Source organism: Halomonas salipaludis, from assembly GCF_002286975.1.
Lineage (GTDB): Bacteria > Pseudomonadota > Gammaproteobacteria > Pseudomonadales > Halomonadaceae > Franzmannia > Franzmannia salipaludis.
This window is the reverse complement of sequence record NZ_NSKB01000003.1, coordinates 167,359-224,098: the sequence shown is the minus strand read 5'-3', so window position 1 is coordinate 224,098 and position 56,740 is coordinate 167,359. Positions and strand designations below refer to the sequence as shown.

General features: G+C 61.8%; 52 protein-coding genes (2 of these 52 running past the window's edge). 24 read left to right on the top strand and 28 right to left on the bottom strand.

Annotated features, from left to right (window positions below; translation table 11 throughout):
* The 6 genes in view from CK498_RS08625 to phnP are tightly spaced (at most 16 nt apart) and all read left to right on the top strand, a layout consistent with a single transcriptional unit that may run on beyond the window.
* Positions 1-364, top strand: partial view of an alpha-D-ribose 1-methylphosphonate 5-phosphate C-P-lyase PhnJ gene (locus tag CK498_RS08625; RefSeq protein WP_095620467.1) — the end only. Its footprint begins 470 nt before the window's first position; the window shows 364 of its 834 coding nt (coding positions 471-834); the start codon falls outside the window, past its left edge; it ends in the stop codon at positions 362-364.
* The gene (phnK, locus tag CK498_RS08620) at positions 361-1,152 is read left to right on the top strand and encodes a phosphonate C-P lyase system protein PhnK (protein WP_095620466.1); all 792 of its coding nucleotides are present in this window, start codon (positions 361-363) and stop codon (positions 1,150-1,152) included. Before CK498_RS08625 ends, phnK begins: the two co-directional genes overlap by 4 nt.
* 16 nt (positions 1,153-1,168) lie before the next feature.
* Positions 1,169-1,915, top strand: a complete 747-nt coding sequence (gene phnL, locus CK498_RS08615; protein ID WP_095620465.1) for a phosphonate C-P lyase system protein PhnL — start codon at positions 1,169-1,171, stop codon at positions 1,913-1,915.
* Positions 1,908-3,050, top strand: coding sequence for an alpha-D-ribose 1-methylphosphonate 5-triphosphate diphosphatase (locus CK498_RS08610; RefSeq protein WP_176475752.1), 1,143 nt, complete (start codon positions 1,908-1,910; stop codon positions 3,048-3,050). The genes phnL and CK498_RS08610 overlap by 8 nt, the downstream gene beginning before the upstream one ends.
* Positions 3,050-3,610, top strand: a complete 561-nt coding sequence (phnN, locus tag CK498_RS08605) for a phosphonate metabolism protein/1,5-bisphosphokinase (PRPP-forming) PhnN (RefSeq protein WP_095620463.1) — start codon at positions 3,050-3,052, stop codon at positions 3,608-3,610. Before CK498_RS08610 ends, phnN begins: the two co-directional genes overlap by 1 nt.
* The gene (phnP, locus tag CK498_RS08600) at positions 3,607-4,407 is read left to right on the top strand and encodes a phosphonate metabolism protein PhnP (RefSeq protein WP_095620462.1); all 801 of its coding nucleotides are present in this window, start codon (positions 3,607-3,609) and stop codon (positions 4,405-4,407) included. The genes phnN and phnP overlap by 4 nt, the downstream gene beginning before the upstream one ends.
* Positions 4,408-5,110: 703 nt before the next feature.
* Here phnP and CK498_RS25715 read toward each other — a convergent pair.
* Entirely contained in the window at positions 5,111-5,737 is a 627-nt protein-coding gene (locus CK498_RS25715) for a hypothetical protein (RefSeq protein WP_141246931.1), read from the bottom strand.
* Positions 5,738-6,178: 441 nt separating this feature from the next.
* Between CK498_RS25715 and CK498_RS08595 the strand changes: the two genes are divergently transcribed.
* Positions 6,179-6,376, top strand: coding sequence for an AlpA family transcriptional regulator (locus tag CK498_RS08595; RefSeq protein ID WP_217987736.1), 198 nt, complete (start codon positions 6,179-6,181; stop codon positions 6,374-6,376).
* 317 nt (positions 6,377-6,693) lie between these two features.
* Complete coding sequence (locus CK498_RS08590; protein WP_095620461.1) at positions 6,694-7,353, top strand: inovirus Gp2 family protein; 660 nt, start codon at positions 6,694-6,696, stop codon at positions 7,351-7,353.
* Positions 7,354-7,552: 199 nt separating this feature from the next.
* Here CK498_RS08590 and CK498_RS08585 read toward each other — a convergent pair whose 3' ends face one another.
* The 4 genes from CK498_RS08585 to chrA all read right to left on the bottom strand — a co-directional run bounded on the left by CK498_RS08585 (position 7,553) and on the right by chrA (position 17,135).
* A complete protein-coding gene (locus CK498_RS08585; RefSeq protein WP_095620460.1) occupies positions 7,553-10,375 on the bottom strand; it encodes a BPTD_3080 family restriction endonuclease in 2,823 nt (940 codons plus the stop codon).
* Positions 10,372-12,309, bottom strand: coding sequence for an ATP-binding protein (locus CK498_RS08580; protein WP_095620459.1), 1,938 nt, complete (start codon positions 12,307-12,309; stop codon positions 10,372-10,374). The genes CK498_RS08585 and CK498_RS08580 overlap by 4 nt, the downstream gene beginning before the upstream one ends.
* 2 nt (positions 12,310-12,311) lie before the next feature.
* Positions 12,312-15,623, bottom strand: a complete 3,312-nt coding sequence (locus tag CK498_RS08575) for a site-specific DNA-methyltransferase (protein WP_095620458.1) — start codon at positions 15,621-15,623, stop codon at positions 12,312-12,314.
* A gap of 135 nt (positions 15,624-15,758) precedes the next feature.
* Positions 15,759-17,135, bottom strand: coding sequence for a chromate efflux transporter (gene chrA, locus CK498_RS08570; RefSeq protein ID WP_095620457.1), 1,377 nt, complete (start codon positions 17,133-17,135; stop codon positions 15,759-15,761).
* 73 nt (positions 17,136-17,208) lie between these two features.
* Between chrA and CK498_RS08565 the strand changes: the two genes are divergently transcribed.
* The gene (locus tag CK498_RS08565; RefSeq protein ID WP_324615518.1) at positions 17,209-18,171 is read left to right on the top strand and encodes a chromate resistance protein ChrB domain-containing protein; all 963 of its coding nucleotides are present in this window, start codon (positions 17,209-17,211) and stop codon (positions 18,169-18,171) included.
* 280 nt (positions 18,172-18,451) lie between these two features.
* Here the strand turns inward: CK498_RS08565 and CK498_RS08560 are convergent, their stop codons facing one another.
* From CK498_RS08560 to CK498_RS08550, 3 genes are all read right to left on the bottom strand, one after another.
* The gene (locus tag CK498_RS08560; RefSeq protein WP_095620455.1) at positions 18,452-18,634 is read right to left on the bottom strand and encodes a hypothetical protein; all 183 of its coding nucleotides are present in this window, start codon (positions 18,632-18,634) and stop codon (positions 18,452-18,454) included.
* The gene (locus CK498_RS08555; RefSeq protein WP_095620454.1) at positions 18,631-20,913 is read right to left on the bottom strand and encodes a heavy metal translocating P-type ATPase; all 2,283 of its coding nucleotides are present in this window, start codon (positions 20,911-20,913) and stop codon (positions 18,631-18,633) included. The genes CK498_RS08560 and CK498_RS08555 overlap by 4 nt, the downstream gene beginning before the upstream one ends.
* 80 nt (positions 20,914-20,993) lie before the next feature.
* A complete protein-coding gene (locus CK498_RS08550; protein WP_095620453.1) occupies positions 20,994-21,587 on the bottom strand; it encodes a Spy/CpxP family protein refolding chaperone in 594 nt (197 codons plus the stop codon).
* A gap of 805 nt (positions 21,588-22,392) precedes the next feature.
* Between CK498_RS08550 and CK498_RS08545 the strand changes: the two genes are divergently transcribed.
* From CK498_RS08545 to CK498_RS08485, 13 genes are all read left to right on the top strand, one after another.
* Positions 22,393-24,000 (top strand): multicopper oxidase family protein, encoded by a 1,608-nt coding sequence (locus tag CK498_RS08545; RefSeq protein WP_095620452.1) that lies wholly within the window; start codon positions 22,393-22,395, stop codon positions 23,998-24,000.
* A gap of 77 nt (positions 24,001-24,077) precedes the next feature.
* The gene (locus tag CK498_RS08540) at positions 24,078-24,944 is read left to right on the top strand and encodes a WD40/YVTN/BNR-like repeat-containing protein (RefSeq protein WP_095620451.1); all 867 of its coding nucleotides are present in this window, start codon (positions 24,078-24,080) and stop codon (positions 24,942-24,944) included.
* A gap of 11 nt (positions 24,945-24,955) precedes the next feature.
* Complete coding sequence (locus CK498_RS08535; protein WP_095620450.1) at positions 24,956-25,747, top strand: hypothetical protein; 792 nt, start codon at positions 24,956-24,958, stop codon at positions 25,745-25,747.
* A gap of 162 nt (positions 25,748-25,909) precedes the next feature.
* A complete protein-coding gene (locus tag CK498_RS08530) occupies positions 25,910-26,470 on the top strand; it encodes a hypothetical protein (RefSeq protein ID WP_205600930.1) in 561 nt (186 codons plus the stop codon).
* A gap of 104 nt (positions 26,471-26,574) precedes the next feature.
* A complete protein-coding gene (gene cls, locus CK498_RS08525) occupies positions 26,575-27,972 on the top strand; it encodes a cardiolipin synthase (protein WP_267873747.1) in 1,398 nt (465 codons plus the stop codon).
* Positions 27,973-28,119: 147 nt separating this feature from the next.
* Positions 28,120-28,458 (top strand): hypothetical protein, encoded by a 339-nt coding sequence (locus tag CK498_RS08520; protein ID WP_095620448.1) that lies wholly within the window; start codon positions 28,120-28,122, stop codon positions 28,456-28,458.
* A gap of 156 nt (positions 28,459-28,614) precedes the next feature.
* Positions 28,615-29,445, top strand: a complete 831-nt coding sequence (gene lgt / locus CK498_RS08515; RefSeq protein ID WP_095620447.1) for a prolipoprotein diacylglyceryl transferase — start codon at positions 28,615-28,617, stop codon at positions 29,443-29,445.
* Positions 29,445-30,497, top strand: a complete 1,053-nt coding sequence (locus CK498_RS08510; protein WP_095620446.1) for a L,D-transpeptidase family protein — start codon at positions 29,445-29,447, stop codon at positions 30,495-30,497. The genes lgt and CK498_RS08510 overlap by 1 nt, the downstream gene beginning before the upstream one ends.
* 236 nt (positions 30,498-30,733) lie before the next feature.
* The gene (trkI, locus tag CK498_RS08505) at positions 30,734-32,215 is read left to right on the top strand and encodes a Trk system potassium transporter TrkI (protein ID WP_095620445.1); all 1,482 of its coding nucleotides are present in this window, start codon (positions 30,734-30,736) and stop codon (positions 32,213-32,215) included.
* A gap of 33 nt (positions 32,216-32,248) precedes the next feature.
* Complete coding sequence (locus CK498_RS08500; RefSeq protein WP_176475751.1) at positions 32,249-34,228, top strand: ATP-binding protein; 1,980 nt, start codon at positions 32,249-32,251, stop codon at positions 34,226-34,228.
* Positions 34,218-34,961 (top strand): response regulator transcription factor, encoded by a 744-nt coding sequence (locus CK498_RS08495; RefSeq protein ID WP_205600929.1) that lies wholly within the window; start codon positions 34,218-34,220, stop codon positions 34,959-34,961. The genes CK498_RS08500 and CK498_RS08495 overlap by 11 nt, the downstream gene beginning before the upstream one ends.
* The gene (gene trkA, locus CK498_RS08490) at positions 34,958-36,331 is read left to right on the top strand and encodes a Trk system potassium transporter TrkA (RefSeq protein WP_095620443.1); all 1,374 of its coding nucleotides are present in this window, start codon (positions 34,958-34,960) and stop codon (positions 36,329-36,331) included. The genes CK498_RS08495 and trkA overlap by 4 nt, the downstream gene beginning before the upstream one ends.
* Before the next feature lie 36 nt (positions 36,332-36,367).
* Entirely contained in the window at positions 36,368-37,438 is a 1,071-nt protein-coding gene (locus tag CK498_RS08485; protein ID WP_095620442.1) for an FAD:protein FMN transferase, read from the top strand.
* 102 nt (positions 37,439-37,540) lie between these two features.
* Here CK498_RS08485 and radC read toward each other — a convergent pair whose 3' ends face one another.
* The 17 genes from radC to CK498_RS08400 form a co-directional block, all read right to left on the bottom strand.
* Entirely contained in the window at positions 37,541-38,038 is a 498-nt protein-coding gene (gene radC, locus CK498_RS08480) for a RadC family protein (protein ID WP_095620441.1), read from the bottom strand.
* A gap of 11 nt (positions 38,039-38,049) precedes the next feature.
* Positions 38,050-38,661 carry a lambda exonuclease family protein gene (locus tag CK498_RS08475; protein WP_095620440.1) on the bottom strand — a complete coding sequence of 204 codons (612 nt, stop codon included), beginning with the start codon at positions 38,659-38,661 and terminating at the stop codon, positions 38,050-38,052.
* Positions 38,662-38,719: 58 nt separating this feature from the next.
* On the bottom strand, positions 38,720-39,508 hold the full coding sequence (locus CK498_RS08470) for an ERF family protein (RefSeq protein WP_095620439.1): 789 nt from the start codon (positions 39,506-39,508) through the stop codon (positions 38,720-38,722).
* Between the two features lie 10 nt (positions 39,509-39,518).
* A complete protein-coding gene (locus tag CK498_RS08465) occupies positions 39,519-39,704 on the bottom strand; it encodes a hypothetical protein (protein ID WP_095620438.1) in 186 nt (61 codons plus the stop codon).
* Between the two features lie 114 nt (positions 39,705-39,818).
* Positions 39,819-40,787, bottom strand: coding sequence for a DUF932 domain-containing protein (locus tag CK498_RS08460; RefSeq protein WP_095620437.1), 969 nt, complete (start codon positions 40,785-40,787; stop codon positions 39,819-39,821).
* A gap of 65 nt (positions 40,788-40,852) precedes the next feature.
* Entirely contained in the window at positions 40,853-41,170 is a 318-nt protein-coding gene (locus CK498_RS08455) for a hypothetical protein (RefSeq protein WP_095620436.1), read from the bottom strand.
* Positions 41,171-41,536: 366 nt separating this feature from the next.
* Positions 41,537-41,923, bottom strand: coding sequence for a hypothetical protein (locus CK498_RS08450; protein ID WP_095620435.1), 387 nt, complete (start codon positions 41,921-41,923; stop codon positions 41,537-41,539).
* Positions 41,924-42,362: 439 nt separating this feature from the next.
* Positions 42,363-43,652: a TRAP transporter large permease gene (locus CK498_RS08445; protein ID WP_095620434.1), complete on the bottom strand. Its 1,290-nt coding sequence runs from the start codon at positions 43,650-43,652 to the stop codon at positions 42,363-42,365.
* Between the two features lie 3 nt (positions 43,653-43,655).
* Positions 43,656-44,180, bottom strand: coding sequence for a TRAP transporter small permease (locus CK498_RS08440; RefSeq protein WP_095620433.1), 525 nt, complete (start codon positions 44,178-44,180; stop codon positions 43,656-43,658).
* A 66-nt stretch (positions 44,181-44,246) separates the two neighbouring features.
* A complete protein-coding gene (locus CK498_RS08435) occupies positions 44,247-45,221 on the bottom strand; it encodes a TRAP transporter substrate-binding protein (protein ID WP_095620432.1) in 975 nt (324 codons plus the stop codon).
* A gap of 72 nt (positions 45,222-45,293) precedes the next feature.
* Positions 45,294-46,055, bottom strand: a complete 762-nt coding sequence (locus CK498_RS08430) for a maleate cis-trans isomerase family protein (RefSeq protein ID WP_095620431.1) — start codon at positions 46,053-46,055, stop codon at positions 45,294-45,296.
* On the bottom strand, positions 46,052-46,552 hold the full coding sequence (locus CK498_RS08425) for an acyl-CoA thioesterase (RefSeq protein WP_095620430.1): 501 nt from the start codon (positions 46,550-46,552) through the stop codon (positions 46,052-46,054). The genes CK498_RS08430 and CK498_RS08425 overlap by 4 nt, the downstream gene beginning before the upstream one ends.
* Positions 46,549-47,694 carry an FAD-dependent monooxygenase gene (locus CK498_RS08420; protein ID WP_095620429.1) on the bottom strand — a complete coding sequence of 382 codons (1,146 nt, stop codon included), beginning with the start codon at positions 47,692-47,694 and terminating at the stop codon, positions 46,549-46,551. Before CK498_RS08420 ends, CK498_RS08425 begins: the two co-directional genes overlap by 4 nt.
* 51 nt (positions 47,695-47,745) lie before the next feature.
* Entirely contained in the window at positions 47,746-49,425 is a 1,680-nt protein-coding gene (locus CK498_RS08415) for an AMP-binding protein (protein ID WP_095620428.1), read from the bottom strand.
* Positions 49,426-49,446: 21 nt separating this feature from the next.
* The gene (locus tag CK498_RS08410) at positions 49,447-50,691 is read right to left on the bottom strand and encodes an alpha/beta fold hydrolase (protein ID WP_095620427.1); all 1,245 of its coding nucleotides are present in this window, start codon (positions 50,689-50,691) and stop codon (positions 49,447-49,449) included.
* A 131-nt stretch (positions 50,692-50,822) separates the two neighbouring features.
* Positions 50,823-51,083, bottom strand: coding sequence for a hypothetical protein (locus CK498_RS26360; protein ID WP_095620426.1), 261 nt, complete (start codon positions 51,081-51,083; stop codon positions 50,823-50,825).
* Positions 51,080-51,787, bottom strand: coding sequence for a VOC family protein (locus CK498_RS08400; RefSeq protein ID WP_217987735.1), 708 nt, complete (start codon positions 51,785-51,787; stop codon positions 51,080-51,082). Before CK498_RS08400 ends, CK498_RS26360 begins: the two co-directional genes overlap by 4 nt.
* Before the next feature lie 110 nt (positions 51,788-51,897).
* Here CK498_RS08400 and CK498_RS08395 point away from each other — a divergent pair, with 110 nt between their 5' ends.
* Positions 51,898-52,662, top strand: a complete 765-nt coding sequence (locus CK498_RS08395) for a TetR/AcrR family transcriptional regulator (RefSeq protein ID WP_095620425.1) — start codon at positions 51,898-51,900, stop codon at positions 52,660-52,662.
* A gap of 163 nt (positions 52,663-52,825) precedes the next feature.
* Here CK498_RS08395 and CK498_RS08390 read toward each other — a convergent pair whose 3' ends face one another.
* Entirely contained in the window at positions 52,826-54,067 is a 1,242-nt protein-coding gene (locus tag CK498_RS08390; protein WP_095620424.1) for a tyrosine-type recombinase/integrase, read from the bottom strand.
* 349 nt (positions 54,068-54,416) lie between these two features.
* Positions 54,417-55,280 (bottom strand): YicC/YloC family endoribonuclease, encoded by an 864-nt coding sequence (locus tag CK498_RS08385; protein WP_095620423.1) that lies wholly within the window; start codon positions 55,278-55,280, stop codon positions 54,417-54,419.
* A 165-nt stretch (positions 55,281-55,445) separates the two neighbouring features.
* Here CK498_RS08385 and rph point away from each other — a divergent pair, with 165 nt between their 5' ends.
* Positions 55,446-56,168 carry a ribonuclease PH gene (gene rph, locus CK498_RS08380; protein ID WP_095620422.1) on the top strand — a complete coding sequence of 241 codons (723 nt, stop codon included), beginning with the start codon at positions 55,446-55,448 and terminating at the stop codon, positions 56,166-56,168.
* A 62-nt stretch (positions 56,169-56,230) separates the two neighbouring features.
* Here rph and CK498_RS08375 read toward each other — a convergent pair whose 3' ends face one another.
* Positions 56,231-56,740, bottom strand: the 3' portion of a protein-coding gene (locus tag CK498_RS08375; RefSeq protein WP_095620421.1) for an exodeoxyribonuclease III. The gene runs 258 nt beyond the window's last position; the window shows 510 of its 768 coding nt (coding positions 259-768); its start codon lies beyond the right edge, outside the window; it ends in the stop codon at positions 56,231-56,233.

The window sequence follows — 56,740 nt, the reverse complement described above, 5'->3', positions numbered from 1 at the left end:
TATCGCCCGCTACGGCCATATCGCCACCACCTACGCTTATCCGGTCAAGGTCGACGGCCGCTACGTCATGGATCCCTCGCCGATCCCTAAGTTCGACAACCCCAAGCTGCACCAGAGCGACGCGTTGATGTTGTTCGGTGCCGGGCGCGAGAAGCGGCTCTACGCCATCCCGCCGTATACCCGGGTCGAGAGCCTCGACTTCGAGGATCACCCCTTCGAGATCCAGCGCTGGGATGAATCCTGTGCGCTGTGCGGAAGCCGGGAGAGCTTTCTCGATGAGGTGATCACCGATGACGCGGGCGGGCGCATGTTCGTCTGCTCGGATACCGATTATTGTCTGACACGCCGGGGGGAGCTCGCATGAAACGTCCCGAACTGGATCGTCCCGTCCTGCTCGATGTGCAGGGCATCACACGACTCTATGGTCCAGGCAAGGGCTGCGAGGAGCTCGACTTGCGACTGCACGCCGGTGAGGTGCTGGGCATCGTCGGCGAGTCCGGTTCCGGCAAGTCGACGCTATTGCGTGTGCTCGCGGGACTGGAAGCGCCGGATGCCGGCCGCGTGGTCTACCATCGCGCCGCCGACGATGCGCTCGACCTCTATGCCATCGGCGAGGCACGCCGCCGCGCGCTACTGCGCCTGGAGTGGGGGCTGGTGCACCAGAACCCCCGCGACGGCCTGCGCATGGGGGTCTCCGCCGGCGCCAACGTGGGTGAGCGGTTGATGGCGCTGGGCCAGCGCCACTACGGTCAACTGCGCGCCGCCGGCCAGGACTGGATGACCCAGGTGGAGCTCGACCCGGCGCGCATCGACGACGCGCCGCGCACCTTCTCCGGCGGCATGCAGCAGCGCCTGCAGATCGCTCGCACCCTGGTCACCCGGCCGCGGCTGGTATTCATGGACGAACCCACCGGTGGGCTCGACGTCTCGGTACAGGCGCGCCTGCTCGACATGCTGCGCACCCTGGTGCGTCAGCTCGGCCTCTCGGTGGTGCTGGTGACCCACGACCTTGCCGTAGCACGGCTGCTCGCCCACCGCCTGCTGGTGATGCGCCGCGGCCGGGTGGTGGAAGCCGGCCTCACCGACCAGATCCTCGACGACCCACAGCACGCCTATACCCAGCTGCTGGTGTCGTCGGTGTTGACCCCATGATTGAGGAGACGACCCCATGACCCCGATCCTCACCGTCGAAGGCCTGGACAAGGGCTTCGTGCTGCATGGCCAGGGCGGGCTCGCGCTGCAGGTGATGCAAGCCCTTTCGCTTGAACTCCACGCCGCAGAGTGCCTGGTGCTGGCCGGGCGCAGCGGCATCGGCAAGAGCACCCTGCTCAAGATCCTCTACGGTAACTACCTGGCCGGCGAAGGGGACATCCGCCTGCACTTCGATGACGGGACGCTCTCGCTCGCCGCGCTGCCGGCGCACGCCTGGCATTCCCTGCGCCGCGACGTGATCGGCTATGTCAGCCAATTCCTGCGCGTGGTGCCACGGGTCTCGGCCCGTGAGGTAGTGATGGAGCCGCTGCTGGCGCGAGGTGCCGATGCCCACGAGGCCAGTGTGCGGGCCGAGACGCTGCTGGCACGACTCAACCTGCCCGAGCGGCTATGGTCGCTTCCGCCTGGCACCTTCTCGGGCGGCGAGCAGCAGCGCGTCAACATCGCCCGCGGTTTCATCGGCGAGCATCCACTGCTGTTGCTCGACGAGCCCACCGCTTCGCTGGATGCGGCCAACCGTGCCGTGGTGGTCGAATTGATCCACGAGGCCAAGGCACGTGGCGCCGCCATGCTCGGCATTTTCCACGACGAGGACGTTCGCGAGCGAGTGGCCGACCGCCTACTACCGCTCGAAGCGTTCATGGCGCCGTCCCTGGCGTCCCCCACCCCATCGTCGCCTTCCCGAGGGCTTGCCCATGACTGAACAGATCCTCACCCATGCCAAGCTGGTGCTCGACGACGAGGTGGTCGCGGGCAGCCTGGTGATCCGCAACGGTTGCATCGCCGAGCTCGATACCGCCCCGAGCCGTCATCCCGCGGCCATCGATTGCAATGGCGATTATCTGCTGCCGGGGCTGGTCGAGCTGCATACCGACAACATGGAGAAGTACTTCCAGCCGCGGCCTCGGGTCGCCTGGCCGCCACGCCAGGCGGCGCTGGCCCACGACGCCCAGATGGCGGCGAGCGGCATCACCACGGTGTTCGACGCGGTGGCCATCGGCGACGTCAACAAGACGAGCGTTCGCCACCTGGCGCTAGAGGCGATGTGCCGGGCGATCGACCATATCGTTGATGCCGGCCTGGCACGGGTCGACCACCGCCTGCACCTGCGCTGCGAGGTCAGTCAACCCGAGACACTGACGCGTTTCCGCGAGCTCGCCGACCTGCCGCGGCTCGGCCTGGTGTCGCTGATGGATCATGCCCCGGGGCAGCGGCAGTTCGCCTCCCTCGAGGCCTATCGCACCTACTATCAGGGCAAGTACGGCCTGAGCGACAGCGAACTGGAGGTCTTCGTCGAACGGCAGCTCACCAACAGCGCCCGCTACAGCGCCGAGCACCGGCGGCTCATCGCCGCCGAGTGCCACGCCCGGGGGCTGGCGCTGGCGAGCCACGACGACGCCACCCTGGAGCACGTCGCCGAGAGCCACGAGTACGGCACGCGGGTGGCCGAGTTCCCCACCACGCAGGCGGCTGCCGAGGCCTCGCACCGCGCGGGCATGGCGGTGATGATGGGTGCTCCTAACGTGGTGCGGGGTGGCTCACACTCCGGCAACATCGCCGCGGCAACGCTGGTCGAGCAAGGCGTGCTGGATATCCTCTCCTCGGACTACTATCCGGCGGCGTTGCTCGACGCAGTGTTCCGCATCGCGGGCATGGAAGCGGGCTATGCGCTGCCGCAGGCGGTAGCCACGGCCACGCGCCTGCCTGCCGAGGCCGTGGGCCTGAGCGATCGCGGTCGTCTCGCCGAGGGGTTGCGCGCCGATCTGCTCCGGGTGCGGCTGTGCGACGACCACCCGCTGGTGGTGCGGGTGTGGGCCAGCGGCAGGCAGGTGCACTGATGGCGGGCTATGGCGCGACGGGGCGGCTCGTCTACGTGATGGGGGCCAGCGGCGTGGGCAAGGACAGCCTGCTGTCCGCTGCACGGCATCGCCACCCCGAATGGCCGGTGGCACACCGCTACATCACCCGCGCAAGCGGCGACAGCGAAGATTGTGTGAGCCTCAGCCACGCGGAGTTCGCCTGGCGCCGTCGGGCAGGCCTGTTCTGCCTCGACTGGCAGGCTCACGGGCTCGACTATGCCCTGGGCGTGGAGGTTCGCGCCTGGCTCGATCGTGGGACGACGGTGCTGGTCAACGGCAGCCGTCGTGCGCTGCCGCTGGCCCAGGCGCGCTTCTCCGAATATCTGCTGCCGGTGCTGGTCACCGCGAGGCCGGAGGTGCTGCGTGAGCGGCTCCTGCAACGCGGACGCGAGAGTCGCGAAGAGGTCGAGGCGCGGCTCGAGCGCCATCGTCAGCTCGGGGATGCCTGCCCCGGCGTGCCGCGCTTGGATAACAGCGGTTCGCTCGAGTCGACCCTGATGACGCTCGAAGCCTGGCTGGCCGTGGAGTGCGTCTCATGAGGCTGCGATTCGTCGGTACCGGCGACTGCGCCCAGGTGCCGCGTTTCGGCTGCGACTGCCCAGCCTGCCAGCGTGCCCGGGTGCTGAGCAGTCATCGGCGCGGCCCCTGTTCGGCCGAGGTGCGCGTCGATGGCCAGTGCTACCTGCTCGATGCCGGTCGGCCCGACCTCGCCGAGAGCTGCGAGCGGGAGCGTCCGACGGCGATCCTGCTCACCCACTATCATCCCGACCATGTCCAGGGCCTGTTTCATCTGCGCTGGGGAGTGGGCAAGACGATTCCCGTCTACGGTCCCAAGGATGCCCAGGGCTGTGCCGACCTCTACAAGAATTCGGGTGTGCTCGACTTCCAGCCGGGACTCAAGCCGTTCCGGCCGCTACGGCTCACAGGGATGGAGGTGATTCCGGTGCCGCTCGCCCACAGCAAGCCGACGCTCGGCTATTGCCTCGACGACGGCGGCGTGCGGCTGGCCTATCTCACCGATACTTGTGGCCTGCCTCCCGAGACCGAACGTTTCCTGCGACAGTGGCAAGCGGACTTGGTGGTGCTCGATGCCACCCATCCGGCCAGTCATGTTTCGCCACGCAACCACAATGACCTCGCCATGGCACTGGAGATCCTCGACCGCCTCGCGCCCCGTCGCGCTTATTTGACCCATCTGAGCCATGCGTTCGATGCCGAAGCGATGAGCGCCCCCTTGTCACTACCTGCGCATGTGGGCTTGGCCGAAGATGGGATGCAACTGGTGTTGGAGAATCCCGTGTGGCGGTTGCGACTTGAGGCCAGCATCGTGCAGTGATCCTAATGGCTGTCCGCTCGTCGGGGGTTCATCGGATCGCACTGGATTTCAATTGATTGAACGATTTTATCTCAATATCAATGGGTTGAGACTTTTCTCTGAGGCTAGTTGTACGTCACTCTATGTTCTGGATCTGAAAATAGTGCGTGAATAATTTTCATAATCCAATCAGGCGCTTGCGGGAAAAATGAGCAGCCAGGCGTGACTTTACTCCCCAGAGTACTCCCCGTTTGGCTGAGGCTGCACTAGGCTGCCTCGGTCAGGCAAGGAGCTTGAAATGGGGTGATGGAAGGGCATTCTACTCAAGCACTGCCGCAGTGGCTATCGGTCCTCAGCATCCTTGCCTCGGCGCACAGCTGAACCCATTGAGCCAAATCGACGCTCAGCGCCGGGTTGCTGCTGGCAATCTGCCGCAATTTCTGTGCTAAGCCCGTCCATTATGCCGGGCACCGCCTCCGATCGCGTCCTCTGTAGATGTAAGGCGGCATGTCGTTACTGGCAATGTCTTCCTTTAAACTTCATTTTAGTCGTTCCTAACACAAGGTTAGAATCGGCTATGCTGGACAGATGAGTCGGGTACTTTTTCTCCGGCCGATTTTCGTCCCATGGTGCTACTACTACCTTTTTCTTTAGTAGGTAATTTGCCCAAGCTCCGTTATTTGAACTTTTTTTGTGGTGATAAAATAGAGCTTTTCTATATCTCCTAGTTTTCTCCTTTGTTGGAGTCAATTTGATCTTTCATAGCCTGCAATTTAGGACCTAAGCTAGTAAATTCAGTATTTCCATTGTGGCTTGTAGGGTATTTTCCCTCTAAGTATCCAGCTAAAACCTCGCCAATGTTGCTTTGCGGGACAGAATAGTGGGCGCTAAAATAGTGCGGTGATTCGGTCGGATAGTTGTAAGAGATGCTATCAACCGAGTGGTCATAGCCCGGTGAGTCATTTTGGGCATAGCCAGTAAAGCTTCCTCTTATTCCATACCTGGCAGACTCGTTAGATATAATTGTTTCCAAAACGCTGTGGATGGTGGCGTTTTGAATTTCAGCCATGGCTTTTAAAGCTTCATAAGAAGAATTAGATATCTTGAATGTCCTTGGCTTTATGCCGGGGGTTCGCATTGCGCTTTTTTGTTGACGAATGTTGTTCTTAAGTTTTCTTACGCAATCTATAAAGTGTAAATCACGCGCATTCCTAGACTCTATATGCTCAATTTGTTCCGCAATGCTTAGCTTTTTGTTGTTGCAATAAAAGCCTTTGCTGTTTAGGTAGTCTAGCGCTTTAGATTCGGCTTCCCTTGGTTGCTGCTGGAGCCACTTGCAGAGTGATTTCATGTCATATTAAATCGTGTTGTTTGCGTTAATTAACGCTACCATAGGCAGCTAAACGTGTCAAATAAAGTCAATTTTCACATAAAAAAGTATTCTTATAGACGACCTGATTAGGTTGCATGCTTCACCACAACCATCAAGCTTTGCTATATAAAGCTACAAAAATGCGTCAAAAACCATCAATTATCACATTTCATCATTCCTTGCAATTCTTCGTGCCTTGGTCAGCCCACGCATCAGTCTCATTGGCGCCTAGGCTATAGCCTTCAGATAAATGGAAGCGCAAACAAAACTCCTAGGATGCAGTGCTATAATTTTCCTTGGCAGGTAAGTTATGGAGAAGCGCAAGCACTGGATGCGTTCTCAGTTACCTTTACAACTGAGACTTCAGATTAAAAATTAACTACCCAGCTCGATCTCATGAACGAATAACAGGAGTTCGTCATGAGCATGAAACTGATCCGCATCAAAGACGTCATTGAACGTACCGGCCTCGGTAGGTCCACGGTCTACAAGTACATGAACCTTGGATTGTTCCCCAAGTCTGTCAACCTCACCAGTCGGGCCGTTGCCTGGGTCGAGAGTGAGGTGGATGCGTGGATTCAGAACAGTATCGAATGCCGGGATACTGAGGACAATTAGTGCCGGCCGCTTCGAACTATTCCTGATGTAATGGAAGAGCCGAGGCTCCACCCTCTATCCCTCAAGTCCATTAGAGCCCACCTGCATTGCTGATCATGGAATCAGCATTTTCGACCCTTGTTTAATTATTATTACTCTAGTCAAGAGAGAAGGGTAGGGGCCACCAGCCCCGTATCAGATAAACAAGGCAAGCAGCAGAGAAGATCCTAGGCATAGACCAATGAATCCAGCAGACAGCTGGAGAGTTAATTGTGCCTGATATCAGCGCCGATGACCGACAAGGCATCGGCGTTTAACCATGTCACTGGAGATGTGAAATGACAACGAGACACCCCACCAACCCCAACCTGCACCTGACTCACTCCACCTCGTTCAACGGGATGGAGGTCCAGCCAGAGTCCTTGCCGATGGTTATTGAATACTTGCAGACGCTTCAGGACACGCTACAGAGTGCTATCGACGAGTATCCGCGAGTGCTTGCTTTTCGAGTTGACCCAGTAGTACCTATCGCAATCAGTGACAGGATGACACTTCAGGACCATCAGTTGCTGATCCGGAGATTTATCGAGTCCCTCAGGGCGATCATCAAGCACGACCGAGCACGGAAGCGCCTGAGCGGCTGGGCGCCGGATACCAAGGTCCGCTACGTCTGGTGCCGTGAGGTAGGAGAAAATGGCAAGCCGCACTATCACTTCTTCCTGATACTCAATCGCGATGCCTATCACCTGCCCGGCAGGGCGGGTTCCCCCAACGAAAATCTCTTCAACCGTGTCTCCCGGGCCTGGTACAGCGCGCTGGGGGTGGAGTGGAACCCCCAGGAGCCTTGGATTCATGTTCCACAGAACCCGTGGTATTGGATCGATAAGGATGACCCGGATAGCCTCGCGCGAGCCTTCTATCGGGCCTCTTACATGTGCAAAGCGGAGACGAAGCAGTATGGCCTAGGGCTGCGGGCGTTCGGCAACAGCCAGAACTAATCAACAGGTGCAAGTAGCGCACCGAACCGTACGGGGCCTCCCTGAGGCCCCGAACCTTGAGAGGGCGGAGCCATGAGGGCAAGCCAAGTATGGCTGTTGATGAGCAGGCTGTGGTGCCAACCTGTTTGAGACCCCCTAGGGAGGAAGTATGCGTACAACGCAAGGCGTGGGCGCCCATGTCAGAAAACGAGGCCCACCATCACACATACCGCTCGATGACGTCGCGTGTCTGGGAAGGCTCGAATACGGTATCGAAGGCCCATTGGCCGAAGCCACCCTGCTCGTTGACGGCCTTGACCCAAGTCTCCATGGCAGCGCGTTTCTCGGCATTCTGCTGGCTGTCCTGGCCCTTCACCTCGAGCACCAGGGTCTTGCCGTTGGCGAGACGGACCAAGTAGTCCGGTACGAAGTTGCGTGATGAGCCGCGCCAAAGGTATCGCACCTTGAAGTCCAGGTGGTCGTTCTTGGCCCAGGCGGTAATGTGTGGATGGTTCTCGCAGATATCGGCGACCAGCTTCTCCCAGGTGCTATCGTAGACCACATGGCTTATCTGAGAGCGTTCAGTGGCCGCACAGGGTTTGGTTGTCAGCCAGGCACGCATGGTGGCAGTGGAGCCGATAGGACGGTGCTCATCGAAGATTAACTCCTGACGCTCGACATTCTGCTCAGTGACGAAGCGGCTGACGTGTGCGACGACAGTGTCCATATTCAGAGCGAACAGCAGGCGGCGTCGCACTGGGTCCTGGTGCCATAGGCTGGGGATGTCCAACTTGTCGCTGGCCAGGAACTCTTCCACCAGCCGGATCAACTGGACGGCCAGATACTGCTTGTCGCCGCCGAAGGTGGTCGCGTTCTGCAGGTAGAGCTTGCGTGCCGCCCGGAAAACCAGGTTCTGCAGGCGAAAGTCCTCGACTGCTTTTTCCAGGTCGATCTCGGTCACCATGCCCAAGTTGGGCGAGCCGGTCAGCGATGGTGCGATATCGGCGTTCAGCGGCGTCTGGCCCGGGTCCAGCTTCAGTGGCTCCACGCCCTGCCAATCCATCACCAGCTCGGGCTTGAGCACGTTGTCGATCCGATCGACATTGGGCCAGCGGATCTCCAAGTGATTCCTGCCCGGCTCCACCTCGATGCGGATGCTGGGCTTGGGCGGTGGCGGTGCCTCGCCGCCTTCGCTGTCGTCCTGAAAGATTGATAGCGGGACCCCGAACACATTGACGTATTCGGGCAGAAACTTGCCGTCGGCGTCCATGTCGTGGGCTACCCGGCGCAGCCCACGGCCGATCACTTGCTCGCACAATAGCTGACTGGTGAAGGCCCGTAGCCCCATGATGTGGGTCACGTTGGCGGCGTCCCAGCCCTCGGAGAGCATGGCCACCGAGATCACATTCTGAAGATGCTGGCCCGGCTGGCCGCGTTTGCCGACTGTGTCCACCAGGGCACGCAACTGTTCTTCCTGCTTCATGGCCAGCAGGTCGTCGCGCTTGTCGCTGGGCAGGCCGGCGGCCTGGATGATCGCTTCGAGCCGCTTCGCGTACTCCTTGTCCTTGGTGATGGACTCTCCCCGCTCAGCCTTCTCCAGCACCCTGGAGTCGACCCGCAGGGTGGCATCCGGCGCCTGCGTGTCCTGAATGAGACAGTCACCGTTGTTGAAGAAATGCTCGATGCGGGCAGACGTCTCGGTGCGGTTGCACACCGTCAGCATCACTGGGGGAATGGTGTGGCCGCTATCGCGCCACTGATTAGCCGTCTCCCGCCAGTCGTAAGCCAGCAGCGCGTAGGCTTTCTGCACCAAATCCGGGAGCGGTGCATGAGGCTCCGCCCGGCGATTCAAGTCGTCGCGTACTTCATCCTCACGGTAGAGGTGATAGAGCTTGCTGGCGTAGGACTTGGCGTTGGCCAGAGCGTCGTCACGCACAACCACCCGAGGTGTCTTCACCAGTCCGGCTTCGATGGCATCGTTGAGCCCAAAGTCAGAGACCACCCACTCGAACAGACCTGCGTCAGTATTGCTCTTGCCGGTAGGGGCGAAGGGCGTAGCGGACAGGTCGAAGCAACGGCGGATGCGCCGGGTCTTGTGGATTCGGTCGAGCCCCTCTATCCAGCGAGTGGCCTCATCCAGGTCGATCCCCAGGGCCTCGGCCTCTTTCTTGCTCACTTTCATCTCGGCGCGCTGGCGATAGGCGTGGTGAGCCTCGTCATTGATGACGATAAGATCCTTGCGATCCGCCAGCTTGCCTAACACCCGGCGGGTGAAGGCCTCGTCGCTCTCCTTGCCTTTCTTCACCACCGAACGGGCCTGCTCCTTGAGCGGCATCAGGGTATGCCAGTTCTCCACCGCCAGTTCCACACGGTTGAGCTGCTGACGCATGGACTCGTTGGGGCACAGTCGAAACTCGTCGTAGACATTCTGCTCGTTGCCGGGGTAGAGCACCTGCAGGCGGCTCTTGACGGTTAGCCCGGGCGTGACCACTAGCACTGCCTTGGAATAGCGCCGGTCATTGGGGTATTGGATTGCATTCAGAGTCTGCCAGGTGATGATCAGCGCCATTACCGTGGTTTTGCCCGAGCCGGTAGCCATCTTGTTGCAGATACGCTCCCAGGGGCCGCCGTCGCCAGGTAGAAAGATGCCCTGGCGGAACGACTCCTGAGCCTCCAGCCACCAGATCAGCGTCTCGACAGCCTCGAGCTGGCAGAAGTAGAACGGGTACTGGCGCGGGCCGCCCTCCCAGCGGCGACCATCGGCGTCCCACTCGCCACGTGCCTGCCAGTGCTCCAGCAGTTGCCGCGTTACGCTGGTCACGCCCGGATAGCCAGCCGTGCGCCATTCGTCGACCCGCTGACGGATGCGATTCACCAACTCCAGCGGTTCGCTGCGCCGCGTGTTGTTGCGGGTATCGAAGATCTCGTAGGCGGCGGGTCGGCGCCCCTGACGCTGGCTCATCGCCTTGCCGGCGCCGTCCTGCTCCCAGTAGGCGGAAGGGCGGTCGTACGGGGAGTTGATGATCAGGGATTGAGCGGTCATTCGCGGGTTCCTTCTACCGTGCGATAGCCCTGCCGACTGTGGTTCGGGACGTTGGGGTAGCGTAGTTGCAGCAGGCCTTCCCGCACCATGGGCGTCAAGTAGCGGGTCCGCAGCCCTTCCGGGTTTCTGCCTACCAGATAGGCCAGCTGTGCCAGGCTGAGGTATCGGTCTCGACACAGTGTTTGCAGCACCCGTCGCATCTCCTGAGCCGGCGGCCGGTATCCGCGAACATGGGCCGTCTGGGCGACCAGCTCTGCCGTGGTCTCGGAGTCAAATTGCTGGGAGAGCTCATCCCACAACGGATGCTCCACCACCGCTGGGTGTAGGGAGCTAGTGTCGGAGTGTAGGGAGCTAGTGTCGGAGTGTAGGGAGCTGACTTCGCTCTGCGCGGCTTGCTGCTCACCGCCAGCCGGAGAGGGAATATATTCGGCTTTCAGCCCGGTCGGGGCTGCCAGTGGCAAGGTGTAGTAGGCCCCACGGCTGCGCCCATGGGGCTCCAGCATGCCTTTCTCCACTAGGCCACGCAGCATCTGGGTGATATCGACTCTGTGCAGGGTCAGCATCTCCTGCAGGCGCTGATTGGTGACCTGCCGTTCCATGGCTGCGATGACAAGCGTCTGCGCCTCGTCGGGTGAGAGTGCCTGAAAGGCGGATCCGAAGCGCTCTTCCAGTGTTGCTATCACATCTTCGGGCATCACGCTGATTAGCGGCAGTAGCAGAATGACCCGGTCAGGCCGGAAGCGCTCACGCAAGCTTGGGGGCTGCCAGAGATGGGCGTGCCAACTGCGGCGGATCTTGTCCAGCCCGGAGCCTGCCTTGTCGCCTACGCCCAACAACTGAAACATCTTTTGCAGCGACTTGTTGCGGCATTCGCTGACACCACCGGCCATCAGCTGCTCCTGAGAGAGCAGCAGCGTACCGGGGTTGGAGAACTCGAAGCGATCCTTGAAGCGGTCGATCACGATCCCACCCTGCCCGGAGTGCTCGGCATGGATCAGCGCGTTGACCAGCGCCTCCTTCAGTGCTTCATGGGCATCACTCTGGCCGCGGCGGTCAGGCCGGAAAGGTACCTTGAGGGCCGGGTCGTGGGAGAGCTTCTGCGATACGCGTTGGTAGAACTGGAACAGGTTAGCTTCCCAGGTGCCGTCGATGGTCAGCCGGTCACTCCAGCGGGTGGCTTCGTCGTCGGCCAGACGCTCGCGGTAGTCGAGGTGGAAGCCCGGCAGGGCGGCATTGTCCTGGATGGCCTCGGTCTTGCCGAACATCAGCAGACCCGCCAGGGTCAGGCCCAGCTGGCCGCTCTGACGATCCTTGCGCCATCCGCCGAGCTTGGTTAGCAGGCCGCGGTCGTCTTCCGTTAGCCAGGGATGGTCGGGTACCCGAGAGGCCATGCGATTGCGAAACTGCTTGAGGGAGTCGGCATCGAGGTCGTCGACGTCGAAATTCTCAAGGATGCGGCTGTCCGCCGGCTCCTGGTCGAGCCGATCGGCGAACATACGCTGCACTTCGGACTCGTTGCAGCGAAAGTCACCCTCGTGGTTGCGACGGTAGCTGCCCTGGAAGGGGTCCACGCCGATGTAGACAGGTCGCTCGCTGCGCGAGGCCCGCGGCACTTCGATCACCAAGATGTCGTCACCCTCGAAGGTCTCTACGCTAACGTCGCTCTCCTGCAGGATATTGGCGCTAACCTTCTGGCGGTTATTGACCGTGACCCAGAACTCGCGGCGCAGCTTATCGACATCGGGGATGCCCGAGATCACCGGCCCCTGGTCGGTTTCCTTGACCCCCAGATAGATAGTGCCTCCGGCGGTATTGGCGAAGGCGCTGTAGGTTTCCCACAGGTCGCGAGGCAGCCCGCCCCGCGCCGACTTGTACTCGGTATCGACCCCCTCATGGCGAGCCAGCACCTCGAAGAGGCTCAGTTGCTGTGTCATGGTCAGTCCAGCCGAACGACTTTAAGCGATTCGATGCCGCGATTATCGACGATCTTCACTGCAATACAGCGGTTGTCGCCAGGCTCGAAGGGCAGCGACTTGGTGCCGTGGAACCCGTCCAGCAGCTCTTCGTTGAGCTCGGCGCGGATATCTTTCTTGAGCTTGTACCAGCCATCCTTCTTGCCAGCCATGGGGAAGAACACCTGGCGCGGATAGAGAGAGCGGTCGTCGTAGTCGGTGTCCAGCTCCCACACGGCGATGTCGCGCTTGCCGCCGGACTTCAGCTCGCCGGTCTTGGTGTCGAAGTAGTCAAAACCGTGCACTTCCACCTGCAGCTTGCCGTCCTTGAGCTCATGGATTTCCACATCGGGCTGACCCATCAGCCAGAAAGATTCGTTACTGCGACTGTTCTTCTTCAGGTCTTCGGTGAGCAGGTCGGTGTTCATCTGCACCCGCAGCGCCTGAATGCCGCGGATGCTGTCGATGTCTTTGGCGGCCTCAGGGTCAAACGTAAAGGCGCAGAATACCAGCAGCTTGGGCAGAGGAAAGAGGTCGCCGGCCTCGTTCTTGGCGATCTCTACCTGACGCTGTTCCAGCGCCGCATACTCGGGGCCGAAGCTGACGGCCACTCGCTCACCGGTCTCAGCCACCGTGCCCACCGCATGCAGATACTTGGCGCCGGGAAGGGTCTCGAGGTCCATCAGCTTGAGATTCTGACCGCCCTTGCCGCGGATGCCGGCCTTGAGCAGCTCATCACGCCACTGGGCATGGCGCGACGTTGCCCCGGAACGGGCCACGGCCACATCAGCCTCTTTGGGCCGTTCGGCTTCATCCAGGCCCAGGACGGTGGCGAAGGGCACCGCCTCAACGGTGAAGGGACCGGTGATACGCAGCTTGTCTTTGCTAGGTTCAGGCTGGTCATAGAGCACCTCTTGGCCGGCATGGTTGGCGATGCTCTCGTCCATACGCTGCTGCATTCGAATGCGCTGCTTATGAAAGTCCTCAAAGGCGTGAATGGCCTCCTCGGGCCACCCCTCGGGCCAATCGAAGGGCACCTCCCACTCCAGCAGGGCATTGACAGGCACCTCCTCACCGCTAGCTAGAGTCGCGGTTTTCCGGTCAGGTGCGGTGAAGTCGACTTTTCCGCCCTTGCGGCCGCCTTCCGTTACAGGGAAGGCCGGTGCAAAGTGCTTCTGCAATTCACCATTAAGCCAATCCAAGGCCTGCTCAATAGCCGGATGGCACTGTTCGTAAATCTCGTCGATCTCGGGATTATTGGCGATCGACTTGAGAGTAATATGCGGCACCGTCTTGTAGATAAAGCCGCCACCCAGCCCTTCCTGAGGGTACTTCAGCTCGAAGTAGTCGTAGCTGGCAGTCATCAGGCGTTGCTTGGCCAGGGTGACGGCCACCCGGGAGGTATCGCAGGTAATCCAGCGCCGCCCCCACTTCTCGGCAACGTAGGCAGTGGTGCCCGAGCCGCAGGTGGGGTCGAGCACCAGATCGCCGGGGTCGGTGGTCATCAGGAGACAGCGTTCAATAATTTTTTGATTAGTCTGGACCACATAGGACTTTTCACCAGCGTCAAACCCCCACTTGGTATCCTTCCAAATGTTATTGATAGGCTGGACAGGATAAAAATCAGCAAAGAGGAAATAAGAAAGACTATTATTTCTTGGTTTTAGCAGCCCGCTTTTGCTAAGGCGGTCTAATCCCAAGTGAGTGATTTTCCAGTGATTATTGCTTTTTGGGGAATAATCCTTTCCAAAACAAGTAAATTCTTGACTGCCTACCTCTGAGCCGCCAGAGGATGTCAGTGGGCCATATCGCCATATACGACTATTTTGTGGCAGCTCAACCTGTCCGGAAAGCTCAGATTCGGACATGGCTCTACTTGCCCCATTTGATAATTTTACCCATTTGTACTCGCCAGCACCTTCATCACCGATTTCTTTTTTTGTATAGAGCTGGTTGTACTTTACTTCATCAGTCTTTCCATACCAGATTATGTAATCGCCAGATCTTGAAAGTGTTTTTGACGGAAATCCGCTAGAAGTCACATAGCTGATCAGGCTAATAAAGTTTTTTTCTCCAAAAATTTCGTCGAGCACTAATCTAACTCGATGAAGATTCTCATCCGAAATCTGCACAAAGACCGACCCGCTATCACTCAGCAGTTCCCTCGCCAGCAGCAGTCGATCGCGCAGATAGGTGAGGTAGGAGTGGATGCCCAGCTCCCAGGTATCCCGGAACGCTTTGATCATCTCCGGCTCCTGGGTCAGGTCCTCGTCCTTACGATCCTTCACGTCGCGCTTGTTCGTGAACGGCTGGAAGTTGGAGCCGTACTTGATGCCGTAGGGCGGGTCGATGTAGATCATCTGCACCTGCCCGGCCATGCCTTCTTTCTGCAGCATCGAATTCATCACCAGCAGGGAGTCGCCAGCGATCAGGCGGTTGGCCCAGTCTCGCTCGTGCTTGTAAAAGTCGATGGCCTCGCGCAACGGGAGGTTCTCGAAGGGCGCATGGAAGAGATCGGACTGGAAAGCCGGCGACGACTTACCCTTACTGTCACGCAGACGCTTCTGCACCGCGGCCAGGATGGTGGCCGGGTCGATGCGTTCGTGAACGTGCAGCGAGACGGTATCGACTTCAAAGCTGGTGCGCTCTGCCTTGCCGCTCCACTGCAGGTAGGGGGACTGCAGCCGCTTGAGCTCTTCGAGAGCCGCCTTCATCTGCGCCTGGTCACCCGAGGCCAGGGCATCGTCGATGAGGGTCTCGATCTGGGCGCGGGTGGCAGAGGAATCGAACTGCAGCTCCGGGTCCAAGTGTGGGTCATAGGCCCAACGGGTCTTCTCCTCCACGCCGTCGCTTGCGGTATCCACCATGCCCACGTGGGGGTTGTTCTTGCGCTTCTCGTCATACCGGTAGGAGAGTACCTGGACATGATCCGCCTTCTTCTGACGCGGCGGCGAGGGTTTGTTCGATGCTTTTGACTTTGCCGGTTCGTTGAGCGGCAGCTCAGCAGGCATTTCCTGCATTTCAAGGCTCAGGTCCGGTGCGTGCTCATCTTCACTAGGCTCCGCCTCGGGCTCTGCTTCTTGTAGCCGGTATACCGACCCACCGCGGCCACGCCCTTTGCCCAGTACGCCCTCTGCCAGCAATGTGTCGCGCACGCGCTCGTATTCCTCCTCTTCTACCTTGGCGTATAGCTTCGCCGCCATCAGGTTGCGGAGTCGGGCATTCCCGATGGTGCTGCCGTCAACGGGCACGAGGGTCAGAATCAGCTCGCGTAGCTGGGCGTCGGTGTGGCTCATGGGGCGTCCTGTCGTTCTGGCGGCGATGAGTGCATAGCCTGCTGATGATACAGGCCATCATGATGAAGGGGCAGGGTGGTCGCAAGGCGCCTATTGGCCTGGTCTATTGCCTGCAAAAACTTCTGACCACCTTGGTCAGAAAGAAAATAGGGAAGCCATCACGCCGATCAGAGCACATGCGCCCAGCACCTTGAGCATGCCGACCTTGAATTTAAAGATGGCGATCATGGCACCGACGGCGAGCAACAGGGCCAACAAATCCACTGAGGCCAGATTCGGGATCAGCAGGCGAGCCCCCAGGGCGTGCCGCTCCTCGACCTCGGCGAAGATTACGTGAATGCCAAACCAGATCGCCAGGTTGAGGATGACGCCGACCACGGCTGCGGTAATGGCGGACAAAGCAGCACTGAGTGCGCGGTTGTCGCGCAGGCGCTCCACATAGGGCGCTCCGAGGAAGATCCACAGGAAGCAGGGCACGAAGGTCACCCAGGTGGTGAGCACCGCCGCCAGGGTCGCTGCCACCATGGGGTCGAGTCCGGTGGCGTCGCGGAAAGCTCCCATGAAGCCGACAAACTGCACTACCTGAATCAGCGGCCCCGGGGTGGTCTCGGCCATCCCCAGCCCATCGAGCATCTCCCCGGGGGCCAGCCATCCGTAGTTCTGAACCGCCTCCTGGGTCACGTAGCCGAGCACCGCATAGGCGCCGCCAAAAGTGACCACTGCCATCTTGCTGAAGAAAGTGGCGATCTGGCTGAAGACGTTTTCGCCCCCCAGAGTAACCAGCAGCAGCACGACCGGCGTCAGCCACAGCAGCAGGAAGATCGCCGAGACGCGCAGCGACCAGCCGGGGTTGGGCCGCGCGTGGGCGGGCAGCCCCTCGCCGAGCAGCGAGTCGCGGTCGCTGAGGCCCTGGGCATCGTCATCGCCATGGCCGCCGCCGACCTGAAAGGCGGCCATGCCGCGCTTGCCGCCCCAGTAACCCAGCAGCGCCGCACTCAGGATGATCAATGGGAACGCCACGTGGAAAAAGAAGATCGCTACGAACGCTGCCGCCGCCAGGCCCAGCATGATCCGATTCTTGAGTGCCCGCTTGCCGATCCGTACCACCGCATTCAGCACCACCGCCAGCACGGCGGCCTTGAGGCCGAAGAACAGCCCCGCCACCAGCCCCACGTTACCCAGCGCCGCATAGAGGTAGCTGAGTGCCAGGATGGCGATGAAGCCGGGCAGCACGAACAGGCAACCGGCAACCAGGCCGCCCTTGGTGCGGTGCATCAGCCAGCCGATGTAGATCGCCAGCTGCTGGGCCTCCGGTCCTGGTAGCATCATGCAGTAGTTGAGGGCGTGCAGGAAACGCCGCTCGCCGATCCACTGCTTCTCCTCGACCAGGATACGATGCATTACCGCGATCTGGCCGGCCGGGCCGCCGAAGCTCAGCATGGCGATGCGCAGCCAGACCATCACGGCCTCACGGAAGGGAATCTGGTGGTGTGTGTCGGTGACGGGCGGCATGTACACTCTCACGAAGACGATGGCGGCATAATTTTGTAGAGCGTATAACATAGGTGTTACGTATACAACGGTGATGAATCGCGTGATAGATGAAGAAAGACGCTGGCTGATACTTGTCATGAGCCTCAGCGGCAATGCGAGTAGCGCTCGCATGCGGATCTGGCGGGCCTTGCGCAGCATGGGCGCGGCCGTACTGCGTGACGGTGTCTACCTGTTGCCGGCAAGCCCATCTCGATACCAAGCGCTGCAACATCAGGCCGATGCCATTCAGACCCTTGGGGGTACGTCCCTGCTGCTTGAGGTAGACGATACCAGCGTGCAGACAACGGAGGTGCTACCTTCCCTATTCGACCGGGGGGCGGAGTATCAGGAGTTGCTCGAGGCGATCGCCAGTTGGCAACGGGAGTGTCCCCGCCTCGTGGCGCGCGAGGCACAGCGCCGACTTCTTCAGTTGCAGCGACGCTTCCAGGCTCTTATTGAGATCGACTTCTTTCCGGGAGCAGGGAAAGAACGAATCGTCGAGTCTCTGGCAGACGCCGAGGCGACCTATAACCGCTGCTTCGTACCCGATGAGCCCAAGGCCACCCGGGCCGAGATTCCCCGTCTGGAGCAAAGCGCCTTCCGCAGTCGACTATGGGCCACCCGTCGTCACCTATGGGTGGATCGCGTGGCCTCTGCCTGGTTGATCCAGCGCTTCATCGACCCCGAGGCGCGCTTCCTGTGGTTGGAAAGCCCGACGAAGTGTCCGACGGAGGCGCTGGGATTCGACTTCGATGGTGCCGCCTTCACCCATGTCGACGACAAGGTCACCTTCGAAGTATTGCTGGCGAGTTTCGGGCTGGTGGTGGATGCCGCGCTGGTACGGCTCGGCGAACTGGTGCACTACCTAGATGTAGGAGGGGCTCCCGTACCCGAGGCGGCGGGGCTGAAGCTGATGTTGAGCGGCGCTCGGGAGCGCTGTCCGGATGACGATGCCCTGCTTGCCCATGTGGTGCCGTTGCTGGATGATCTTTACCAGGCCTATCAACAGTCCTGACGAGACCTTATGCTTGACGGGTTCGCCAACTGCGTCTGTCGCCGTCTGTTCCTGGCCCAGGTTGTTGTGCTGGTAGACAAAGGCCTGACCACGGTTGCCCTGTGCTGGCTAATGACGTGGCAACGGGACACCGCGCTTATGACCTGGAGAGCCTGCTAAGTTCGTTGGCCGGCATCGACACATCTTCGTGATTAATGGACATCATCGAGATGGCCACGGTGATATGTCGGCATGGCTCCCCTTCGGGGGCGGTTGCAATCCGCCCACAGCTGGCGCCAGGTTACTTATCTTGTTCCCGGTGCCAGTGGCGGTGCAGCAGCCAGTGAGCGCCCAGGCACAGGGCCATGGGTAGCAGCAGCCAGGCGCCGCCGCCCAGCGACTGGGCGCGCCACATCAGCAGCAGCATGACCGCCGCCATCAGTCCCACGCAGGCGGTCATCATCCAGTGGTGAAGTCGGTTCATTGGGTGTCTCCTTGCGGGGTGTCGCGGGCGAAGCGCCGCTTGAGCAGCAGCGAGTTGCCGATCACCGACAGCGAGCTTGCGGTCATGGCGATCACGCCGATCATCGGGTGCAGCAGGCCCAGGGCCGCGATGGGGATGGCCGCCACGTTGTAGCCGCTGGCCCAGATCAGGTTCTGGACGATCTTGCCGTAGGTGGCGCGGGAGAGATGCATGGCCTCTACCACGCCGGTCAGCTCGCCGCTCACCAGGGTCACGTCGGCGGCCTCGATGGCGACGTCTGCACCGGCGCCGATGGCGATGCCGACGTTAGCCTGGGTGAGGGCAGGAGCGTCGTTGATGCCGTCGCCGACCATCGCCACGTGGTTGCCGTGTTTTTCCTGAAGTGCGCGAATGGCATCGACCTTGCCTTCCGGCAGTACGCCGGCCTGGACCTCATCGATGCCGACCTCCTTGGCCACGGCGCGTGCAGCGCGTTCGTTGTCGCCGGTGATCATCACCACGTGCAGGCCGAGGGCGTGCATGCCGCGAATGGCCTCGATCGACTCTTCCTTGAGGGTGTCGGCCACGGCCACCAGTCCCAGCGCCTGGCCGTCGGCGGCGACGATCACTACGGTGCGGCCCCTGCCCTCGAGCTCGCCCATGGCGGTATCCAGGGCCTCGAGGCCCTGCACACCCTCCTCTTCCAACAGTCGACGATTGCCGATCAGCACGGTCTCCTCGCCGACTTTGCCTGAGACGCCGCGTGCCCCGGTGGAACGGAACTCGCTGACCTCGCCGGGCGTCACGTCGCGCTGTTTGGCTCCATCCACGATGGCCCGGGCGATGGGGTGCTCCGAGGCGTTCTCCACGCTCGCCGCCAGGGTCAGCAGGCGCGTCTCTTCGACGCCGTCGGCGGCGACCGTCTCGGTGAGCTCGGGCTCGCCGCGGGTAATGGTGCCGGTCTTGTCGAGCACCATGACCTTGACGTCCTTGAAGGTCTGGATCGCTTCGCCGGAGCGGATCAGGATGCCGCGCTCGGCGCCGATGCCGGAGCCCACCATCAGTGCGGTGGGCGTGGCCAGGCCCAGGGCACAGGGGCAGGCGATGACCAGCACCGCTACGGCGGCGAGTATCGCCAGCACCGGGGTGGCGGCCTCGGGGTTCACCCACGGCAGGAAGGTAGCACCCCAGTCGAGAATCGGGCGCAGGAGGTCGGGGAGCAGCAGCCACGCAACCAGGCTGGCCAGGGCGATCAGCAACACCACCGGCACGAAGCGACCGGTCATGCGATCGGCGAACTCCTGGATCGGCACCCGCGAGCCCTGGGCCTGGTCGATAAGTTTGACCACCTGTGACAGGAAGGTATCGCCGCCAACGCGGGTCGCCTTGACCCGCAAGCGCCCCTCCTTGTTGATGGTGGCACCGATCACGCTGTCGCCGCTGCTCTTGTAGACCGGGATCGACTCGCCGGTGGCGATCGACTCGTCGATATGGCTCTCGCCATCGACCACTTCGCCGTCGGTGGGGATCTTGTCGCCGGGACGCACGATCATGATGTCGCCGATGGCCAGCTCCTTCACCGGTACCTCGACCTCCTCGCCGTCGCGCTCTACCCGAGCGGTCTTGGCACCCAGGGTCAGCAGGCGGCGAATGGCCTGGGACGCGCGCCCCTTGGCCAGGGCTTCAAGGTAGCGCCCCAGCAGGTGGAAGGTCATGATGGTGGCGGCCATCTCGATGAACGAGGTCATCGGATAGACGAACCCGATCAGCCCGATCAAATAGGGCGGCAGGCTGCCCATGGAGATCAGCACGTCCATATTGAAGGTGCCGTTCTTCAGCGAGCGCCAGCTCGATTTATGGGTGGCGATACCGCCGTAGAGGAACACCACCGGGAAGGCCAGCAGCGCCACGATCGCTAGATAACCGGGAATCGGCTGCCAGAACATATGCGGCATCATCAGCAGCATGATCAGGGTGGTGGGGACGCCGGCGATCCATAGCCGCTTGCGGGCCTGGGAAAGATAGGCTTCCTCGATCTCGGCGTCGCTGTCGCTTGCGTCGTCGCCTGCGTCTTGCACTGCCGCGACGTCATAACCGGCGCCCTCGACGGCGCCTTTGAGTGCCTCACCATCGGGGCCATCCGCGGTCACGGAGGCACGGACCCGATGGTTGGCGATATTGGTCTCGATCTCGCCCACGCCGTCGAGGCGCTGGAGCGTCTTGCGCACGATACCGGCGCAGTGGTCACTGCCCATGCCGGGCACCGTCAGGGTAATCGTCTTCGTGGTCGTATCGGTCATCGCATGCCTCCTGCGAGCGGGGCCGAAGGGGCGGCCACTGCTTGGCCGCCCGGACATCCTGGCGCTTCTAGTATGGCGGCTCAGTGATGGGCGTCGTGGTCGTCGCTGCTCTCGGGAGTGACCTGCTCGAGCTGCTGGCGCTGCTCGTCGCTCATCAGGTCATGCATGGCGTTTCGCATGCGCACCATCTCGGCCATCATTTCACCGTGCAGCTCGGCCATCTGGCCGTGTAGCGCCTGGACCTCATCAGGGTCGGGGCGTTCGCCGTGCATCTCGGCCATCAGGTCGTCGCGCAGGTTCATCATGCGACCCATGCGCTCGAACTGGGCAGGGCGGTGCTCCTGCATCAGCCCACGCATCTCGCTGCGCTGCTCGGGTTCGAGCATCTGCATCATGCCCATGCCTTTGCTCATCATCGGGCAAGGCATCATGCCGCCGCCCATCATGCCCTGCATCATCCCGGGGCCCATGCCGCCCTGATCGCCGCCCATCATGCCTCCCATCATCCCAGGGCCCATGCCGCCCTGGTCGCCGCCCATCATGCCTCCCATCATGCCGGGGCTCATACCGCCCTGGCTGCCGCCCATCATCCCCTGGGCGAGGGCAATGTCGGTGCCACCTGCAGCGAGTGCCACGGCGAGTGCGAGTGTCAACGTCTGCTTGCGAAGCTTCATGTTCATTCTCCCCTCGGGCGAGAGGCCCGATCGATTGCCATCGTCTACATTCTGCGAGCTGTGTGGTGCACGCAGGTCAATGTCGTTTCTTCAGCACCAACGATGAGTGAGTCTCGAGGCCCGAACCGCTGAGTGAGCAGGTAGCTCGTAATGACCGGGGCAGGGCGGCAGTCCGCCCCGCCTTGATCCTGGGCATGTCGCGGGTTCGGCCAGGTCCATGGCGCGAGGCTCGACTGACAGGGTGGTGCACTCACCCTAGTTCAACGCCGCAACCTTTCCATTGATGCAGATCAAGCGAGCCGCGATGGTCAACCTGCGTGCAGGACGTCGGTTGCGGGCTTCCTTGAGGGCGTGAAATACTCGCCGCTGTTTTGGCTTGAATGGCCGTTTCAGCGCATGTCTCGACTCTGCTACCACTGGCTAATCTGCATGATGATGGCCCTGCTGCTGGCTTTCGCACCGCCTGTTGCCGCGGGCGGGCATCAGGGCGATGCTGCCTGTCTGGAGAATCTGGCCACGCATGCCCCCCAGGCCTGGGATCTGGCTGCAACGGCCGAGACGGCTGAGTCCCACCCCACTGCAGCGTCTCCTTGCTGCATGCCCTGCGCCCAGTGTGGAGCCACCATGGCTCGGCTGACCGCTGAGGCGGCGGTATCTTTCTCCCCTCTGCCCGGGCCAGGCCTGGGTTATCCGTCGGGGCCTCCCGCCCCTTTCGAGCGTCCTCCTCGCGCCTGAACCCTCTTGCCCCTGTTGCACCGTGGTAAGCGATCCACGGTGAGCGTGTTCATGTTACGAGGACAACTTGATGAATCGTCGCGAATTTCTAGGTTATTCGGCGCTAGGCGCCTTGGTGCTATCCACCGCGGGTGGCATGGGCTTTGCCTTATCCCGCCAACATCCCCATACGGCTGGACCCGCAGCGCTTGTTGCCTTGCCGGAGGGCGGCCAGGCACTTCAGCCGCTGCCGCGCCTCGTCAATCTGAGCGATGCGGCCGGCCATTTCCAAAGTGCCTTGACCCCGGCGCCTCATGCAGTGCCACTGAGCGACGAGCTGGAGGCCAGGCTGTGGCTCTACAACGGCAAGGTACTGCCGCTGATTGAAGTGAGGGAAGGCGATGAACTGGATGTCACCCTATTCAATGAGCTGTCGCATGAGACCACCGTGCACTGGCATGGCGTGCCGGTGCCGCCGGCCCAGGATGGCGCCCCGTGGGACGCCGTGGCGCCGGGCGAGTCCCGACAGTACCGCTACACCCTCCCCGAGGGCAGCGCCGGCCTGCACTGGTTCCATCCTCACCCACACCATGGCACCGCCCGGCAAATCGCCCACGGCTTGGCAGGCGCACTGCTGGTAAGGCCCGCTCAGGACGTGTTGCCCGCGGAGGTGGAAGAGCACCTGCTGATGGTCAGCGACCTGCGTCTCGATGTGGAGGGGGAGGTGGCAGCGCATACCGCCGAGGACTGGATGAATGGCCGCGAAGGTGAGCTGCTGTTGGTCAACGGCCAGCGCGAACCGCGTCTGGATGTGGCACCGGGTACGACGCTGCGGCTACGGCTGGTCAACGCCTGTGCCGGCCGCTACCTGCGCCTGCGCCTGGATGCGCACGAACTCACCCTGATCGGCACCGATGGCGGGCTGATCGAGCGGCCGCGGCCACTCGAAGAACTGCTGCTCACCCCGGGGGAGCGCGCTGACCTGCTGGTAAGGGTAAGTGAGCGGGCCGATGAACGCTTCCTGCTGGCAAGTTACCCCTATGAGCGCGGCTGGATGGGCGCTCGGCCGCCACACTTGGACGACGTGTTGCCGCTGCTGTCGATCAACACCCTAAACGCCGGCGTCTATCCTGCCGTGGCACTGCCCGAGCGTCTGGGACGCGTCGAGCCCCTGGGCGAGCCGGACGTACGGCGCCGGGTGGAGTTTACCGAGGTGATGCCGGGCCATGACGACCACGGCGAGGGCCACGCCGATCCCCATGCCGAGCATGCAGGTGGCAGCGACAGCCACCACCACACCCATGGCCCGGGGGCCGGTCATGCCGCTCACGGTGCTGGTCAGGGCGGCGATGCCCGCCCGGAGGTGGACTTCCTGATCAACGGGCGTGCCTTCGCCATGGACGAGGTCCTCTTCGAGGGCCGGGCCGGCGAGGTGGAGGAGTGGGAGGTCTTCAACAACTCCCACATGGACCACCCCTTCCATGTCCACGGTACTCACTTCCAGGTGATCGCCACCCGCGATGCCGACGACGAGTGGCGCGATGCACCCTGGCTGGCCTGGAAGGACACCGTCAACCTGGCACCCTACCAGCGTCTCAAGCTGCGCATGGTGTTCCGCGAGCCCGGCGACTGGCTATTCCACTGCCATATCATCGAGCACGAGGAACTGGGGATGATGGCGACGATCCGCGTGAACTGAGGCTGCCCTATGGCACCGCCGAACCCGGCGCTGCGCGGCAGCCCCGGGCTTACCCGAATGAACGAGGACCTCTTGCGATGCGTGACTTCCGACGTGCTTTCCTGCTGCTGACCGCCGTGGCGAGCCTGCTGCTGGCGGGCTGTTCCCGCGAGCCGGAGGGCATCAGCCTCGAGCAATTGCGCCAGCAGACCCATATTCACGGCCTGGCCTTCGACCGCGCCGAAAGCGAGCGGATCTGGCTGGCCACCCACCATGGCTTCTATGCCATCGGTGCCGATCGGCTGGCGCGCCGGGTGTCGGAGGAGACCCATGACTTCATGGGCTTCACGCCGCACCCCACTGATGCCGAGACCTTCTTCGCCAGCGGCCATCCGGCCCGGGGCGGCAACCTGGGCGTGGTAGTCTCCAGCGATGGCGGTAAACACTGGGAGCAGCGCTCGCCTGGCGCCGATGGCCCGGTGGATTTTCATCAGCTCACCGTCAGCGAAGCCGACCCCGACGTGCTCTACGGTGCCTTTGCTGGCCAGCTGCAGGTCAGCCACGACGGCGGCCAGCAATGGCAGGTCCAGGGGCGGGCCCCGGACGGCCTGATTGCTCTGGCGGCCTCGAGCCGCGACCCCGAACATCTCTATGCCGCCACCCAGGACGGCCTGTTGCTGAGCCCGGATGGGGGGCAGCGCTGGCGCCCGGTTCACCCCGAGCGCCGTCCCGCGAGTCTGGTGGCGGCTCACGATGAGCGGCTCTATGCCTTCATGCTAGGGGCGGGATTGATAACGGCCGAGGAGGCCAACCGCCAGTGGGACGTTGTAACGCGAGGCTGGGGTGAGCGCTACTTGCTGCACTTGGCGGTTGACCCGAACGACCCCGAGCGTCTGGTGGCGTCAGATGATCAGGGGCGGCTGTTGCTCAGTGACAACGGTGGGCGCGACTGGTCGACGCTGTAAGGTGGCTCTTGATGCTGGAGAAGAAGCGAATGAGTCAGCACCCCCCCCCGGGACAGAAGAGGATGGGCAAAGCGTTTGAAGCCTCGGCGGAGGCGACTACCTCAGTGGGGAAGTACCGCCTCCTGAAGCACCTGGCTGTCGTGCTCATCGGTGCCGTAGTGACATACCTTTTCTGGGCCAGCCGCCTGGAGTGGGATAATGAGATGCGCACCTGGCGGGCCTTTGGGGACGCGGCCTTCACCCTGCTGTTCGTCGCCTTGTCCATTGGCCCCGTCGCGCGCCTCTGGCCAAAGGTGATGGTCTCACTTATGCACTGGCGGCGGGCCTTCGGTATCTGGTTCGCGCTGTACGCTGCCGTGCATGCCTACCTGGTGTGGGACGGTTGGGCACGCTGGTCGATAAGCGGCTTCCTGGGCTACCAACACATTGACAATATCGGGATTCCGGGGCCGGTCCTCGTAGACCCCGGCTTCGGGCTGGCGAATCTGATCGGCCTGGTGGCCCTGTTCTGGGCACTCGTCCTGATGGCGATATCCTCTGATCGCGCCATACGCTATCTGGGAAGTCGGGCCTGGAAGCATCTACAACAGTATGCCTATGTCATCTTCTACTTGGTCGCCTTGCACGCCTCTTATTTTCTTTTCCTGCATTACGAGCTTAGCTTGAGGAACCTGGCCTTCCAGCGAGGCGTGCCGGACCCCAACTGGTTTCGGTTCTGGTTCCTGGGGCTCGTCGGTATTCTCTTCGTCCTGCAGACGGCGGCAATGATCAAGACCTTTCGCCATAGACGGGGCCGGGCCTGAGCATGATGGCTCGCTTTGGGCACCTTAGAGCGACGAGTCTCAAGAAACATCTGCCGTTCAACTTGGGGGCAGGGCACCGCTTGCCTGGCTTCGCGCGGCGTGGAACACTGGCGCCTGTCGTTGCCCACTGCATCGACCCCTCTCTGTTCTGGAGCTTTCACCATGGCGGGAGCGCGAGCCGGATGCGGCAAGTCGAACCGGCTGCTGGCCACCCCGGAGTTCAACGTGGCGCTCTTTGCGTTTCTGCTGAACTATCCGTGGGAGTTCCTCCAAGTACCGCTGTTCGCCGAGATGCCGGAAATGGGGCACTGGGACGCTGTTCTCTTCTGCACCCGGGCGACCCTGGGGGACGTGCTCATCGCGCTCGTGGCCTACTGGGCCGTGGCGGCGGTACTCCGGCAGCGCGACTGGTTGCTTCGGCCTCACGGCAGGGCGATAGCCGGTTTCGTGGTCGTCGGCGTGGTGATCACGATCGGGCTGGAGTGGCACGCCACCGTGCTGCAGGATCGCTGGCAATACGCCGAGCGGATGCCCACCCTGCCGCTGTTGGGGACGGGGCTTGCGCCGCTGCTGCAGTGGCTCGTCTTGCCACCGCTCGTGGTGTGGCTGGCGCGCCGACTGATGCTCGGCGAAGCCTGTCTGCGCAGGCCTGACGTCGGTGCTCCTTGCACTGGCGACTCGGCAACGACGGCTAAAGAGGAACGTCGAGAGGACTCCCCTTGATGGGCCGCGCCGGCAAGGCCGAGCGAAGTGAGGAGCTAGTCGTGTCACCATCACAGAACGCGCCTGCCAGGCGTCGCTGGCCCTGGCGCCGGCTCTTGCTTGTGATGGGCGTCGCCCATCTGGTGGGCCTGGCCTCATCGCTGGACGCCATGATGTCGAGTCGCACCTCCCAGGGGGCAGTGGCCTGGATCGTCTCACTGAACACGGTGCCCTATGTAGCGGTGCCCACCTACTGGGTGTTCGGGCGTGCGAGGTTCCAGGGCTATGTCTCGGCCCGGCGCGACGAGGACTCGGTGCTAGGACAGGCGCTAGCCAGTAAACTTGCCGAGCTGCGCGCCCACGGCGTTTCTGCGGCTCACAGCGATAAGCACTTGGTGGGCGTGGAGCAGCTGGCCAAGCTGCCGTTTCTCGGCGGCAACCGGGTGGAGCTGCTGATCGATGGCGAGGCGACCTTCGAGAGTCTGTTCGCCGGCATCGGGGCCGCTGAACGCTATCTGCTGGTGCAGTTCTATATCGTACGCGCCGATGAGGTGGGCCTGGCGCTGCAGACTCGCTTGATCGAGAAGGCTCGGCAGGGCGTCGAGGTCTACTTCCTGTATGACGAGATCGGCAGCTACGCCCTGCCGGGGAGCTATCTCAGGGCGCTGGAGGAGGCCGGTGTCCGCGTGCACCGCTTCCACTCCACCCGGGGGCCGGGTAATCGCTTCCAGCTCAACTTCCGTAACCATCGTAAGATCGTGGTGGCTGACGGTGCCCGGGCCTGGGTCGGCGGCTTCAACGTTGGCGACGAGTACCTGCGCGGTCATCCACGCATTGGCCCCTGGCGGGACACCCACCTGATGATCGAGGGGCCGGCAGCCCTGGCGCTGCAGCTGGTGTTTCTCGAGGACTGGCACTGGGCCACCGAGACGTTGCCCGAGCTGCCCTGGGAGCCTGTGGTGCCCACCCACCACGCGTCGCCGGTGCTGATCCTGCCCACCGGTCCCGCGGACCGTTTCGAGACCGCCAGCCTGATGATCCAGCAGGCGATCCATGCCGCCCATGAGCGGATCTGGATCTCCAGCCCCTATTTCGTCCCCGACGAGGGCGTGCTGGCGATGCTCAAGCTGGCTGCACTGAGCGGCGTGGACGTACGGGTGCTGATTCCGGAGCGGCCGGACAATCCGCTGACCTACTTTGCCGCTTACGCGTTTCTGGATTCACTGCTGGATGCCGGTGTCGAGGTCCACCGCTTCGAGGAGGGGTTCCTGCACGGCAAGGCCTTCCTGGTAGATGACATCGGCGCGGCGGTAGGCACCGTGAATCTGGACAACCGCTCCTTTCGCCTGAACTTCGAGGTGACGGCGCTGGTAATGGACCCGGCATTCGCCGCCGAGGTCGAGGCGATGTTCGAGGCGGACTTTTCCCGCTCGCGGCGGATGCGCCCCGGCGAGGTGGAGGCACAGCCGCTCTGGCATCGGGTCGCGGCGCGAGCGGCATATCTACTCGCTCCGATACTCTGATGTCGTCGACTAGCAAAAGACCCCAGGCGCGTTTGATATCGAGGGCACCGTACGGCCGACCTGGGTGCAGCCCCTCGGTTGTAGGGCGCCGAACGCCATGAAATACTGCCTCTCATTATCTTCCCCACTGGCTGTTGATCCCGATCCATGCTGCGCCTCCTGCTTTCCTGGCTGCTGTTCCTACCGCTGGTGCTTGCCCTGGCGCTGCCCTCGGCTGCGGCGGAAGCAAGCCATCATGGTGACGTGAGCTGCCCGATCCAGCCTGAACCGTCCGTAGAGCTACTTTCCTCGCTCGACGTCGATATCGCAATGGATGCAGGACAAGACGATAGCAGTAGCGGCTGCGTGACCTCCTGCGTCAATCTGTCCGGCGGCGACTCCCCTGATACCGGACTGCTCCCTCCCTCCAGCGAGGCCCTCCGCGCGCCGGTCGTTGCCTGGCTGTCGACCTCTCCTGGGCGTCTCGAGCGCCCCCCTCGCGTCTGACTCGTAGCTGATTGGCGGCTCGTCTCGCTGACGAGCCAATCTTCACGAGAGACGAGAGAGGTTATCCATGACCTATTGCAAAGGCTGGCACGTCACCCGGCGGGTGGCCGTGCGGACAGCGTATACGGCCGATGACGGTAAGCCGCGGGGGGACGTCTGATGGACTATCCCACTATCGATCCAGTGGCGATTTCGCTAGGGCCACTGCAGATTCACTGGTACGGCCTGATGTACGTGGTTGGCTTCGTCGCTGCCTGGTGGCTGGGGCGCCGACGTGCCCATCGGGTCGGCCTTAGCCAGGATGCCATCGGCGACCTGGTGTTCTATGCGGCGCTGGGGGTGGTGGCAGGGGGCCGCCTCGGCTATGCCCTGTTCTATGGTATCGAGCGCCTAGTGGCCGACCCGCTATGGCTGTTCATGGTCTGGGACGGCGGCATGAGCTTCCACGGCGGCCTGCTCGGGGTGCTGGTCGCGGCGCTGCTGTTCGCGCGTAGGCATCGGCTCGGCTACTTCCAGCTCACCGACTTTATCGCGCCACTGGTGCCGATCGGCCTGGGGGCGGGGAGGATCGGCAACTTTATCAACCATGAGCTGCCCGGTCGGGTCAGCGAGCTGCCCTGGGCGATGCCGTTTCCCCATATGGGGCCCGAGCCACGCCACCCTTCGGCGCTGTATGAATTCGCCTTGGAAGGCGTGGTGCTGTTCGTGCTGCTGTGGTGGCTATCCGCCGAGCCGCGGCGGCGGGGGATGATCTCCGGCATGTTCATGCTGCTGTACGGCGTGTTCCGCTTCGCCGTGGAGTTCGTACGGCTGCCGGATGAGCATCTCGGCTTTATCGCCTTTGGCTGGGTCACCATGGGCATGCTGCTGACCGCACCGATGATCGTCGTGGGCATGGCGCTGATCGCCTGGTCACGCCGGCAGCCGGTCGACGGTGCGCTTGGCCACGGCGTGCTGCCTTCACGCGACCATGGGAGGGCATCCTGATGCTGCCACTTGCTAACCGAGTCACGGCCAGCGCTCTCTCCGCCAGGCGCGGCCAGTGTGCACTGCTGCTTGCCCTGTCGCTGCTGGTTGCGTCGCCAGCGCTGGCCGAGGAGGCCACAGAGTGGCCGCTGGGCCACTACCGCTTGCCGGAAAACGGCGATGTGATTGGCGAGACTTACACGATCATCGTTGAACACGAGGAGGACACGCTGCTCGACATCGCGCGCGCCCATAACCTGGGCTACGAAGAGATTCGTCGCGCCAACCCTGACGTCAGCATCTGGGTGCCCGGCGTCGGGACCGAGGTGGTGGTACCGGCGCGGCATATCCTGCCCGATGCGGAACGCACGGGCATCGTGATCAATATCCCCGAACTGCGCCTTTACTACTACCCGGCGCCAGAGCCAGGCGAGGCGCCTAGGGTCGAGACCTACCCGATAGGTATCGGGCGAGAGGGCTACGACACGCCGCTGGGCGTGACCCGAACGACCATGCGTCTGGAGGATCCGGCCTGGTATCCGCCCCGCTCTATGCGCGAGGAGGCTGCAGCGCGAGGGGAGCCGGCACCGGCGGTAGTGCCACCCGGGCCGGAGAACCCACTTGGCAAGTATGCCATTCTGCTGGATATCCCTGGCTACCTGATCCACGGCACCAATGATCCGGACGGCATCGGCATGCGTGCCAGCCGCGGCTGTATCCGCATGTACCCGGAGGATATCGAGGCGATATTCGGTGCCGTGCCGGTGGGCACTCAGGTCAATATCGTCGACCAGCCGATCAAGGTGGGCTGGGACGATGAAACGCCTTTTGTGCAGGTATATGAGCTGCTGGAGGACCAAGCGCACGGCATGGAGGCGCTGGTGGCGACGCTGGGGATGCTCGATCTGGAAGGTGGGGAGGTGCCGCATTTCGGCCAGCTAAGAACCCTGCTGGAGCGCCCCGATGGTCAGGTAGCGGCTGTTGAGCCGCCCATCGAGCCGTGCCCGGATGAGCTAGAAGATGAGCCTGAGCAGGCGTCGGGGTTGTACGAGATGCTCGATCTGCGGCGCTGACGACTCCCCATTAGTCGTCCGACGGGGCGCATCGACCAGTTGGGCCTGGTGTTGACGCGCCTCTTCCACCTGCCTGTGCTGCTGTAACTCGATGTAGGTCAGGGATGACTACCAAGCAGTCAGGGTAAAATACGCTCATGCCTCGGTGGCGGTTTTTACGGATTTTTTAGTCTGGGCTGTGGTGCCATGGTCGCCATCGGGCCCTGCGAGGGCGGTGCGACAGATAGGTCCAGTCCATGGCGAGTCTTTGGCAAGAGTTGCAGGAGAAGTGGCGTAACTGGGCGCCGATCCTCAAGGTGTTATCGGTGCTGTGGCTGGTTCTGGCGGTCTTCATGGCCGTGCCCTGGGTGGTGCTGATCCTCGAGGAGGAGCCCGATGCGCAGGCCTTCGCCACGTCTATTGGCATCGTGCTCGGTGCGGTTGTCGTGAGTTGGCTGGCCACCCTGCGCGCCGAGTTTTACCTGAAGCCCGGGCAGATGTTCCTGGTGACCACCCTCAGTTGGGTCAGCATCAGCACCCTGGCCAGCCTGCCGCTGGTGTTGGGTGCCCCCCAGCTCTCCTTCACCAATGCGGTGTTCGAGTCTGTATCAGCAATCACCACGACCGGCTCTACCATATTACAAGATATCGATGTCCTGTCTGACGGCCTGAAGCTGTGGCGAGGCATGATGCAGTGGCTGGGGGGCATCGGCATCATCGTGATGGGGATCGCCATCCTGCCCTTCCTCAAGGTGGGGGGTATGCGCCTCTTCCACACCGAGTCGTCGGACTGGTCCGACAAGGTGATGCCACGTACCGGTGGTATCGCCAAGGCAACCCTGTCGATTTACGTGGGCTTCACCCTGGTGGCCATGCTGGCTTATTGGCTTGGCGGCATGCTACCGCTGGACGCGGTGGTGCATGCCATGACGTCCCTGGCCACCGGCGGCTTCGCCAACTCGGATGCCTCCTTCGGTGCCTACGCCGAACAGCCTCATCTGCTGTGGCTGGGCTCGCTGTTCATGCTGATGGGCGCCATGCCTTTCGTGCTCTATATCCGCTTCCTGCGCGGCTCGCGCCTGGCGCTATGGCGAGACCAGCAGGTGCAGGGCCTGCTGGCGCTGCTGTTAGTGGTGATTGTGTTGCTTTCCGGCTGGCGCATGTGGCTCGGCACGCCGCCCTTCGAGGCATTGACCCATGTCACCTTCAATGTGATCTCCATCGTGACCACCACCGGCTATGCGTCTGACGACTACAGTACCTGGGGAGCGCTGGCCTTCGTGGCTTTCTTCTATCTGACCTTTGTCGGAGGCTGTAGCGGCTCCACCAGCGGTGGCATGAAGATCTTCCGCTTTCAGATCGCCAGCATCCTGCTGCGCAATCAACTGCGCTATCTGATCCATGTCAATGGCGTCTTTACCACTCGCTACAACGGCCAGCCGATCACCGACGATATCACCAGGGGCGTGGTCGCCTTCTCGTTCTTCTTCTTCCTGACCATCGCTGGGCTGGCACTGGGTTTGGCGATGATGGGGCTCGACATGACGACAGCGCTATCGGGAGCGGCCACCGCGGTGGCCAACGTGGGGCCGGGCCTTGGCGATACCATCGGCCCGGCGGGCAATTTCGCGCCGCTGCCGGATGCGGCCAAGTGGCTGCTGTGCGTAGGCATGCTGATGGGGCGGTTGGAGATCCTGACGGTACTGGTACTGTTGACGCCGATGTTCTGGCGGCGCTAGGCGGATGTGCGCATGAAACCTGGAGTGGAAAGCATGCAGGAGAGCGTAGAAGCGGACACATTGGCATCGAGCCGCCTGGCTCCTGTACGTCTGCTGGTGGCGCTGAGTGGGGGAGACGAAGATGCGGCCCTGGTGCGCTCGGCGCATCGGCTAGCGGTTCGTGATGGAGTGAATTGGTGTGCTGCGTACGTGGACAGTGGCGGTGTAAACCCTCACCGGCGGCAAATCCTGGAGCGAGACTTTGCCCAAGTGCAACGGCTGGGGGGCGAGACACGGATCATCGCGGGCCAGGACCGTGCGCGAGAGCTGGTGGCCATGGCCAGGGAACTCAAGGTGGCCACCCTACTGGTAGGCCACGGACGCCCCTCGGGATGGCGAATCTGGCGCCGACCGGTCGCGGAGCGACTGGCACGCCTGGGAGGGCCCTTCGACCTGGTGGTGGTTGCCGAGGCACGCCAGCGGCCCCGTTTCCGGCCCCGCCAACGCGGGATCCAGTGGCGCTGGCATGATCCGGCCATCGCGGCGACTGCGACGCTGGCGGCCTTGGGGCTTGCGGCGGGGCTGGCGTCCTGGCTGGAGTTGGGCTCCCTGTCACTGCTATTCCTTGCTGCGGTGCTGGTCAGTGCAACCCTGGCAGGCACAAGCTCGGCCATGCTCGCCGCCCTGCTGGGCTTCGTTGGCTTCAACTTTTTTCTGACCGAGCCACGCCACTCCCTGGCCATGGTAGAGCAGGACCAGGTGGTAACCATCGTCGTCTATTTATTGGTCGCGGTGGTCGTGGGGCAGCTGGCCGGCAGCGCGCGCAAGCGCCTGCTGGCACTGCGTGCCAGTCGCGAACAGACCTATCAGCTGTTGACCTTCTCGCGCGAGCTGGCCATGGCGACGCACCGTGAACAGGTCGAAGCGGCCGGCGCTGCAACGCTGATGCAGTGGCTGGGTTGTCCGGTGGTCATGTTGGGTGCAGCCGAAGATGCTGACGATCTGCTGCCGTCGCGCAGTGCCCCGCCGGGGGTGTCGCTGGATGCTGGAGCCCAGACAGCGGTTGCCTGGAGCCGTCGCCATCATCGCCGGAGTGGTAAAGGCACCGAGCAGCCAATGGATACCGATTGGCAGGTCGTTCCGTTACTGGAACAGGACCGTCTGGTGGCCCTGGTTGGCTTGGCGCTGGGGCAGAGGGAGCGCTTGCCTTCCCCTGATGAGGAGGGGCATATCGATGCCATGCTGCGGCTGCTGTCTCTGGCGCTGGAGCGTACGCGTCTGGTGGCAGACCTGGAGGCTTCACGACTTTCCGAAGAGAACGAGCGACTCCGTTCGGCGCTGCTGGCATCGGTCTCCCATGATCTGAGGACGCCGTTGGCGTCGATCATTGGCTCGGCAAGCACGCTGCGTGACCTGCGAGACCAGCTCGGCGCCTGCGACCGCGCTGAGCTGCTTGATGGCATTCTCAGTGAAAGCGAGCGGCTGGATCGCTATATCCAGAATCTGTTGGATATGACCCGCCTGGGGCAGGGTGGCCTCAAGTTGGAGCGCGACTGGATCGCCCTGGACGATCTGGTGGCGAGCGCTCTCAAACGCCTGGGGCCAGTGCTGCAGAGGCTGGAAATACGGCGAGCGTGGCCTGCCGATCTCCCGTTGCTGTATGTGCACCCGGCTCTTATCGAGCAGGCCCTGATCAACGTCATCGAGAATGCTGCACGCTTCTCGCCACCTGGCGGAGTACTGCGTATCGAGGCCGGCCATTCCCCGGCGGATATCTGGCTCGCGGTGATTGACCAGGGGCCGGGTATCGAACCGCACCTGCGTGAACGGGTCTTCGACATGTTCATTACCGGCGGAGAGGGGGATCGCGGTCGCCATGGTAGCGGTCTGGGCCTGGCCATTTGCCGCGGCATGCTGGGCGCTCATGCCGGCAGTGTCACGGCCCTGCCGGCCCCCGACGGTCAGGGCACGCGCATCGTGATGCGTCTTCCCCTCCCTCAAGCGACACAGGCGAGCGACGAGCATGGTGACTGAGCCTCAACGCATTCTGGTGATCGACGACGAGCCGCAAATCCGTCGCTTTCTGCGGATCAGCCTGGTCTCCCAAGGATTCGTGGTTCACGAGGCGCAAAGCGGTGGAGAGGGCTTATCGCTGGCGCTCGAAGAGCTCCCCGACCTGGTGCTGCTGGACCTGGGCCTGCCGGATATGGATGGCCAGGAGGTGCTTAACCGTCTGCGCGCGCGTAGCCAGGTACCGGTCATCGTTGTCTCGGTGCGGGGACAGGAGACCGAAAAGGTACGCGCCCTGGACCGTGGCGCTAACGACTACGTTACCAAGCCTTTCGGCATTCAGGAGCTTCTGGCCCGGATTCGTGCCTTGCTGCGCCATCGCGATGAGTCGCCGTTATCCCTGGAAGGAGGCTGCTATCGCCGGGGTGGCCTGGTGATTGACCTCGGTGCACGGCGTCTGTGGCATCACGCGACGGCTGTTCACCTGACTCCCAAGGAGTACGCGGTGCTCGAGCGGCTCTGCCGACACGCCGGCCGGGTGGTGACCCAGACCCAACTGCTGCGCGAGGTGTGGGGGCCCAGCCACGTCGAGGATAGCCACTACCTGCGCATCGTCATCAGCAAGCTTCGCCACAAGCTTGGTGACGACCCGGGCGCGCCGGCTCTGCTGCAGACCGAGGCCGGTATCGGCTATCGCCTGCTGGTCGGACGCGATGACGCGGCGGCGATGGATGACGACACGGAGAACCACTCATGAAGATCATCATTCTCGGCGCCGGACAGGTCGGCGGCACCCTGGCCGAACATCTCGCCCACGAAGAGAACGACATCACCGTGGTCGATACCGACGGCGGGCGGCTGCGCGACCTGCATAACCGCCTGGATATCCGCACCGTGTCCGGCCCCGCCTCCTATCCCATGGTGCTGCGCCAGGCCGGCTGCGAAGACGCCGACATGCTGATCGCGGTGACCAACTCCGATGAAGTCAACATGATCGCCTGCCAGGTCGCCCACACCCTGTTTCGTACCCCCACCAAGATCGCCCGCGTTCGTGCCACCGCCTACCTGACCCGCAAGGGGCTGTTCGCCCACGAGGCGGTGCCCATCGACGTGCTGATCAGCCCCGAGCAGGTGGTCACCGACCATATCCGCCGCCTGATCGAATACCCTGGCGCCCTGCAGGTGCTGGAATTCGCCGGCGGCCAGGCCCAGCTGGTGGCGGTCAAGGCCTTCTACGGCGGGCCACTGGTCGGCCAGGAGCTGGGCTTCCTGCGCCGCCACATGCCCAATGTCGACACCCGGGTGGCGGCCATCTACCGTCGCAACCGGCCGATCATCCCGCGCGGCGACACCGTGATAGAGGCCGACGACGAGGTATTCTTCATCGCCGCCCGGCGCGATATCCGCGCGGTGATGAGCGAGCTGCGACGCCTCGACCGCGACTTCCGCCGCGTGGTGATCGCCGGCGGCGGGCATATCGGCGAGCGTCTGGCGGAAAACCTCGAGCACAGCCATCAGGTCAAGATCATCGAGCACGACCTGGAGCGCTGCACCACCCTCTCCGAACGCCTCGACCGCACCGTGGTGCTGCACGGCAGTGCCACCAGCAAGCGCCTGCTGCTGGAGGAGAACATCGAGGATTGCGACATCTTCTGCGCGCTGACCAACGACGACGAGGTCAATATCATGTCGTCGATGCTGGCCAAGCGGCTGGGCGCCAAGAAGGTGCTGACACTGATCAACAATGCCGCCTACGTCGACCTGGTGCAGGGCGGCGAGATAGACATCGCGATTTCGCCACAGCAGGCCACCATCGGCAGCCTGCTGACCCACGTGCGCCGCGGGGACATCGTCAACGTCCACTCGCTGCGCCGCGGCGCCGCCGAGGCCATCGAGGCGATCGCCCACGGCGACGCGCGCTCGTCCAAGGTAGTGGGGCGCGCCATCGACGAGATCGACCTGCCCAGCGGTACCACCATCGGCGCCATCGTGCGCGGCAAGGAGGTGCTGATCGCCCACGACGATGTGGTGGTGGCATCCGGCGACCACGTGATTCTGTTCGTGGTCGACAAGCGCCGCATCCGCGAGGTGGAGCGGCTGTTCCAGGTCGGGCTGACCTTTTTCTAAGCGGTGATGTGTACTTCCCTTGGAGACGATTACCCCATGTGTAAGCGATACTTTCCCCTACTGCTACTGCTTGCAGTGGTGTTAGCTCTTGTGGCGTGTGCTGAGAACGAACGCCAGCTGGACTCGCCGGTGGCGTTGGAAGGAGAGATCTTCGGCACCTTCTATCAGGTCACCATCTCTGATTCACTGACGCAACATCAGGTAGATGATATTGAAGCGGGTATCCTGGAAGAGCTCGAAGCAGTGGATGCCATCATGTCGATCTATCGAGATGACTCTGAGCTGACACTCTTTAATGAAGCACCGTTGGGTGAGTGGCAACTGCTTTCAAACGAGCTGATGGAGATTATGTCTATTAGTCAGTCAGTCTCTGCCTCAAGCAATGGTGCTTTCGATGTGACTATCGGCGGACTGGTCAATTTATGGAGCTTTGGGGCCGAAGCGAGGCCGAGAGAAGTGCCGGATGAAAGCATCTTGTCGGAACGCCTATCCGTCGTCGGCTATGACAGCATCGAGTTGGATCTGGGTGAGCGACGGGCACGTCGCCTGAGAGACGTCTATGTTGATTTGGGGGGCGTTGCCAAAGGGTTTGGTACTGATCGCGTCGCTGCATACCTGGATCAACAGGGGATAGGTCATTACCTGGTCAGTTTGGGCGGTGATCTGATCGTTCGCGGTTACCGTGATAGTGAAAGGCAGCCTTGGCGGATCGGGATAGAAGCCCCTCTTGATGATCGGCGACAAGCGCAACATATACTCCCACTACGTGACGTATCGGTGGCGACTTCCGGTGACTACCGCAACTACTTTGAGGAGGATGGTACGCGTTATTCGCATACCATCGATCCCCGTACGGGAAGGCCCATTCAGCACCAGCTCGCCTCAGTAACGGTAGCCCACGCAGTGAATGCCTGGGCAGATGCCTGGGCGACCGCCATGATGGTGCTCGGTGATGAAGAAGGAATGGAGCTTGCCATTGCCCAGGACCTGGCAGTGCTGATGCTGGTTCGTGAGGCAGACGGCTGGGGCAGTTATGCAAGCCCTGCCTTTGCTGAAGTCATTGGTCAAAATGTGATGGAGCGGCTAGGGATTGATATTGCCCAATGATCACACAGCGCCAAACCGGCCAATGACTGCAAAAAAATAAATGCCAATTGAGATGCCGGTGCTGCCCAATGGGCAGCACCGACGTTATGTCATGGTTCACAATCATAGGTATCCCCGCTCTGCCAGCGATACGCAATTATCGATGCCGACCACGATATGATCGATCACCCGCACCTCGACCAGTCCCAGCGCTTCTTTCAGGCGCTGGGTGATGCGCCGGTCGGCGTCACTGGGTTCTGGATCGCCACTTGGGTGATTGTGGACCAGGATGAGGGCGGCGGCGTTGTGCGCCAGAGCCTGCTTGACCACCTCACGCGGGTAAACGCTGGCCGCGTCGATGGTGCCGCGGAACAGCTCCTCGAAGCAGATGACGCGGTGCTGGCTATCCAGAAAGATGGCACTGAACACCTCATGCTCGTAGTCCTGCAGCAGGATCTGCAGGTACTCGAATGCCAGCGCTGGCTGGGTGATCTTGCGCCCCCTGGCCAGACGGCGACGGGCAAAGCCTTTGGCGATACCCAAAAGCTCCGCTTCGGTCACCGTGTCGGTGATGCGATAGGTACCGGCGGTCTCGCCGGCACTCAGCTTGCGATGGTTCATGGTGTCTCTCCTCAGGCCGCCATCACTTGCGCCATGCGGCGCTCCATTTCTTCGTAGAACGCCTCAACCCGCTCGGCGATGGTGCGGATCAGCGCCTCGTCCCGGTAGGCGCGCTTCACGAACAGCGGCATCCCTGGCCAGTAGCTGACGAAGTCGATCCACTCCCGCTCGCTCACCCATAGGCCACCCTGGCACTGCGCGACGTGCTCCTGGGGCAGCTCGCCCTCGAGCAGCAGTTCGATCTGGTACTTGGGCAGCTTGGTCTTGATCTCGGCCAGGCCGTTGCTGTCCACCAGGCAGTCGGGGGAGTAGCCCACGCCGTGGTTGAGGATGATGCCGACCTGCTCGAGGCGAGGCAGGCCAGTGGCTTCCTGGTAGAGCTCCCGCGCTACCGGTTCCAGCGCGTGGCCACGCTGGGTATGGGCATTGCCCTGGAAGGCATCGCTGGGTTCACCGGTAATGCGCTCGCCGATCAGCTGATGCATGTAGCTGATGGCGCCAGTACCGAAGCCTCCCGGCCCCTTGCCCTTGACCAGCAGGGTTTTCAGCTCGGACATGGTGACGATGCCGAGACGGGCGACATGCCACTCGGGCGTGCCCTGTTCCAGTGTCAGGATCTGCATGATGATCTCCTTGGGTAACATGACGGCATAGCGGCGAGGGATAACCCTCGCCGGTGGCTCAGTGACGTTGATGATGGGGCAGTGCCCGCTTCTGCAGGGAGGCGCGCAGCTTGTCGAAATCGCAGCGGGGGACCCGCTCGACCTCGCCGTACTTGCCGACGAACCACTCTTGGGTAGTGACGGGACAGGCGGTGATCAGCTGCTTGAGCTGGCTCGCCTGGAACGGCGTGACCACTTTCATCGGTGGTGCAGCGCCATGACCGTTGTCGTCCTGCCCGCGGGTGGTGATGTTGAGCAGTGCGCACAGCACATAGCGCTTGCCGTAGCTGGTCGAGGAACCGAAGGCTTGCACGGCGTTCTTGCTGCCGCTTGTATCGGCCGGCAGCAGCATGCTGGTCTCCTCGCGGTGGCCGTCCTTGTGCATTAGCACCCCGGTGACCTGGATGCCACGTTCCTGAGTCTGGATACGGAAGCTCACCGCAAATCCATGCTGCTTCATGATCGGCCGGACGGTATCGACGATATCCTCAAGCGTGGCATAGGCCCCGTTGTTGCCCTGGCCACGCTCGGCGATGCTTGGCAGCTCCGTCTGCATAGCCGCCATGGCGGCGCTGTAGGCCATCAGTGCCTGGCGGTCGAGCACGCGCTCCTGCATCTGCAGCAGGCGCTCCATCTTGTCGATATCGACCTCGGGATTGAGGGCCGCTCGCTCGATCACCTGAATGATCGCGGTGCTTTCTTGAAGCGGTGATGCCGGCACCGGTACCGCCTCGGTGACCGCAGCCTGGTGGGTAGCCGGAGCCCGGCTGTTGGTCTTGCGGCGTGGGGATTGGCTGGGTGTGGTCATGTGACCTCCTTTATTGATAGTGCTTGAAGACATCCTGGAGCTGATCGGCAGGTACCGGCTCCAGCGTCACGACCACGCGAAACACCTGGCCCTGGGCCATCACGTGGGTCTGGGCTTGCTTTTGGTCAGCACCGAGCAGTTGGCGGGCCAGCTGCGTCAGCGCCCGACAGGCCTCCAGAGAGAGGGGCAGTGGCATGGGGCCTCCAGAATCGAAAACGCCCGACCTGGGTGGGGTCGGGCGCTATGCCGTGAAAGGGATAAACGAACTTGGTCGACGGGACTGCAAAGGGTGTGTCATTTCAGGTGAGGCTCAGGCCACCAGGGCCATGGCGGACTCGAGCGCCTTGTCCTTGAGGCTCGCCCCCTGGCCGAACCAGGCGGAATCCATGCGGTAGTCGTTGCTGCGCGCCCGCCTCTCGTGGTCGACGTACTCGGTGATGGCGTTGAGCAGGCCCCAGGCAGAGCCCTGCGCCGTGCACAGCTGCGAACCGCGCCCTTCACCGTGGTAGAGCTTCTGCACGCGGTTGAGGGCACGGTAGTTGGGCAGCTTGGAAGGATCGTCCAGCGGCGTCTCGGCGTTGCAGATAACCGACTGGAAGTAGCACTTCACCTCCTCCTGGCTGACCTTACGCTCGGCCAGCGTTTTCATGCGATACATGAAGTTGTCCCACTGCGAGACCGAGATACCCAACTGCTGCTTGACCCGCTGCGGGTTGAACTCGGTGCTGTGCGGTACCTTCACGCCCTGGCTCATGCCATCCACCGCGATGGTCAGGGTGTTGTTGCAGACCACTCGCACCGACGTCGGCGTTGCCACTGTCGCCAAGGAGCCGTCACAGGACGTGGCCAGCAGCAGGTAGGCATTGACCTGATCCTGCCCCTTCAATGCCGTGCCTAGGCCGCTGCGGGCCAAGGCCCAGAACTTGCGGCCGCCCTTGAGCACCCCCGCCGTCTCCAACTCGTAGCCGGCGTACTCGGTCAGGTCGCGGTAGAACTCCAGCACCTCCTCAGGCTGGACCACCTTGTAGCGCTGGGAGACCACCGACAGTGGTGCCCGGGTATCCGAGCGATAGAGCACCTTCTGCTCCGGGAAGGAGTGGATGCTGCCCAGGTGACCAACACCATCGGCAATGAAGCGCACCGGCGACTCCTCGATATGCCAGTCCATGCCGGCCTGCTGCCGCCAGACTTCCAGCGGTTGATGTCGCGACAGCTGCTGCCCCAAGCCATGCCAGGGGGTGTCGCCGACATAGGCCATTTGCTCAATCAGATGTGCCATGGAAAAACTCCTAGACGAAAAAAAGCCGGCAGATCGCCGGCGGGGAAGGGAAGGGAAGCAACGGGTCAGTTGATAACGCGGAAGGCGTGGCCACAGCCCAGGCATAGCCAAGGCGTGCCCCCACCGGGCGGAAACAGGCTCTGGATCATCTGATTACCGGCGGTGGCTCCCGCGATTCCTCCCGTCGTGGCAGCCACAACCGCAGTGGCGATTCGACTGAGAGGGAACTGGGTCGAGGCCACCAGCAGCAGGCCGGGAGAATAGAGCGATGCATAGACGCCTCTGAGGGAGCCAACCAGTGCACCGGCGGTAGTGCCCAGTTTGCGGGCGGTCTCGAGGTTGATGACGCGCTGTGAGGTACAGCGCGAGCAGGGCGGGGACATGTCAGGTCTCCTATGCCGATGAGAAAGCCCAGGGAGGGCTCAGGTCACAGGAGTGATATAGAGCTGAAAATCCTTTCATTGGACTGCTTTCGTCGCTGCTCACCTCATTGAATGCAAGGTCATAATGCGCGCAGGTTGTCGACGCAGAATGTGGATGCTCACGTGCTCCCTCAACACTATGACTCCGCCGATGCTGAAGCCATTGCTGAGGCAGCTAGGCAGGCCACAAGACTCTCGATGAAGATCAAAGTCGGCGATATCAGAGTTGCAACATCATTTTCATCAGGCAGAAACTTGATCTGCGGAAGGCCTTCTGCTCATTCAGGCCATATCACATGAACCGCTGAAACCTGAAAAAAACCGAGCTTATTCATTGTTAGCTATAACCGTGAACGCCTGTACGTTTGGGCAGAAGTCACGACAGACCTCAGCCCCAGCATGGTCACGCATGGCTCGCCAGCAGTGTCCGACCATCCTGCAGTTATTGCAAACAGACTCAAGCCCTTTCAGACTCGATTTATCCAATTTCTGCGTTGAAAAGGCGAAGGTCTTCATCATTGCAGGCAATAGTACCTCAGCAGCCCGGAAGTCGGGGAAACGCCGTTCATCCAGGATGCACGCCACGGCTCGCTCAAGTGGCGGGTTCATCGGATACCCTAAATCATAGATCATATCCTTCATTACCTCAGGGGCAGAGAGTTGAAGCTCGCGCACTGTACGCGTCCCCTGAATGTAGTCAGAAATTCTGCTCATCATCTTTCTCCCGTAACGATCATGAAGGTGTCAAGCCACTACTCATATTGAGTATAATACAAAGAGAACCAAGGTGGATGACTGAGGTCAAGTTTGGATGGATAATATCAACTAATGCCTGCTGTCAAACTATAAGTTCTGCATCACGATAGAGGGCCGATTGTCCGAAAAATGTGCGTTTATTTACAATGTTGGTCTCGGCGACGATTTTATTAAGTTCCCAGGCGTAAAATTTTTAGCTCAGCTTGGTTGGGAGTGGAAGAAAAACTGCATCGAAACAGTAGAGAGCTCAAAAGCCGAAGCTGGCATCTCGCTGGTTAAGGTAACTTGATCATCTTGCGCTCTGTAACAATGAGGAATAGCTAAGCTGATTCTTCAGTGAATATCCCCTGACCCCGCCTGGCTTCAGCTGCGCAGTATCGAGGTCAGGGGAGGGCCATTACAGACGAGCGGGTAGCCAGGTGACCAAGGCTGGGAAGGTGTAAGCTAGAACCATCGTAAGGACAATCAAGCCAATGAAAGGCCAAGCCGCGGCGTAAATTTCCTTCAAACTAACCTCGCTAGGACTCGAGGCGCTGAGGGTGAACAGAGCATAGCCGAAGGGTGGAGTGATCGCTCCCAGGGTGAGGTTCAGCAGGAACAGTGTCCAGAACACAAGCGGGTCGAATCCGAAGACGGCAACCAGCGGGTTGTAGATCGGAATGAGTATCAGCATTAGCGCTATCTGATCTAGGAACATGCACAGCACGAAGGGAATCAGCATCAACAGTATTAGAGCCGCTAGCATCGAAAGATCCATAGCCGTGAGGAAGGCTATCAGTTCGTGGGTGAAGCCGGAGAAGGCCAATAATTGGGTGAGGATCTTCGAGGCTGCCATGATCAGTAAGATCATGGATGACATCAGCACAGCTCCCTTCAGGGCCTCTACCACCATCGTTACTGTGAGCTTGCGGTAGATCGCCGAGACAATCAGGGCGCCCACGACGCCGCAGGCGGCAGATTCGCTGGGTGTGGCGATGCCGAGTAGAATTAATCCTAAGACCGAGAAAATCACGAGTGAGAACGGCATCAGCGAGATAATGGCTTTCCAGATTGGGCGCCGTAACCGGCTCTCATCGCTCTGGAGATCCCGGCTAGGGTCGAGGTGAAGTTGCACTTGGACATAGAGAAAGAAAAGTAGCCCCGCGACGAGGCCCGGCAACACACCGGCTGCGAGCAGAGCCGAAATTGAGGTACCCGATAGCATGCCGATCAGCACGACGAGGAAGCTAGGAGGTATTATCGGTGCGAGGCAAGAACCGCCGAGAATGAGGCCCGCAAGCAAGCGACGATCGCCACCGCGTTTCATACCCTCGACCATAACGGTGCGGCCGAGCATGGCGGCTACGGCGACAGCTGAACCAGAGAGGGCCCCAAGAAGCACCGAAATCACGACAACAATGACATATTGCCGGCCGCGGATTCGGCCGATGATGTCGTCCACTGCGTCGAAAAGAATGGCAATGCAGCCTGAGCGGAAGAGCAGCTCCCCCATGAGAATAAACAGCGGCACCGTGACCAACTCGCCTGTGGTGACAGTATCAAGTATCGACGCTGAGAAGAGCGACAGCATTTGCGGGCCCATCAGCAGGATGGCTGCGATGATGTTGAAACCGAAGAAAGCCGCAAAGACGGGAACGCCGATGATGAAGAGCCCGGCTAAGGTGAAGAATCCGGCATAGATCGCCATGTGTCAGGCTCCTTCGGTAGGCTCGGAGGTATAGGCGGCATGTTCAACGCAAAGGACGGCGATGCCTGCCCGCAAGACATGAAGTCCTGACGAGGCCAAGCCGTACAGGATGAACGCAAATAACCACCATCGCGGTATCGGATAGGCGGCAGCAGTGGTCGTTCCGGTGGCCCAGGCGTCAGCAAGACTACGCATCAAGAGCCAGCTGAGTACGGCGAGAATCGTACAGGTCAGAGCTGAAGCCAGGACGGTCGCTGCCTTCCGCAGAGTGGCTGATGGCAACAACGATGGCAGGATATCCATACTGACATGCAGCCCACGTCTGGTAACCGCAGGGGCGGTGACGAAGACGGAGACTGCAAGCAGATAGTTTGACCAATCCGATACCCAGCCGATTGGTGCACCGATGAAATAGCGCGACATTGTGCCCATGAAGATGAGCAGGGCGATCAAGGCCAGGGCAACCAGTCCGGTATAGAGTCCGATTTCGCTGATGGCGTCGTGGGCTTTCGTGAGCAGGGGTAGCATGTGGTTAACCTCTCATTGATGTGCCGGGTCGTGCTTCTCGGGGCACGATCCCGGCACATCATCGCTTCAGTCGCTGAGCAGCCCGGCCGCTTCGACGATGGCTTGCAGCGCTTCGGTAGCATTCGGGTTGCGTGTCGCCGCGAAACTCCAGGCGCCGTTGACGATGGCCTCGGACAGGGTATCGGCGACCTCGCCTTCGAGAGTCAAAAGCTCCATGCCGGCAGCGGCCATCTTGTCGTGCTCTTCTGCATTAAGGCGCTCATAGGTGTCAGGCACCTCGTGCTCGAGCACTTCCGCCTGGGCCTCGAAGATTGCCCGAACTTCCTCGGATAACCCATCCCAGAAGGCGGCATTGGCTACGATGATATGAGGGGCGGTGGCACCGGCATCGAAGTACTTGTCAGTGACTTCAGCGAAGCCGTAGCCTGCCGCTCCCGCCGCCGGGAAAAGTGCCCCATCCACCACACCACGCTCCAAAGCACTGAACATTTCGGCTGGGGACATTACCACCGGCGTGCCACCGATAGAGGTGATGTAGGGGTGCTGCGGGGGAAGGGCGCGGATTTGCAGGCCCCTCAGGTCGCCGTGGCTCGACAGGTCGCGATTGAGGTAGATCCAGTAGCCATGGGCCAGCGGCACCGAGATGGCATGCACGCCGAGGCTAGCATAGGTTTCCTGGATCACATCCATTGCCGCACTTTTACGAAAAGCTTTGGCGTCGGGGCGGATGCTCTCCAGGCCAGTCAGCAGGGTGGCGGAGCCGGTGTGGAACCCGGGATAGGTGCAAAGTACCTGGAAAATGCCTTGGCGGGTGGGTTCCAACTGCTCTAATGGCGGAACAGTTTCGGGGCCCATCATCTGGACCTGAATCTCACCATTAGAGGCCTCCTCGAGCAATTCGGCGTAGCGATCGCAGATCACGGTGGAGCCAGGATAGCGATCATCCCAGGTCTTAAGCATTCGGACTTGCGTAGTGGCTTGGGCCGCACTTGCGGACACAGTCATCACTGCGGCGGCGAGAAGGGTTGTGATTGTTTTCATGACTGACGTACCTCTGCTTTTTGTTGCCGGGTCGACCGGCTGTTTGGATGCAAGGGTGATCCGTGCAAGGAGCTACTCTACCGATGCCAACGCTTCGGACAGGATGGCGCCCGCATTCGGGGTCACCGGCTCCAGCTGCATGGCCTTGAGCATCGAACGGACCGTGCAGGCCGCGGCTGAGGTCACCGGTATGCCCAGGCGTGCCTCGACCTGTGCCAGTGCCGCCAGTGATGGCATTTGCACACAGGCCGAGAGGACTACGGCGTCTACGCCCTTGGTGTTCAAGCGTTTGACGTCTTCAGTGAGTGCCATCGGGTCGCGCGCGGCTACGGCTAAGTTATCCTCGATCTCTAGTGCCAGGCTGTCCTGGATGTCGAATCCTTCGCTCTCGATGTATTCAGTGACCTTGGCGGCCAACGGCTTCATGTAGGGCATGAGGAGGCTGACCCGCTTGACGCCGAGAGCCTTGAGTCCCTCCACCAGCGCGCCGGCCGAGGAGATGACGGGAATCGATTTCCCCTCTTCGGCAACCGCATCCTCCAACCTGGCCTTGGATGTCCGGTGATAGCCGAGTCCCTGACTCATGATCGCCACCAGGCAGGCGTAGCCCATCACGTCGACATTGGCATCCGCTAGCTCACGCGCGCAGCGCAGGGAGTCATGGTCCATCGCGGCCAGCTCTTCCGGGGTCACCTTCTTCATGCGCATCCGACTGGAATGAAAGGTGAAAAGCTCCGGGCGGATGGCCTCCCGCTGCCGGAGCATGGCGGGAATCTCGGTTTCCATGGTGATATTGGAAGAGGGCACGATCTGCCCGATCCGATAGGTTCTCATAGCGATTTCTCCGCATGCAGGGGGTGGACGTCGGCATAGGCCGCGATTCGGGCTCTCAGCGCGTCAGGCAGGGGCACGGCGGACCAGCTGGCGCCATCGACGGTGACCGGACTGATTCGGGCGAGAAAGGCGACCGGGCCTGGATGTCCGGCGGCGACTCTTGTAGCCGTGACGTGGAGGTCGAAGGTGCGCGAGCGGATCTCGCCGACCCGTACCTCCATGTCGAACTGGGTATCGACTGGCAGTGGTGAGCGAAAGTCGAGTTCGACGCCCCGTACCGGGAAGCGCACCCCGAAGCCCGACTTGGCACTGTGGAGCGGTCCACCCAGCATCAAACTAATGAATGCTTCATGGGCAGAAATGGTGTAATCGAGGAAGCGTGGCGTATAGACGATTCCGGCTGGGTCGCAGTCCCCCCAGCGCACCACGCGCCGAATGATCAGCGGTGCATCACCAATGACTGTTTCCGTCGAGGGGAAAAAAGAGTAGGACGTCATTCGGTTAATCTCACCCGTTCGGCCTCGAGGGCCTTCATGAAAGCGGGGTACTCGGACGCGACGCGTGCCGTATCTACTCGGCTGGTGCGCGTCAGGTAGTCCAACGCGAAAACGTGAGGGGTATCGGCTTGTTGCATGTGCCGACTCATCTCCTCGTACCAGGTGTAGCTCTCCTGGGCCGCCCCGATCAGCTTGTCGGCGGCCGGCTTGCGGGTGGCCACGTAGGTGGCAAGTGCCGCCTGGATATCACCCTTCGTCTCCAAGGCCTGGACCAAGGCAATGGAGTCTTCCATTGCTATTCTTGTGCCCGAGCCAATAGAGAAATGCGCCCGCCGTACAGCGTCTCCGATCAGCACGCGGTGACCGTACGTCCAGTGGTCATTCCAGACTGGCTGGAAGTTCCGCCATTCGGATTTATTGGAGATGAGCGGGGCACCCTGAAGCTCTTCGGCATAAAGCTCTTCCACATAGGCTTGCCGTTCATCCTCGGTCATCTCGCCGAAGCCACAGCCCTCCCAGGCGGCGCGATCACACTCCATGACGTAGGTACACATACGATTCGTGTAGGGATAGTAATGTGCACAGAAAGCGCCTCCTCCGGCGTTACGGAAGCTTAGCGTGGGGCGGTCGTGCACGCGCTCGGCGCCGTACCAAGCGAAGGAGTTGGAAAGCTGGCTGTCATGGGTACCGAAGGCGTGGGGGTAGCTACGCCGCAAGGTAGAATTTGCGCCGTCCGCACCGATCAGCAGGTCGGCTTCCTCTAAGGCTTCGACGTCGTGGATGTCGTCATGGTGGCTGACACGCACGCCGACTTCTGCGCAGAGCTCTTGCAGCACCTTGAGTAATTGCAGCCTTTCGACGGCACCGCCGTATGCCTTACCACCGATTGAAACGGCCTTTCCGTTCAGGATGATTTCCTGATTGCCGAGCCGCTTGGTGATGCCGCAGAGCCGGGCGAAACTCTCGGCATCCGCCTTTTCCAGACGAGCAAGGCCTGCTCCGGCGAGGACGACGCCGAAGCCGAAGGTGGCGTCGGGCGCATTCCGCTCATGTACGTGAACTTCCACCTTGCCGAGGCGCTTACGGGCGAGATAGGCGAAGTAGAGGCCTGAGGGGCCACCACCGAGAACATTGATCTTCATTTTGATACCCAGTCAATTATTGGCGATATTGATGCTCTTATGTAATTCAGGTCAAGTGCTTTCGGTAACCCCAGTAGCCTCGCCCCCTAGTGCCGCCTCAATGCTCTGACGCAGGATGGCCTTGTTGAGCTTGCCAACTTTTGTTAAAGGGAGCGCATCGATGATTTCAATGCGTTCGGGCCATTTAAAGATCGCAAGCCCCGCTTCCTTAAGAAAGGCACCGAGTTCCTCGACGCTGGGCGGGGTCGTGCCGGGCTCCACTACTGCGTAGAGGCAGATGCGTTCCCCATGGGTGGGCGAGGGCATACCCACTACTGCAACATCTATGAAGGCGGGATGGGCCATGACGGCACGTTCGACCTCCTCGCAATTCACTTTTTCGCCGGCGCGGTCCACCACGTCCTTGATGCGGCCCTCGAAGGAGTAATATTCCTGACCATCTATCCGGTGCCGCAGCATCAGATCTCCGGAGCGGTAGAAGCCGTCGCTGGTGAAGGTTTCCGCGTTGCGCTCCGGGGCATTGTAATAGCCACGGATGGTGTAGGGGCCGCGCACGGCCAGTTCACCGATCTGGCCCTCGGCGACTTCGTTCTCGTTCCCCGGCTCGAGTAACCTAACCTCGTCATGCTCCGATATTGGGCGACCGCAGGTACCGAAGCGGATAGCCTCGCTGTCACCATGGCGGGTGAACATGATGGTGCCCTCGGTCATCCCGAAGATGTGATGACCTTCTACGCCCATCGTGCGGGTTACATCTTCGGCGGCGTCGGTGGAGAAGATTTCACGCAGTGCGTCGGTGGGGATATGTCCTTGGGATATCTCTGTCTTCATGCGCATGATGATCGGCTTGGCGGCGCCCATGATCGTGGGCCGCAGGGTGTTGTGTACCTCGCGCATCGCCTCTTGGTCGACCCGCGGCGTGGCAATGACCGTGCCGCCGTTCATGAGGAAGGGGCCCCAACCGCAGCCCATGTTGAGGTTGTGGGCAAAGGGCATGGGGACGAATAGACGGTCTTGTGTATTCCAGCCCTTGAAGTTCCAGGCTTGGCGCATGTTGTAGAGGTATTCTGAGTGCATCCGCGGGATGATCTTGGGCACCCCGGTCGTGCCACCCGAGAGCTGGAAGGCGGCAACCTGCCAGGGGTCCTGGGGCACGGCCTCGAGCCCGGCGAGTGCCTCGTCCAGGTCTTCCGACATTAGTGTCGCCAGGTCGATAGCACCCTCACCGGGGATGCCTCGGGTCGAGACGATCAGCTCAAGTCCTTCTACCTCTTTCTGCATCTTCTTGGCGAAGGCATGGAAGTCGAACTTTGTCTCGTCGCTTTCGATGAAGTGGGCCTTGGCGCCACCGAACGCGGCGAGATAGCCGATCTCCGCCTCACGGTGAGCGGCCAGGGTGCAGATCGGGATGATTCCAGCCTTCCAGCAGGCGAGAAAGGCAATGAGCGTCTCCGGCTTGTTGGTGAGCTGAAAAATAACTCGATCGAGTGGCTTTAACCCCAACTGAAGGAGCCCCTGGGCGACCCTGTCGGTCGTCGCATCCAGCTCGGAATAGCTTATCTGGCCGTCGAGCCAGAGGATGGCGGGGCGCTCGGCATGCTGCCGGGCCGCTGCGCGGAAACCATCGGCTAGCGTCTCAGCGGTAATGGCGCCGGACGCGTGCCAGCGCTCGAGGTCGGCGGCTGGCGGATAGACGACACCGGCCATGGGGTGCTGTGGTTGGTAGGTCATGATCTCTTCCTTCGGTGTAACTCAGGTGACGAGCCGGTCCTGCAACCAGCCTCGGATCGCCTCGCCGGCCAGGGCCTGGCCACTGGGCTCGCCAGCCGCGAGGGGCTGGCCGTGGTGAGTGCCGCGGACCGTCGCCTGGTCCTTGTCAGAGGCGCCCAGAGCGTCAAAGATCGCGGCGATCTCCTCGGGAAAGACACAGGCATCCGCGGTGTAGCGCACGACGAAGGTCGGCTGCTCGATCACCGGGGCACAGCGCAGTACCCCGGCCTTCGAGGAGAGCCCCGACCAGGTCGACAGCCAGCTCTCCGGCGTGCAGACCTTGCCGAAGCCGACCCCGTTCATATTGGTCTTGAACGGGTCGCGTCCCCAGAGTGAGCCGAGCGTGCGGTCGGTCGGATCGAGGGAAAGATCCCAGTTGCGCAGATCGGCATCCGTGCGCGGCACCTCGAAAATATGCTGCCAGCCCGCCATCAATTGCTCTTGGTCGGAAGCCTCGCCGGCTTTCACCCGGGCCCGTGCCTCCATACGTGCGCTGACCATGTCCCGAGCAGCTTGGTCGATCCGGTCGACACGGGCTCGCTGGGCTGCCCGGTAGCGATCGATGAAGTCGGGAGCGTAGGTCGCTCCATTCGGCGTGAAGCCGTTCTCGGTGGAGAATGGAAAGAGGGCAGGGTCCAGGGAGAGCGGGTCACGTTCATCGGTGACGGAGGGATCCAGCGAGTTCATGAGCAGCAGGCCCTGACCAGGGTGCGGTGCTACCAGCACCAGCAGGTCGGGCCTGGCCATCGGAGCCTTGGAGAGCTTCACCGGTCGTCCGGCGGGCGTGTGCGTCTCGCGATGTGATGGGGGCAGGTTGGCCTGCTCAGTGTAGAAAGCATAGAGCCCGCCGCCGCCCGAGTTGCCGACGAGTATAAGCTGCTCGTAGCCCCGGTCCTTCAGAAAGGCCGTCCCGGCATCGACGTCCAGCAATGCTAGTTCGTGCTCTAGCCTCAGGTCGTTGCCTGGGTTGCGGGATCCCTGGACCCATACCGCGGCGCCAGCGTCGAGCAGCTCAGGGACAAGGTAGTGAGTGGCTAGGATCTCGCGCGGGTGCATCAGGCAGCAGACGGCTCGCTCGCCACCGCGACGATAGAGATAGCCGGTGATGTTGGCGCCATCGACCGTCGTAAGGGTGTGGACCGAGGCGATCATGTCAGTTGGCAGCCGCGCTGGGTCCCACTGCGCGCCCCGGAGCCCGGCCAGTGGCTTGAAGTCTACAGAAGACATCGTGGCCTCCTTGTGTTGTTGTCTTAAGAGACTACCCATTTATTGATATGATATCAATAAATGGGTAAAGAATGAGAAATGAGTCTACGCCTGTTGCCGGTAGATGGTTGTAAACCGGCTGTATGGACGGGTCAGAGTGCTCTATTGGTCCCGACGACACGCACCTCGTCGCGCCCCCAGTGGGCGATCTCGCCGTTTAGGCCGCCGGTGAAGATGCCGTACCAGACCGCGGGCTTCATCTTCATCGCTTTGCGGTCGAAGGTCAGCTCGTCCGGTGCGGATATCGTCCAATAGCCCTTCACGGGACCGGTAATCGTCACGGCTGTTTTTGCACGCATGGTGTCGACCATCGCCTGGAATTCGGGGACATCGATGACATGTACCTCGATCATTTGGCGTCCTCCTTCTTGTAGATGTCGACCAGTTTGGCTTTGCGGCGCCATACGGCATCGATGTCATCCATCAGTCGACTCGCGGCGCGGGCTTCGGACTCTACCTCCATCGCGGCCTGCATCGTTAGGCGGGCGTCCACCTCGTCGATCTCCTGGGTCTCGCGAAGACGCCGGGTGATTTCCACCGGATAGCCGTTCGGGTCGGTGAAATAGATCGACTCCAGGATCTCGTGCCGGGTGTAGGGCGACACTTGGATGCCACGCTTCTCCAGCGTTTCCTTCCACGAGGCCAACTCTTCCTCGCTGTCTACGGCCCAGGCGGTGTGGGTGGCGAAGTAGAAGTGGTGTCCCTCGGGGGTGTACTTCTCGGGGCGCTCGCTGCCGATGTAGTAGAAGAAGGCGATGGTGGCGCCTTTCCCCGCATCGAAGAAGAAGTGCAGGAAGTCGTGGTGCCCCGGGGGGCCCCAGCCGCGCGCCGTGATCGCATGGACTAGCGGCAGGCCGAGCACATCGCGGTAAAACTCCACCGTCTCGTTCAGTTTCCAGGTCGGGCGGGCGGTGTGATCGACGCCGTGCAGGGCCAGCTGGATGCCATCATCCACGGCGTGCCTCACACCAGCGAGGTCGCCCGTGCCGATGCCCATCGCCTCGTTGAAGCTCTTCGCCGAGGAGGCGTCGTCGCGCGTTGCAAGCTTCTCGGTCATTGCAGTCGCTCCTTTCGAATCTTCGTGTCAGTAGAATACTGACATTTATTGAGGCTATGTCAATAAAAAGGGGCTTGCAAGGAAATTTGATAGTGTGGCAATTTTAGTGCATGGAAAAGACATTAAAAACGAAGCGGCGTGGCCGCGGGCGGCCGCGGTTGGACGGTGGCAACGGTGAGGGGATCGTCAGCCGGGAGGCGGTGATCGACCTGGCCTACGAGCTGGCCCGAAGCGAACCCCTTGAGGATGTCTCCTTCGTTAGGCTGGCCAAGGTGCTGGGCGTGGTCCCTGGTGCGCTGCACTACCATATCGGCACCAAGGACGATCTGACCTCCGCCATCCTCAACCGCTTCTATAAGCAGTTGCTGGCACGGCTGAGAAAGATCCCCGAGGACCTGCCCTGGCGGGAACGCCTTCGCCAGTTCGCCTGCATCCTGATGGCCAGCGAACGCGATCATCGCGGTGCGGCCGAATATATCCAGACGAAGGCCAGATTCCGCGTATTCCAGAAGGTCCGGGCGGGGGAGACTGACTACGGGGCCGCTTACCTGGATCACGTCTTTAGTCTGTTCCGTGAGGCGGGCTTCGACGCCGAGCAGAGCGCGATGTTCTATCATGTGCTCGCCCTCCACTGCTTGGCCGCTGCTAACTCACACGTGGCACGTCTGGAACCGGCGGAGCATGAGCATTTCCTGCTTAAGCAGGCGAGTACTTTTTCCGCAGGCACAATGCCCGGCCTCGATTTTGCCATTAAGGCCTTTTCTGGTATCCGTGCAGACGACGCCTTCGAATTCGGCTTGGAGGCGCTGCTGGATCGTTTCGCCGCCGCCCGCGGGTGTGAGCCCAAGCAGGCGGTGCATGATGGCGTGAGCTAAGTTGTCGCCCGAGCGATAAGCGAAGTGTAATGCCCACTGGGGCGGCAGCCTGACTCAAACCGTCGAGCTTTCGAGAAAGCCGGCAGGGTTCAGGTCGCCTCCGATCGGGTTTCAAACTTGGAAACTGCCCCTAGAGGGGTGTTTATGCCGCCGCAATCTGCCCTTAGATCTCCAAATGTGCTTTTGGAGCTTTGTTGATTGCAGGCTCAACCAACGCTGCCACCTTGGCCAAGGCCTCTTTCCGCTCATCGAAGTAATCGTGACGGTCGTAGACGCCTTCGATGCCCTTGAGCTTGTGGTTCAGGCAGCGCTCCGCGACATGGCCCGGGACGCCAGCGGCAGCCAGCAGGCTGCGGCAGGTTCGGCGCAGGTCATGCACCGTGAACTCGGCAATGTCGCCCATTCTGTTCGCCGGCTGCTGCTTCTTGCCGGGCTCCTTGCCGAACAGCTTGGCAATGGCGCGATTCAGGGTGTCCTTGCCCATGTGTGGCCGCTTGCTGCTGCGGCGGCTAGGAAAGACGTAGGGTGAGCCGCAGGCGCGGATCTTTAGCTCTTCCAGCCAGCTCACGGCCTGAGGAGGCAGGGGGACGACGATCCCCGCGCCTGTCTTGCTTCGCTCACCGGACAGCTCCCACCGCCTGCCCTCCAGGTCGAATTCTGCCCACTGAGCCTCGGTCAGCTCGGTCTTGCGCACCCCCAGGACGAGCAGCAGTGCGCAGGCGAGGTAGTTGTCGCGGGTGAAGCTCTCCCGGTTGTCTCTGAAAATTTGGAAGACCTGGTGAATCTCCTCGACGGTGAGGGCTCGGTCACGACTTTTCTCGATGCCGCCGGCGTCGTTGACGCTGAAGGCTGCCGCCGGGTTGTAGGTGAGCAGTCCAAGCTTGATGGCGTGATTGAACAGCTGCTTGAGGTACATCAAGGTGTCGTTGGCGATGGCCGGACGTCCGCTGCTGGCAACCTTGCGGATGATGTCTCGCACGTCCATGGGGGTGACGTTCTCCAGGGCCTGGTGCCCAATGGACGGGGCGACTTCCTTCTCGAAGATGCGCTTCGGGATGCGTGGATGCTTCAGGCGCTTCTCTAGATCGTGGTACCAGTCGTCGAACAGCTCCCTGACGGTGTGGATAACGATCTGCTCTTCCCGCCTGCGCTCTTCGACAGGGTCGATACCGCTCCGGATGGCTTTCTGTGCATCTGCAGCTTGCTCGCGGGCCTCAGCCAAGGATAGGTTCACGCATTTTCCCAGTGTCAGTTCACGGCGCTTTCCGGCGAGCGTGAACCGATGCATCCAGTAAGGAGCGCCCTTTTTGGGAATCATCAGGTATAGGCCGTTGCCATCACTGTAGCGGCCCGGTACGCCGTCCTTGATCAGGGACTGGATCTTCTTGGCTGTGAAACTCCCCATCATTCACTCCTGGCAGCTGTTATCAAAAATTTGAAACCATCGTTTGAATTTTTGTCGGCCAAGGTCGGGCATTGCTCATCAACTCCCTGTATAGCCAGGCCTTCGTGCCTGGCTTGCTGGGGTGGGCCGTCACTGGAAGGAGGGCCATGCCTGGGTAGGAGTGTTTGAGGTGGGGAGTACCCATAGAGAATTTTCGCCTTTTTGGTGGGGAGTAACCTGGGATACTCCCCATTGTACTCCCCAATTGGCGATAGCTTAAGCTAGACTTCCGTAGATTGCTGTAGACAACCTCTCCAGTAATTTCCTTTAAAAATAATGAGTTGTGTATTTTGGTGGAGAGGTGTGGACGCTACTCGATATTCTGGATCTGCTCCCTCATCTGCTCGATCAACACCTTGAGCTCCACCGCGCAGCGGGTAGTCTCGGCGACGACTGACTTGGAGGAGAGGGTGTTGGCCTCGCGGTTGAGCTCCTGCATCAGGAAATCCAGGCGGCGCCCCACGGGGCCCTGCTGGGTGAGCTGGCGCTCGACCTCGCTGACATGGGTATCGAGGCGGTCGAGCTCTTCGTCGACGTCGGCCTTCTGCGCCATCAGCGCCAGCTCGGCCTCGAGGCGCTGGGGGTCGAGCTCGGCCTTGACCACCTCGAGCCGCTCGAGCAGCTGCTGGCGCTGGCGGGCGAGGATGTCGGGGAGCAGGCGGCGCACCTCGGCGACCTGCTCGCGGATGCCGGTCAGCCGGGCGCGGATCAGCTCGGCGAGCTGCTCGCCTTCGCGGGCGCGGCCGGCCACCAGGTCGTCCAGGGCGGTCTTGAACAGCGCCTGGGCGGCGGCCTGGATGGCCTCGTGGTCGACGCTGTCGGCGGCCAGTACGCCGGGGTGCTGGAGCATGCCGAGGGCGTCGGGCATGGCGACGCCGGGCAGCTCGCTGCGCACCTCGACCAGCGCCTGGGCGAGGGCCTTGAGGCGTGTGCGGTCGAGGCTCAGGCCGTCGCTGCCGGCCAGTGGCTCGAAGCGCAGGGTGCACTCGACCTTGCCGCGCGCCAGGCGGTGGCGCAGCGCGTCGCGCCACAGCGGCTCGAGGTCGCGCAGACTGTCGGGCAGACGGAAGTGCAGGTCGAGATAGCGCTGGTTCACCGAGCGCAGTTCGAGCTGCAGGCTGCCCCACTCGGCCTCGTGGCGCTGGCGGGTGAAGGCGGTCATGCTGTGCACCATGCGAATCTCCTGAGCTGTCGATAGCGGCGGGAAGCGATGGCGCCAGTGTACCCGATTCGTCGCCGCGAACGTGTAGAATGGCGCCACTGCGGCGGCCGCCAGCCATCTCGTCGGTCCGGCCGTCCGTTCTTCATTCCGATTGCAAGCCCGAGAGTTGAGAGACCTATGCGCCCCAGTGGACGACAGCCCGACCAGGCCCGCGAGATCCGCCTGACCCGCGACTACACCCGCCACGCCGAAGGCTCGGTGCTGGTGGAGTTCGGCGACACCCAGGTACTATGCAATGCCAGCGTCGAGGCCGGGGTGCCGCGCTGGCTGCGCGGCAAGGGCCAGGGCTGGGTGACCGCCGAGTACGGCATGCTGCCGCGGGCCACCCATACCCGCAGCGGTCGCGAGGCCTCGCGCGGCAAGCAGGGCGGGCGTACCCTGGAGATTCAGCGCCTGATCGGCCGCTCGCTGCGCGCCGCGGTCAACCTCAAGAAGCTGGGTGAATTCACCATCACCGTCGACTGCGACGTGATCCAGGCCGACGGCGGTACCCGCACCGCCTCGATCACCGGTGCCTGCGTGGCGCTGGTCGATGCCATCCGCTACATGCAGCGCAAGAAGCTGATCAAGCAGGACCCCTTCGTGCAGCTGGTCAGCTCGGTGTCGGTGGGCATCTTCAAGGGCACCCCGGTGGTCGACCTCGACTACCCCGAGGATAGTGGCGCCGATACCGACATGAACGTGGTGATGACCGAGTCGGGCGGGTTGATCGAGGTGCAGGGTACCGCCGAGGCCGGTGCCTTCTCGCGGGCTGAACTCAACGCACTGCTCGACCTGGCCGAGGCCACCGGGGCCGACCTCTTCAGCCACCAGCGCGAGGCGCTGGGCATCCGCCAGTAGCCGCGAGGCGCAACGCATGACGCCGGCTCTGGGGCCGGCGTCATGGGGACGGAGGACGGGGCCTAGAGACTGAGATCGTACTCGACGATCAGCGGTGCGAACTCCGAGAAGGTCGCATCATAGTCGATCCAGGCGTCGACCACATGGCGGCGGAAGTTGGGGCCGACCATCTGGTAGTCGAGGCGCCAGCCTTCCTGCCGCGAGCGCGGCTGGTCCTGATCCAGCGCCGGCCACCAGGTGTACTCGCCGGCGTCGCGATTGATCTCGCGGAAGGTGTCGATGAAGCCGGTCGGGCCGAGTACCTGATCCATCCAGGCACGCTCTTCGGGCTTGAAGCCCGGCGTGGTCTGGTTGTCGGCCCAGTTCTCCAGGTCGATGGTCTTGTGGGCGACGTGCCAGGTGCCGCAGATGATGTACTCGCGACGCTTGCGCGCCATCTTGCCGAGGTACTCCTGGTACTGCGCCATGAACGTTTCCTTGGCCTGCGGGTCGCTGCCGTCGGGCATCAGGAAGCTGGCGATGCTGAAGCGGTCGTAGTCGGCCTGCAGGAAGCGCCCTTCGTGGTCGCACTG

Excerpts from the sequence above, each read along its gene's own strand:
- phnK (WP_095620466.1), top strand. The coding sequence starts at position 361 with ATGAAACGTCCCGAACTGGATCGTCCCGTCCTGCTCGATGTGCAGGGC.
- phnL (WP_095620465.1), top strand. The coding sequence starts at position 1,169 with ATGACCCCGATCCTCACCGTCGAAGGCCTGGACAAGGGCTTCGTGCTG.
- CK498_RS08610 (WP_176475752.1), top strand. The coding sequence starts at position 1,908 with ATGACTGAACAGATCCTCACCCATGCCAAGCTGGTGCTCGACGACGAG.
- phnN (WP_095620463.1), top strand. The coding sequence starts at position 3,050 with ATGGCGGGCTATGGCGCGACGGGGCGGCTCGTCTACGTGATGGGGGCC.
- phnP (WP_095620462.1), top strand. The coding sequence starts at position 3,607 with ATGAGGCTGCGATTCGTCGGTACCGGCGACTGCGCCCAGGTGCCGCGT.
- CK498_RS25715 (WP_141246931.1), bottom strand. The coding sequence starts at position 5,737 with ATGAAATCACTCTGCAAGTGGCTCCAGCAGCAACCAAGGGAAGCCGAA.
- CK498_RS08595 (WP_217987736.1), top strand. The coding sequence starts at position 6,179 with ATGAGCATGAAACTGATCCGCATCAAAGACGTCATTGAACGTACCGGC.
- CK498_RS08590 (WP_095620461.1), top strand. The coding sequence starts at position 6,694 with ATGACAACGAGACACCCCACCAACCCCAACCTGCACCTGACTCACTCC.
- CK498_RS08585 (WP_095620460.1), bottom strand. The coding sequence starts at position 10,375 with ATGACCGCTCAATCCCTGATCATCAACTCCCCGTACGACCGCCCTTCC.
- CK498_RS08580 (WP_095620459.1), bottom strand. The coding sequence starts at position 12,309 with ATGACACAGCAACTGAGCCTCTTCGAGGTGCTGGCTCGCCATGAGGGG.
- CK498_RS08575 (WP_095620458.1), bottom strand. The coding sequence starts at position 15,623 with ATGAGCCACACCGACGCCCAGCTACGCGAGCTGATTCTGACCCTCGTG.
- chrA (WP_095620457.1), bottom strand. The coding sequence starts at position 17,135 with ATGCCGCCCGTCACCGACACACACCACCAGATTCCCTTCCGTGAGGCC.
- CK498_RS08565 (WP_324615518.1), top strand. The coding sequence starts at position 17,209 with ATGAATCGCGTGATAGATGAAGAAAGACGCTGGCTGATACTTGTCATG.
- CK498_RS08560 (WP_095620455.1), bottom strand. The coding sequence starts at position 18,634 with ATGAACCGACTTCACCACTGGATGATGACCGCCTGCGTGGGACTGATG.
- CK498_RS08555 (WP_095620454.1), bottom strand. The coding sequence starts at position 20,913 with ATGACCGATACGACCACGAAGACGATTACCCTGACGGTGCCCGGCATG.
- CK498_RS08550 (WP_095620453.1), bottom strand. The coding sequence starts at position 21,587 with ATGAAGCTTCGCAAGCAGACGTTGACACTCGCACTCGCCGTGGCACTC.
- CK498_RS08545 (WP_095620452.1), top strand. The coding sequence starts at position 22,393 with ATGAATCGTCGCGAATTTCTAGGTTATTCGGCGCTAGGCGCCTTGGTG.
- CK498_RS08540 (WP_095620451.1), top strand. The coding sequence starts at position 24,078 with ATGCGTGACTTCCGACGTGCTTTCCTGCTGCTGACCGCCGTGGCGAGC.
- CK498_RS08535 (WP_095620450.1), top strand. The coding sequence starts at position 24,956 with ATGCTGGAGAAGAAGCGAATGAGTCAGCACCCCCCCCCGGGACAGAAG.
- CK498_RS08530 (WP_205600930.1), top strand. The coding sequence starts at position 25,910 with ATGGCGGGAGCGCGAGCCGGATGCGGCAAGTCGAACCGGCTGCTGGCC.
- cls (WP_267873747.1), top strand. The coding sequence starts at position 26,575 with ATGGGCGTCGCCCATCTGGTGGGCCTGGCCTCATCGCTGGACGCCATG.
- CK498_RS08520 (WP_095620448.1), top strand. The coding sequence starts at position 28,120 with ATGCTGCGCCTCCTGCTTTCCTGGCTGCTGTTCCTACCGCTGGTGCTT.
- CK498_RS08510 (WP_095620446.1), top strand. The coding sequence starts at position 29,445 with ATGCTGCCACTTGCTAACCGAGTCACGGCCAGCGCTCTCTCCGCCAGG.
- trkI (WP_095620445.1), top strand. The coding sequence starts at position 30,734 with ATGGCGAGTCTTTGGCAAGAGTTGCAGGAGAAGTGGCGTAACTGGGCG.
- CK498_RS08500 (WP_176475751.1), top strand. The coding sequence starts at position 32,249 with ATGCAGGAGAGCGTAGAAGCGGACACATTGGCATCGAGCCGCCTGGCT.
- CK498_RS08495 (WP_205600929.1), top strand. The coding sequence starts at position 34,218 with ATGGTGACTGAGCCTCAACGCATTCTGGTGATCGACGACGAGCCGCAA.
- trkA (WP_095620443.1), top strand. The coding sequence starts at position 34,958 with ATGAAGATCATCATTCTCGGCGCCGGACAGGTCGGCGGCACCCTGGCC.
- CK498_RS08485 (WP_095620442.1), top strand. The coding sequence starts at position 36,368 with ATGTGTAAGCGATACTTTCCCCTACTGCTACTGCTTGCAGTGGTGTTA.
- radC (WP_095620441.1), bottom strand. The coding sequence starts at position 38,038 with ATGAACCATCGCAAGCTGAGTGCCGGCGAGACCGCCGGTACCTATCGC.
- CK498_RS08475 (WP_095620440.1), bottom strand. The coding sequence starts at position 38,661 with ATGCAGATCCTGACACTGGAACAGGGCACGCCCGAGTGGCATGTCGCC.
- CK498_RS08470 (WP_095620439.1), bottom strand. The coding sequence starts at position 39,508 with ATGACCACACCCAGCCAATCCCCACGCCGCAAGACCAACAGCCGGGCT.
- CK498_RS08465 (WP_095620438.1), bottom strand. The coding sequence starts at position 39,704 with ATGCCACTGCCCCTCTCTCTGGAGGCCTGTCGGGCGCTGACGCAGCTG.
- CK498_RS08460 (WP_095620437.1), bottom strand. The coding sequence starts at position 40,787 with ATGGCACATCTGATTGAGCAAATGGCCTATGTCGGCGACACCCCCTGG.
- CK498_RS08455 (WP_095620436.1), bottom strand. The coding sequence starts at position 41,170 with ATGTCCCCGCCCTGCTCGCGCTGTACCTCACAGCGCGTCATCAACCTC.
- CK498_RS08450 (WP_095620435.1), bottom strand. The coding sequence starts at position 41,923 with ATGAGCAGAATTTCTGACTACATTCAGGGGACGCGTACAGTGCGCGAG.
- CK498_RS08445 (WP_095620434.1), bottom strand. The coding sequence starts at position 43,652 with ATGGCGATCTATGCCGGATTCTTCACCTTAGCCGGGCTCTTCATCATC.
- CK498_RS08440 (WP_095620433.1), bottom strand. The coding sequence starts at position 44,180 with ATGCTACCCCTGCTCACGAAAGCCCACGACGCCATCAGCGAAATCGGA.
- CK498_RS08435 (WP_095620432.1), bottom strand. The coding sequence starts at position 45,221 with ATGAAAACAATCACAACCCTTCTCGCCGCCGCAGTGATGACTGTGTCC.
- CK498_RS08430 (WP_095620431.1), bottom strand. The coding sequence starts at position 46,055 with ATGAGAACCTATCGGATCGGGCAGATCGTGCCCTCTTCCAATATCACC.
- CK498_RS08425 (WP_095620430.1), bottom strand. The coding sequence starts at position 46,552 with ATGACGTCCTACTCTTTTTTCCCCTCGACGGAAACAGTCATTGGTGAT.
- CK498_RS08420 (WP_095620429.1), bottom strand. The coding sequence starts at position 47,694 with ATGAAGATCAATGTTCTCGGTGGTGGCCCCTCAGGCCTCTACTTCGCC.
- CK498_RS08415 (WP_095620428.1), bottom strand. The coding sequence starts at position 49,425 with ATGACCTACCAACCACAGCACCCCATGGCCGGTGTCGTCTATCCGCCA.
- CK498_RS08410 (WP_095620427.1), bottom strand. The coding sequence starts at position 50,691 with ATGTCTTCTGTAGACTTCAAGCCACTGGCCGGGCTCCGGGGCGCGCAG.
- CK498_RS26360 (WP_095620426.1), bottom strand. The coding sequence starts at position 51,083 with ATGATCGAGGTACATGTCATCGATGTCCCCGAATTCCAGGCGATGGTC.
- CK498_RS08400 (WP_217987735.1), bottom strand. The coding sequence starts at position 51,787 with ATGACCGAGAAGCTTGCAACGCGCGACGACGCCTCCTCGGCGAAGAGC.
- CK498_RS08395 (WP_095620425.1), top strand. The coding sequence starts at position 51,898 with ATGGAAAAGACATTAAAAACGAAGCGGCGTGGCCGCGGGCGGCCGCGG.
- CK498_RS08390 (WP_095620424.1), bottom strand. The coding sequence starts at position 54,067 with ATGGGGAGTTTCACAGCCAAGAAGATCCAGTCCCTGATCAAGGACGGC.
- CK498_RS08385 (WP_095620423.1), bottom strand. The coding sequence starts at position 55,280 with ATGGTGCACAGCATGACCGCCTTCACCCGCCAGCGCCACGAGGCCGAG.
- rph (WP_095620422.1), top strand. The coding sequence starts at position 55,446 with ATGCGCCCCAGTGGACGACAGCCCGACCAGGCCCGCGAGATCCGCCTG.